Genomic DNA, 55,382 nt, shown 5'->3' on the forward strand with positions numbered 1-55,382 from the left:
AACCTTCGCCCGCGGACCACTTCTCCGGCGGTGAGTACCCCTCGTCGAGCAGGTCCTCCACGCCACGGTCGTCGAGGGTGTCCTCGGCCTGCAGCTGATCCTCGTCGTCGACCGAGTAGCTGCCGTAGTCCTCACGGTTGTTCTCACTCATGGGGCAACCTTGGCGCGCCGCGGCCCGTTGAATCAAGCTCGGCGGAGAATGGGCCAATGGATCCGGTCAGGCTGACGTTGGACCAGCTGCGGGAGCTGCGCGACGACATCGCGCCGCGGGCCGCCGAGCGGTCGCGGGCCTCGATCCGGCGGCGGGTCGAACGCTGGCGCAGCCGGGCGTTCTTCATCGCCCAGTGTGCGCTCGCGGCCGGCGTCGCGTGGGCGCTCGCGCGGTACGTGGTCGGCCACAAGCAGCCGTTCTTCGCACCGGTCGCGGCGATGGTCTGTCTCGGGTTCAGCTTCGGGCAGCGGCTGCGCCGGGTCGCGGAGGTGATGGTCGGCGTCGCGGTCGGGGTCGGCGTCGGCGACCTGTTCGTGAAGGCGTTCGGCACCGGCATCGCGCAGCTCGTCTTCGTGATCGCGCTCGCGATGAGCATCGCCGTACTGCTCGGCGCCGGGAACCTGATGACCACCCAGGCCGGCGTCCAGGCGGCGATCGTGACGACACTGCTGCCCAACCCGAACGCCGGCTTCAGCCGCTGGCAGGACGCCGCGCTCGGCGGGCTGGTCGCCCTTGCCGCGGCCACGATCGCCCCGGCCGCGGCGATCCGGCGCCCTCGGCAACAAGCGACCGGCGTACTCAGCGAACTCGCCGAGATCCTGAACGAGACCGCGGACGGGCTGCGCTCCCGCGACGAGGAGGCGCTCACCGACGCGCTCCGCCGCGCCCGCGCGAGCGAGTCCCGGCTCGACGACCTGCGCAGCGCCGCCGAGGAAGGGGTTGCGGTCGTCCGGCTCTCCCCGTTCCGCCGCCGGCACCGCGGGCGGGTGCAGCAGATCGCCGATCTCGTCGTACCGCTGGACCGCGCGATCCGGAACATCCGCGTGCTGGTCCGCCGGTGTGCAGTGTCGGTATGGCGCGACGAGGCGATGCCTGACGAGTACCCGATGCTGCTCGAACGCCTCGCGGACGGCACCCGGCTGATCGGTGAGTCGCTGTTCGAGCCCGCCGCCGACGTCGCCGCCCACCGCGTCCTCGGCGAACTCGGCCGCCGGACGGCGGAAATGCCGCTGCCGACCGGGCTGTCCGCGGTCGTCGTCCTCGGCCAGCTCCGCTCCACGATCGTCGACCTGCTCGAACTCACCGGCACGTCGTACGACGACGCCCGGAAGCTGGTCCCTCTGCGGCTGGACGGCCTTGACGAGAACTAGTGACTCAGGTCACAACGCGTTTTCCCGTCATACCTCGTCACTCTCCGCGTCTCACCGGCATGACGATCCACCGACTGATGACCACGATGGCCGCCGAGCAGGTTCGTGATCTCGAGGACCTGCTGGACCTCACCCAGACCACCGACGACCGGAACGACGCCGCCGCCGAGCAGTAAGGCGCGAGCCGGACGAACGGGTCCGGGTGGCGCGCCGGACGGTCCTGCCCACCGAGCTGGACCGCACGGAAGCCGCACCAACGCAGAGGCGCCCAGTGCGCCGCGCCGCCGGACCCGTTACAGGTGCACCGCCACAGAGGTGCACCCGAACCACCCGCCGACCAACCTGACGCCGTTTGCGCGAGGCTCAGGCTGGCCCGGCGGGTGGTTTTACTTTGTTGGTTGGAAAGAAAGAAAAGAAAAAGAAGGAGCAGAGGGGGTTAGGCGGCAACCGTGATCTCGGTGGTTACCGAGTTTGCGATGAAGCACTCGCGGTGGGCGAGGTGGTGGAGCTTGTCGATCGTCTCCGCGTCCGGCTCCGGGCCGTTCCAGACGATCTTCGGGTTCAGCGTCACGTGCGTGATCGCCAGTCGGCCGTCGGCGTTCGGCGCCATCAGGCCGACCGCGTGGTCGTCGTACGCGTCCACCACCAGCCGCTTCCGGGCCGCGATCGACAGGAACGTCAGCATGTGGCAGGACGACAACGCCGCCACGAACGCCTCTTCCGGGTCGACCGGCCCCGGGTTCCCGAGGTACTTCGGGTTCGCCGAGGCCGGGACCGTGATACCGCCGTCGAAGCGCCACTCGTGGTCGCGGTTGTAGCTGTCGTAGGCGAAGTCGTACTCACCACGGCTCCAGCTGACATCGACCACGTGCTCCGACATGGGTTCACCCTTCCGAGACGGCCGCCTTCGCGGATGCGGTGACGGGATTGCATCGTACGGGAGTGTGCCCGGGCAGCTTGGCGACGTAGTCGCTGTCGTACCGGGCGGCCATGCCCGCGACCGGGAAGTCCGTGGTCACCCATTGCGCACCGCTGGCCAGGGCAATTCCGAGCCGGGTGTAGTCCTTGTCGCGGATCGTCGCCATCGGCTCGTCCGACCGGGTCCGGACCAGGTACCCCTTCTGCACCAGTCGCTGGATCTCGGCCTGGTTCGCGCCGCGCGGGTCGTTCACCTCGGTGACTGCCGCGTCCGGAGCACCCTCCGGCCCACGGGTGAAGACCGCCCGGCCTTCGAGGTTCGGCTTGCCCGCGGTGTAGGTGTCACGGATCTCGCCGGGACCGCCGTTGTCGAAGTAGAACATCACCTGCCCGCGGACGCTGCTCAGCTTCGGCCAGCCCTTGGTCAGCACAGACTGCTCGAGCGTCAGGCCTGGCTTGCGGACGTCGTCCGGCGTGAGGATCTCGTTCTCGCTGAACACCGAGCGGATCTCGGTGTCGACGCTGTCCAGGTTGGCGGCGTCCCACGGCGGGGCCTTCACGCCACCGGCGGCGACCACGTTCGGGTCGGACTGCTTGAGCTCGAGGTTGATCGCGATCGGTACGTGCGCCGGGTGCGCGTCGGACCAGGTCTTCACCTGCTGCAGACAGACGACGAACGTGTCGCAGTTCGTGTTGTAGTCGAAGTCCGGGATGTGCATGACCTTGATCCCCGGCTTCGCCATCGCCGGGTCGGTCAACGGTCCCTGCCCGGTCAGTTTCCGGATCAGCGGGTACGTGTACAGCCCGCCCTGCGGGTCCGGGTACAGATCCAGCTCGAGCGCCCGGACGTTCTGGTCCTCCAGCTGCTGAGAGATCGGAGCGTGCGAGTACCAGAGGTCGACGGAGCCCGGGTTCTGTTGCTGCTGCACCTTCTGCTCGGCCGGGCTGAGCTCGCGGTGGTACGAGTTGTGCGAACCGACGACCTGAATCTGGTTCAGGCGCAGCTCGCTGCCCGACCGGCTGATCGTCGTACCGGCGACCCCGGACGCGGCCAGCGCGGCGGATGCGAGACCGGCGACCAGGGTTTTGTTGACGCGCATATAAAACCTCCCCTTGACATGACCAACTGTCGGCAATCTGTCACAAAGAGGTGGCAACCGTTGTCCTCGATCCGTGGACAATGGGTGAATGGTGACTTCTGGTGCCTATCCGCTTCGCCGGACGCCGACCCAGGACCGGGCCAGCCGGCAGGTCGAGCGGATCCTGGACGCGGCCTGTTCCGAGGTGGTCGAGCGCGGGTACGACGCGGCGTCGACGAGCGGGATCGCGAAGCGGGCCGAGATCGCGGTCGGCAGCGTCTACCGGTACTTCCCGGACAAGCGCAGCCTGATCCAGGCGATCGAACGCCGGAACCAGGCGCGCTACACCGAGGCGGTGAGCGAGCGGCTGGCCGATGTGACCAGTTGGCGAGCGGCCGTCGACGTCACGCTGGACACGTTCCGGGAGATGCACCGGACGGACCCGGGCTTCAAGGCCGTCGTACTGAGCGGGCTCGGCGATCCGGAGCTGGAGGCGAAGCCGGGCGAGTTCGACGACCAGCACGCCGGCGAGTTCGCGGAGCTGCTGGCCGCGCGGTTCGGGGCCCGCGACTCGCGGGACTTCCGGCTGGCGGTGACGCTGAGCATCACGATGGGCGAGTCGCTCGCGCACCTGGCGGACCGGTTGTCCGCGGACGAGGCGGAGTACGTCCTGGATCAGGGCCGGCCGGTGCTGTACGGCCTGCTCGCCCCGCATCTTCCTGCTTGAGCCAGCGAGTTTGGCTCAAGCAGGTGTTCCGTCAGGCTGCCGTAGCTGAGTACGGGCCCAGGGTCGGCCAGTGGCTGACCCGGCCCGCCAGGCGCGCCCGGCGCGGGTTCCGGACGTCGTACGCGACGATCACCCGGTCACCCTTGGTGTAAGTAATCCTGCTCCCGACCGGGAACTTGCGAGCGACCTCGTACGGGCCCTCACCCCGGCGGGTGTAGTACTCGACGATGACCTCGGTGTAGACCGCCGGGGCACCGCTCTGCAGTTGGCCGCGGACCGGGCCACGTACCCGGATCACTCGTCCCGCGGTCTTCTCCTCTGTGCCGGTGGGGATTTCGTCCCGGCGCAGGCCGGCCAGGACCTCGGTCACGATGAAAGCCGCGACCACCAGCACCAGGCCGAACCCACCTAGTACAACGATCGTCAACATGGCACTCACCCCCGACGCGCCGCCCGCGAGCGACGCGGTCGTTGTCGAAACTGCTTGAGCGGCTGGTGCCGCTCACCGGTGGGACGCCACCGGACTCCACTTGGTTCCGTGTAACTTCACGCAACTTTTACAGGGCCACTTTTTCGTCTACAGGACCATAGTAGAGTCCGGTGGAGCGGTGTTACTAGAGGTAGAGTTGACCTGTAGTTGTCAGTTTTCGCCCATTCCGAACTGGTAGGCGGGCGGTACTGGCCGCTGTGTGCCAAGCGCCGCCTCGGCGGCCAGCCAGTAGTCGGTGAGCGGGTTCGCGCCCTCCCGGACAGTGGCCAGCTGGATCCCAGCCGCCAGCAATTCATGGGCTTTTGCCGGATTTCCGGTCTCCAGCGCGTGCCGGACCCGCAGCAGCTGGATCCGCGGGTCGTCAGGGGCTCCCGCCAGCATCCGCTCGGCCCGCGGTACGTCGGTGTCGAGCGCGGCCGTGACCGCCTCCACGACGAGGGGCACCAGGTCAGGCCGGAGCTGGACGGCGCGTTCGTAGTACTCCAACTCGTGCGTAACTACACCGAGGTTGCGTAGAGCCCACGGATTGTCCCCGGACTGTCTCCACGCCTCCACGGCCCCGTCCTCGTCACCGTCGTAGTGCCGTGCGACGCCGCGGTGGTACCAGACGAGCCAGTTGTCCTCGGCGGCCTCCAGTAGCTCCCGCCACGCGACCAGCGTCCCGTCCGGTACGTCATCCACCGCCGGCAACTGCCCCTCCAGCAGCGGCAACCACGCCCGCTCCCGCGCCGACATGGTGTCCTCGTCGAACGGCGTCCCGTCCGACACACTCCACCCGGTCCGCTTCAACTCCAACGCACCCCACCCGGACCCGACCCCCAACCGCTCCACCGGCGCCGAATCCACAACCTCCAACCACTCCCGCTCCCGCCCAGCCAACTCCCCCAACAACCGACTGAGCGCCTCGGCACCTCCGACCCGAGCTGTCGTCCAGTCCTGGGAATGCGCAACCTCGGCGTCCATCGAAAGACATCCGTACGCCTCGAGCCAGCTCCACGACGTGTTACCCGGCAGCCTGAGATGCTCCATCTGCGTACGAGCCAGCCCCGCCTGAATCTCGGCGTACCCATCACCGACGAGCCCGGGCGAAAGCCACTCCTGCCACCGCCGCCCACCCTCCCCCTGCCCCCACACGAACAACTTCCGCCCGATCAACCGCTCGGTGGACGCCTGCACCAACCCACGACCGGCGCCGTCGACCGAAGCGATCCACGATCCCTCCCCCGCCAACGGCTCGAAGAAGTAGTCGACCGCCCGCGGATGCCGCATCGGATACGTCAACTCCGGTTCGACGTCGATCAGGTCCAGCCGGCTCCCGTACCCGTACCGCCACGCCTGGTCCGCCGGTACCAGCACCCGCCGGTCGGCCGACTGCGGTACGGCGATGTTCGACCACCAGTACGCCGGTACGTCCACGTCGGACGGATTCTGCAGCCGGACGCCGACGTACAGGTACTCGGAGTCCTCGGGCAGCCAGAAGTCGAGCTGGGTGACCAGGTTCCGGGTCCGCTCGAGCTCCCACAGCCGCAGTACGGGCGTACCGTCCGGCCCCTCGACCCGCGCAGCGTGCATCGGGGAGCAGGTCCCGGTCCAGTGGCCGGTACTCCCGACGTTCCACTCGACCCCGCCCGCGAACCAGGCGTTGCGGAGGGCAAGGTTCGCCGGCTGGAACACCGGGTTCCGGTAGAGCAGCTCGGTCCCGTGATGGACGAGCGAGTACAGCCGGCCGCCGAGCGTCGGCAGCACGGTCGCGCGGACGTGGTCGTTCTCCAGCACGAGCGCAGGCAGCGATGTCTCGACGAGCGTCCGGTCGTACCCGTCCTGGTTCAGGCAGGGCAGCGGACTGTGCAAGCGCCCGTACTGGATGTTCTCCCGCAACTCGGCCGGTACCTCGTCGAGGTTCTCCACCTCATGCGCCTCCAGCTGCGTACGAAGCGGCGCAAGTGGATTCTCCGGACCGATCGAAGCTGCAGGAATCACGAGGTTTTGCGCAGAAAGAGTCGTCACAGCCGTATCTTTGCAAGTGCGCTATACATGGTCGACATGGACGCTGATGTGATCGTCGTCGGGGCGGGGCTGGCCGGGCTGGCGGCGACCGCGGAGTTGGCCGATGCGGGGCGGAAGGTGCTGCTGCTCGACCAGGAGCCCGAGGCCTCGCTCGGTGGGCAGGCGTTCTGGTCCTTCGGTGGGTTGCTGTTCGTCGACTCGCCCGAGCAGCGGCGGATGGGGATCAAGGACTCCCGCGACCTCGCGTTGCAGGACTGGCTCGGGTCGGCCGGGTTCGATCGGCTCGACGACGAGGACAAGTGGGCGCGGCAGTGGGCCGAGGCGTACGTCGACTGGGCGGCCGGCGAGAAGCGTCCGTGGCTGCACGCCCAGGGCGTACGGTTCTTTCCGGTTGTCGGGTGGGCCGAGCGCGGCGGGTACAACGCGGACGGGCACGGGAACTCGGTGCCGCGGTTCCACATCACCTGGGGTACCGGTCCGGGGTTGGTCGCGCCGTTCGAGCGCCGGGTCCGGGAGGCCGTGGCGAAGGGGCTGGTCGAGTTCCGGTTCCGTCATCGCGTCGACGAGCTGACGGTGACCGGTGGCGTGGTCGACGGCGTCGCGGGCAAGGTGCTCGAGCCGAGCGATGTCGCGCGAGGTGTGTCCAGCTCACGGGTCGAGGTCGGTGACTTCGACCTGAAGGCGCAGGCCGTCATCGTCACCTCCGGCGGGATCGGCGGGAACCACGACCTCGTTCGGCAGCAGTGGCCGCAACGGATGGGCGAACCGCCGAAGCGGATGATCAGCGGCGTACCGGCGCACGTCGACGGGCGGATGCTCGCGATCACCGAGCAGGCCGGCGGCCGGTACGTGAACCGCGACCGGATGTGGCACTACACCGAAGGCATCCAGAACTGGGACCCGATCTGGCCGCAGCACGGGATCCGGATCCTGCCCGGTCCGTCGTCGCTGTGGTTCGATGCCACCGGCAAGCGACTGCCGGTGCCGCTGTTCCCCGGGTTCGACACGTTGGGGACGCTCGAGCACATCATGCGGACCGGGTACGACTACACCTGGTTCGTGCTGACTCAGAAGATCATCGAGAAGGAGTTCGCGCTGTCCGGTCAGGAACAGAACCCGGACCTGACGAACAAGGACATCAAGGGCGTACTCGGCCGGGCCCGCGGCGGCGCTACCCCACCCGTGCAGGCGTTCATGGACAAGGGCGCGGATTTTGTTGTCCGCGGCAACCTTCCGGACCTGGTCCGGGGGATGAACGACCTGACCGGCGACCAGCTGATCGACCTCGACGACCTCGAACGGCAGATCGTCGCGCGGGACCGCGAGCTGACCAACACGTTCACCAAGGACCTGCAGGTGACCGCACTCCGCGGCGCCCGCAACTACCGCGGCGACAAGCTGATCCGGGTCGCGCCGCCGCACCGGATCCTCGATCCGAAGGCCGGCCCGCTGATCGCCGTACGGCTCAACATCCTCACCCGGAAGTCGTTGGGCGGCCTGCAGACCGACCTCGACTCCCGGGTACTGCAAGCCGACGGCACTCCGCTCCCCGGCGTGTACGCGGCCGGGGAGGTCGCCGGCTTCGGCGGCGGCGGCATCCACGGCTACCGCTCCCTCGAAGGCACCTTCGTCGGCGGCTGCCTCTTCACCGGCCGCACCGCAGGCCGAGCCGCCGCGAAGGCTGTCTCCTAGAACACCATCGTGAGGAGGTCGGCGAAGAGTTCTTGTTCGTCGATCTCCAGGCCGCGGTTGGTGAACCAGGTGGCCATGTTGTGGCAGTCGCGGAGCAGGAACTCCATGCCCATCGGGTTGCCGACGATGTCGACGACCTGGGGGAGGTCGATCATCACGATCCGGTCGGGCTGGGCGAGCACGTTGTACGGCGAGAGGTCGCCGTGGGCGAGTCCCGCGCGGGCCAGTTCGCGCATCGCGCCGCGGAGCTGCTCGAAGTACAGCTCGAGCACGTCCTTGGCGGGACGGACCTGGGCGAGGCGTGGTGCCGCACCGCCCGCACCGTCGTCGATGAACTCCATCAGCAGTTCGGTGCCGTCGACCTGTACCGGGTACGGCACCGGGACGCCGGCCTTCCACAGCCGGTTGAGGGCCTCCCACTCGGCGTACGCCCAGCCGCCGGCCGCGACGCTGCGCCCGTGGGCGGTCTTCTTCGCCATCGCCCGGCTGTCCCGGCTGTTCCGGGTCCGCCGGCCTTCGACGTACGACGTACTGCGATGGAAGGACCGGTGCTCCTCGGTGCGGTACCGCTTCGCGGCCAGCAACGAGGACTTCGCCGGGTTGTCGCCGATGGCTTCGACGGCGCGTTCGACGAGGAAGACGTCGGCTTCCTTGCCAGTTTTGAGGACGCCGAGCTCGGTATCGATCGCGGCCTGTTCCGTCACAACCCACGAAGGGCGTGGTTCCGGGCCGCGAGAGCCGCGCTCGACGTCCAGCCAGGTGGACCACCGCTGGTCCGGCCCGAGCTGTTCGTCGACAGCATGGAACTTGAAGACGAAGGCGTCGGCCGGGTCGAGGTCTGAGTAGTTATCGGTGAGTTCGTACTCGGGAAAAGACAACGCAGTTGCTCCTGAACCGTGAAGTGGGACTGACGCGGACATGCCGCAGCACAGTGATAGCCATCCGTCAGCCCTCCTCAGGTCCAGGCAGCGCTCGTCGCCGCTCGGCCAACCCAGGATGCCCGCCGCTCGCGGGCCTCGCAACGTATTTATCGGAACTGCGATCGCGCGGTCGGACTCAACCGCAACTCCTGCATCGCCTTCGCCGACCGGCAGACGAGCTCCGGCAGGACCTGCTCGTGCCAGACCCGGGACGCCGCCAACTGCCGGCGGTGTTCGTCGTACGCCGCCACGCCGGGGAACCGGGCGAACCAGGCGAGCACCACCTCGGCCCGCAACGGCAGCCCCGGAAAGTTGTTCTCGGCAACCAAACTCTCGAACACCGCGACCGGCTCGGCCCCGGTCGCGGTCAGTACCGGAGCGACGTGATCGGCGAAGTACTCGACGAATCCGTCGTCGGCCGCACCGCGGTGGTAGACCGCGCCGGCGATCACCGAGGCGGCACGGGCGGCGGGGCGCGGACTGTCGAGGGCGGGATAGCCGGGGCCGAGTCGTACCGGCTTCAGCAGGAGGGCGTTGTCCGAATCGATCATCGTCGCGTTCGCGGCCGCTGCATGCGCCCGCCAGACCGGGCCGTAGTAGAACGAGTTCAGCGCCTCCGCGCGGGCCGGCAGGTCGCGGAAGCCGCGGATCCAGACGAACCGGTCCGGGTCGTCCAGATCCCGGAACTGACCGGCGATGTGCATCCCGGTCGCCTCCTGCCCTTCGACGAAGTGTTCGTCGAACAGCTCGATCAGGGTGTCACGCTGCCCAGGATGCAGCGTGTACTGGCGAAGGTCGACAACCGCGCAGCACTCGTTCATGGGGAGAAGCCAACCACTGAAACCTGACAGTTACTGTCAGGGGACAGTCGTTTGAAACACCCGTAACAGCCCAGTACTTGAACTCGCCGCGGGAGTTTGATCTGGTGGAGCCAGGTGGTTGAGCCCCCTGCCACTGGGAAGTGCACGACGACACGACGAGGTATCTCCCGTGACGATCGCAGCAACCGAAGACAAGCAGACCATCGCCGACGCCACCCACGAGCTGCTGCTCGAGGCGGACAGCGTCCCCGACCCCCGGCACCAGGCGTGCCTCGACGAAGTGGTGTTGCTGAACGCACCGGTGGCGCGGTCGATCGCCTCCCGGTACCGCAGTAAGGGCGTCGACTCCGACGACCTCGAACAGGTCGCGTACCTCGGGCTGGTGAAGGCCGCCAACGGGTACCGGCTCGAGGCGGAGACGGCGTTCCTGTCGTACGCCGTACCGACGATCCGCGGCGAGCTGAAACGGTACTTCCGCGACTGCGCGTGGACGATCCGCCCGCCGCGGCGGGTCCAGGAGATGCAGGGCAGTATCGCCGCCGCCGAACCCGAGCTGATCCAGCGGTTGGGGCACGTGCCGAGCGACGCGGAGACCGCGGCGGCACTCGGCACCGACGCGTCCGAGATCGCCGAAGCCAGCTCGGTCCGCGGCTGCTTCAGCACGCTGTCGCTGGACGCTCCTGGTGCGGCCGACGGCGGGACGAGCCTGATGGAGACCGTCGCGGACGCCGAGGACGGGTACGACCTGGTTGAGAACGTGCACACGCTGACGCCGGCGGTCGCGAACCTCGGCGACCGGGACAAGCGGATCCTGCAGCTCCGGTTCTGCAACGGCTTCACGCAGGAGGAGATCGGGCACGAGCTCGGCGTCAGCCAGATGCAGGTCTCCCGGCTGCTCCGCACCATCCTCGAAACCCTGCGCGCCGACCTGGCCGACGCTGTACCGAAGCACGGGTAGAGGTGCCTCCGGGCCGGCTTCCGCAGCCGGCGCCACGCCTGGGGCCGAGCGTCCAAGCCCACCACCACCCGTTCTTCCGTACGGTAGCGTCGCTTTCGTGGACTTCGAGGAGGCGGCGGACGCGGTGTACGCGGCGCCGGCGGCCGACTTCATCGCGACGCGCAACGAGCTGGCCAAACAGCTGAAGGCCGGCGGCGACGCGCTCGGGTCGACCCGGCTGAAGGCACTGCGCAAGCCGACGGTCGCGGCCTGGGTCGCGAACCTGCTGGCCCGCAAGCTGCCCGACGAGCTCGACGACCTGCTCGCGCTCGGCGACGAGTTCCGCGAAGCGACAGCGGACCTGGACGGCGACCGGCTCCGCGAGCTGACGCCGCGGCGTCACCAGGTGCTGGACCAGCTGGCGAAACAAGCCGCGAAGCTGGCCGGGGACGAGGGCCAGAAGCTCAGCCCGGACGTCGCGACCAAGCTGCGCGAGACGCTCGATGCCGCGCTGATCGATCCGGCCGCCGGCGACGCCGTCCGCGAGGGCAGGCTGAGCAGTGCGCTGCGGCACGTCGGCTTCGGGGTCGTCGACGAGAACGGCGAACCGTCGAACGTCACGCCCCTCACCGACGAACGCCGCCAGGCGGCCCGTGACCGCCGGAAGGCGCAACAGGCGGAGGAGTCCGCGGCGGCTCGCAAGCAACGGACGGCCGACGAAGAGGAACGGGAGGCCGCGGCGCGCGAACGCGAGGAGCGGGAAGCCGCCGAGAAGGCCCAGGCCAAGCAGGCGTTCGAGGCAGCGGTCGCCGCGGCACAGGAGGCCGAGGCGAAGGTCGAGGACCTGGACAACCAGCTGGACGAGGCCCGCGAGGCGCTCGCCGAGGCTCAGTCCCTGGTACATCGTCTGGGCGCCGAGCTGGACGAAGCGAGACGCGCTGCCCGTGACGCTCAGAAAGAAAGCCGCGAGGCCCGCAAGCACTACAACAGGCTGTAGCTACTCGCCCGGGACCGGCAGCAGATACCGACTGGGGTTCGCCGGGGCACCGGCATCCAGCCAGCGGTGGAAGCCGTCGGGGTTGCGGCGTTCGAACTCGTCGAGGCAGATCCGCCGTACCTCGGCGACCGCCTGGCGGTCGCGCGGACCGGCACCGTGGGCGAGCTGGGTGGCCGTCTCCGACCACACCCCACAGAGCTCGGCGATCGTGAGCGGGCACTGCAGCGACGCGATCAGTCGCTCGTCCTCGGCGAGCTGCGCGTCGCTCAGCCGCTCCAGCCGCCGGCGCTTACGCGAAGGGCGTACGTGCGGCTCGCGGTCCGGTACGACGAGGTCGATCAGTACGAACACCACCGCGAGGATGAGCGCCACCGTCAGGCCCAGGGCTCCCCACGCGAGTAGCCGCACCAGCCCGGGCAGGGACAGCACCGCGCCGGCCGCCGACGCCGCGACCAGGGCAGCCGATCCGTACGGCGCGTCGTCGGTCACGTGCCGGACCACCGCCGCCAGCGGCCAGACCAGGACGAACACGACAACCAGCAGGATCGACGCGGCCAACGGGCCGAGCAGCAGCACACCAGACAGCGCGCCGGCGGTCCCGACCCCGAGGCCGGCCGCGACGCCGACCCGTCGCGCGACCCGCGACAGGTGCTTCACCACAGCTCACTCACCGTCACCACACCCCACAGAGTCCCCCTCGCCTGGTCAACGAACAACCCCTCGGGACCGTTCCCCCGTTCGGCCGGCGTGACCTGTTCAACCCGTGGTCGCTGCTGTCATCGAGCCGCGCTTCGGTGATCATGGATGGGATGAGCACCTTCGCCGAACGCGTCCGCGGCCTCGCCCCGGCCCCGTGGGAGCACGACGCAGAGCTGCTCCGCGGCCTGTACGACGCCCAGCTCGGCAGCCGGCACGCGGACCTGGCAGCCCGCTGGATGCAGTCCCAGGGCACCGGCTTCTACACGATCGGCTCGGCCGGCCACGAGGGGAACGCGGCCGTCGCCGCTGCCTTGCAGCCGACCGACCCGGCGCTGCTGCACTACCGCTCCGGCGCGTTCTACCTGACCCGTGCCGCGCAGTGCGGCTCGAAGGAAGGGCTGCGGGACATCCTGCTCGGCGTCGCGGCCGCGACCACCGAGCCGATCGCGGGCGGCCGGCACAAGGTCTTCGGCCGGCACGAACTGTCGGTGATCCCGCAGACGTCGACGATCGCGTCCCACCTGCCGCGGGCGATGGGTGTCGCGTTCTCGATGAACCGGTCGCACAAGCTCGGCGTACCGTCGCCGTGGCCCGCCGACGCGATCGTGGTGACCAGCTTCGGCGACGCGTCCGCGAACCACTCGACCGCGACCGGTGCGATCAACGCCGCCCTGCACGCGTCGTACCAGGGGCTGCCGATGCCGTTGCTGTTCGTCTGCGAGGACAACGGGATCGGGATCAGCGTGCGCACCCCGGACGGCTGGATCCGGCAGGCGTACGGTTCCCGCCCCGGCCTGCGGTACTTCGACGCGGACGGCACCGACCTGGACGCGGCGCTGTCGATGGCGCGGGAAGCAGCGACCTTCGTACGGCGCAACCGCCGGCCCGCGTTCCTGCGACTGCGCACGGTCCGGCTGCTCGGCCACGCGGGCTCCGACGTCGAGACGGCGTACCGTTCCCCCGCGGAACTGGCGGCGGACGAGGAACTGGACCCCCTGCTCGGTACGGCACGCTATCTGCTCGGGTCGGGCTACACCGCCGGCGAGATCGTCGAACTGTACGAGGACAAGCACGCCGAGGCGCTCCGGATCGCCGCCGAAGTCGCGGGCCTCCCGCAATTGACGTCGGCCGAGGTCGTCGCGGCACCGCTGCGCTTCCCGTCGGCGGACGCGGTCGCCGGAGCCCTGCCCCGGCCGACTCCGACCACCGAGCGGTTGACGCTCAGCCAGTCGATCAACCGTGCCTTGAGTGATGTGCTCGGTTCTTTTCCGGAGGCGATGGTCTTCGGCGAGGACGTCGGCCGCAAGGGCGGGGTGTACGGCGTGACGCGCGGGCTGCAGAAGGCGTACGGGCCGGCCCGCGTCTTCGACACGCTCCTCGACGAGCAGTCGATCCTCGGGCTCGCGCTCGGCGCGGGCGTCTCGGGGTTGCTGCCGATCCCGGAGATCCAGTACCTCGCGTACCTGCACAACGCCGAGGACCAGTTGCGCGGCGAGGCGGCGTCGCTGAAGTTCTTCTCGCAGGAGCAGTACGCGAACCCGATGCTGCTGCGGATCGCCGGGTACGGGTACCAGAAGGGCTTCGGTGGCCACTTCCACAACGACGACGCGATCGGCGTCCTGCGGGACATCCCCGGCATCGTGATCGCATCGCCCTCGCGGCCCGACGACGCGGCGGGGATGCTGCACGCGTGCGCGGCCGCGGCCCGGGCGACCGGGGCGGTGAGTGTGTTCCTGGAGCCGATCGCGCTCTACCACCGGCGCGACCTGTACGCCGACGGCGACGAGGGCTGGCTGGCTCCGTACCCCGGTGAACCGGTGCCGATCGGGCGCGGCCGGACGTACGGCGAGGGCACCGGGCTGACGATCGTGACGTTCGGAAACGGCGTACCGATGAGCCTCCGGGTGGCCGCTCGGGTGCCCGGGGTGCGCGTCCTCGACCTGCGCTGGCTGGCGCCGTTGCCGGTCGAGGATCTGTTGCGCGAGGCAAACATCACCGGGCGGGTGCTGGTCGCCGACGAGACCCGACGCACCGGCGGTGTCTCCGAAGGTGTGCTCGCCACACTGATCGACCACGGCTTCACCGGGCGGCTCGCGCGGGTGACGAGCTACGACTCGTACGTCCCACTCGGCGCGGCCGCACACGAAGTACTCCTCAGCGAACAAACCATCGAAGAGGCCGCCCGCGCGATGCTCAGCTGAAGAGCCGCTGCCAAATCGACTTCTTCTTGGCCGGCTTGGGTTGCTCGGCCGGCTTGGCGATGCGCGGTGGGCGGTCCATCCGCCACTGGGCGATCACAGCGTCCTCGTTCACCGGGCCGGTCGGCACCACGGGGCCGGTGGTGTCGCGGATGGCGACCCGGATCCGCAGGTTCAGATCGGCCAGGTACTCGCGCACCTCGGACTCGCGGCGCATGCCGCGAACCTTCTCGTGCACCTGCTGCTTCTCCTTGCGGAGCTGCATCGCCGACGGCAGCAACGCGTCGGTCTCGATGTTCTCCCGGCGGATGAAGTCCTTCACCCACCAGTCCGGGTCGTGCCCGGCGACCAGTTCCAGCGGTTTCCCGGCCAGCGCCAGGTTGTCGAACTCGCCCGCCTGCTGGGCACGCTTGAGCTGGGCCTCGACCCAGTCCTGGGTCTTCATGCCGGGTGGTTTGCGCTCGGTCATGATGTCAGCACCTCACCTAGGAGTTGCGCGTAGTACTCATAGTACTAGCTTGTGAATGCAGTCACAAGGCATACTCGGAGGTGTGGAGCTGACCGACGAGGAGATCGCGGCGATGACGCCGCAGGAGCGGCGGGACCTGATCCTGCGGCTCGCACCACGACCGGGCGGACTGCCGTCCCGGCGCACGATCGACCGGATCCGCAAGTGGCGGACCGTGCTGGTCCTGGTCTGCGTGGCCGTCCTGATCCCGTGGACGGTGTACCTCGGGATCACGTTGCCCGACCACTACGTGGCCCGGAACTGGGTCGCGACCTGGGTCGGGTTCGACATCCTGCTGCTGGCGATGCTGCTGCTGACCGCGATCGGCGGCTGGAAGCGCAAGCAGTTCGTGTTCCCGACCGCGTTCGCGTCCGGGGTGCTGCTGCTCTGCGACGCCTGGGTCGACGTGATGACGAGCCAGCGCGGCGGCGACCTCACCCAGGCGCTGCTCAGCGCGCTGCTGGTCGAGCTGCCGCTCGCGTTCGTACTGATCGCCGGCCCGCTGCGCCTGCTCCGCATCATCGCGATCCGGCACGGCATGATCCACCCCGACTCGCACCTGTGGCGGATGCCGATCCCGATCCCCGACCTCTACCCGGACCACAAGGTGCCACCTTCGATCTAGAGGCCGAGGGTGGCGCAATGGAAAGCACAGCGGCAGGTATGCGACTGGCGTGCCGCTGACGCGCAGCAGAAAAAACTTTCAGCGAAACTTCAGGCAGGTGTTGACGATAAGGGTGTTTATCGCCCATATCTCTACCCGCTTCCGCAACTGCGGGTCACTTCGGCGTCTCCAGGGAGAGCCGATTCGTTCACTGACTGCGACTTTGTGACGGAGAGCTTACACCGCAGAGTAGTTGAACGCTAGTCACCCGCGGTGAGCTCTACCCGACATGCCTGGCATCCAGCTGGGGTCCGAGCGGAAGCGGAGGAGAATCCAGAAAGGAATCGCCAATGGGGTCCTGGCGAACGCGGAAACAGCAAATGGTCGCGCTGGCGACGGCAGCATTCCTCATCCCGACGGTCCTGATCGCCGGCGAGCTGACCGCCGCAGCGGACACGCCCGACTGCGGACGGCCAACCGGCGCACTCAACTTCTCGGCACCGGCCGTGACCATGGGGGACTCGGTAACGCTGTCCTGGGGAGTCACGCTCCCTAGCCTTTCGTGCTCTTACAGTGTGAGCGTCTCAGGCCCAGGCCTCGCCGCCGGGGGCACCTCCGGGTCGGTAACTTTCGCACCCGCGACCAGCGACGCCGGCACAAACTACGGCGTCTATTCGCTGCAAGTGCGAGCAGTCGGGGTTCCTACTGCGCTCTTCTCGACCTCGAGGCAAGTCACGGTCAATCTTCCCGGCCTCGACGCACAAGGCCGACGCCGCATCGACATCACGCGTGATTATCAGACGAGCGACTTCGTCCGCGCCGTTGCAGAGGCGAATGCAGACGTCAACCTTGCGCCCACTGTCAACCTCAACCTGACGTACCGAAGTCCGATCTCGATCGAACACGGAGTCCATATCACTGGCGGCCGCTCGTCGACCCAACCCGGCGCCCGGCTCTACACAACAGCGATCAGGTCCGACGGGCCTGAGGCAATGTTCTGGATCGGGAGATATCTGGACGCCGACGGTGTCCGGATCAACGGTGTCCGAATCGACGGCGGCGACATGGGAATCGCGGGCAACGGTGTCACCCAGGACTCCGACCCCGTCCACCCGGTCGGCATCCTCGCCGACGCCACCCGCAATCTCGAGATCGGCAACAGCGAGATCTACGGCTGGTCAGGAAACGGCATCCTGCTGCTCGACGACCGCACCGATCGTCTCACCGCCGCGAACTGGGACTCGGTCTGGATCCATGACAACTACATTCACCACAATCAGCGCTACCGGACCGACGGCTACGGCGTCCGTGTCGGCGCCGGCGTCTACGCGGTGGTGGAACGCAATGTCTTCGACTACAACCGGCACAGCATCGAGTCCGCACCCGAGGAGGGCACGAGCTACCGCTTCTACAACAACCTCGTTCTCCCGAACGGCGGCGTGAACTCCCTCGTCAACCACACACACGTTGTCGATGTCCACGGGACCTACGCGTGCGACGGGTACGACGCGTACTGCGGACCAGCCGGCGAGTACTACGACTTCCGCCACAACGCCCTCTGGTACACCGCGAGCGATGTTCTGAAGGTTCGTGGCACGCCTCGAATCGGCGCCGATGTCGTCGCCAACGCCTTCAGCAAGGCCGAAGGCGACGGTGCCATCGTTCAGACCGAGGGCAGCAATCTCTGGAGCCGGGACAACCAGTTCTCGACCGGTCCTTCCGTCAGTACGTCCGTCTGCGACTTCGACGGCGACGCACGGCCTGACGACTTCGTCGCGACCGGTGTCAGCTGGTGGTACCGAAGCGCTGCCAGCGGGCAGTACTTCTATCTCGCCTCATCGCGCCAGAAGCTGCCGCTCTCGTCGACGCCGCGTTCGGGCTACCTGACGGCAGTCGATCCGAACGGAGACGGCCGCTGCGACATCTACGACGGTTCAGGCCTTTCCATGAACCGGACCGTTGCGGGTGCCGTCAGGCTCATCGGGGCGGCCCAAGGCGCCGACCTCGTCGGCACCAAGCCCTACAGCGGCCCGACGACCCCGGGAATCGCCCGGCTGTGGCAGATCCGCCCGGACCTGACCGCGATCTCCTCCGACAGAACGATCCCGTGGCTCACCTACTCCGCCGGGACGCACCAATACTTGCAGCAATACGGCAAGCTGCTCGGCCGGGGCGACTTCAACGGCGACGGCGCACCAGATCTTCTCTGGCAGTCGGCATCCGACAATTCGGTGTACGTCACACTGCTCGACCAAAACGATATTCCGATCGTTCCGGGTGAGATGATCCACAGCGGCGTTCCGGTTGTCTCCGGCGTCGCGCAGCTCAAAGGCGTCCCCGATGCGTCGATGACCTTCGCTGGATTGGGCGACTTCACCGGTGACGGCCGAACCGACATCCTTTGGCGGGCATCCACGGGCGAACTGTGGCTCTGGCCGGCCGGGCAGGAGGTCGACAAGGAGCGGATCAACTTCCACCGCAACATCGAGACCGATGAGCCAGTCAGCACATATTGGACGGTCAAGGCCATCGGCGATTTCAACGGTGACGGCTACGCCGATATTCAGTGGCGATATGTGCACGACGGCGCAGGCTACGGCCAGGTGGACACCTGGTACCTACAAGGAAACACCGTGCTCGGCGAGGCACGGACGGTCAACAACTTCACCGCATGCCAGTGCCGACAGATCCAGCAGGTCGCCGACTTCGATGGCGACGGGCGCGACGACACCTTGTGGCGCGACACAAGCACCAACGCGCTGACCATTTGGTTCCAAGGACGATCCGAGCTCGCTACAGGACTGGCCTCGTGCGCCGGCGGTTCGCCCAGTTCCGACTTCCAGATCGTCGGCGCGGCCGACTTCACCGGCGATGGCAAGGCGGACATCGTTTGGCGGCATTTCCTTGGCGTCAACTTCATCTGGAGGATGAGTGGCGCGTCCTGCGTCAGTTCGTCGCTAGGTCTCTCCACGGATGCCAACTGGAACCTCCGTGGCGCGTCGAGCCAGGCCCATGAGCGGATGGCGCTGAGCTAGCCGAACGGCCTCTGGAGGGCCACTCAGTAGGTCCTCCAGAGGCAGACCCGTCCGCCCCGGTGGCTTCGTGCTAGTTGACGACGGCGCCCGCGGTGAGGTTCAGGGCGGTGCCGGTGAGGGAGGCGGCCTGGTCGGAGGCGGCGAAGGTCGCGACCGCGGCGACGTCGGCGAGCGTTGCCGCGCGGTTGAGCATGGTCTGCGCGGCGGTGTGCTCGGCGACCTCGCGGCGGAAGTCCTCCGGGTAGCTGTCCGGGTTCGACTCCGGAATGCCGTTGGTCTGCAGCGTCAGCACCCGGATCCCGTACGGTCCGAGTTCGCGCGCGAGGCTGCGGCGAAGGGCCTCGACCGCGCCGAAGCCGGCCTGGAAGGCGCCGAGGTTCGCGACCGGGTCGCCGTACCCGCCGAAGGTCAGGATCACGCCGGACCCTTGCGCGATCATCCGCCGGGCGGCCGCGCGGGACGTCAGGTAGTACGTACGGAACATGTTCCGCACCGGTTCCTCGACGTCGGCGAGCGGCATGTCGGCCAGCGGCGTACCGAAGTACTGCCGGTGGCCGATCAGGTTGAACGAGATGTCGATCCGGTCGAGCGCCGCGGCGTGCTCGTCGACCGAACGTTCGTCGAGCGCGTCGACGACCGCCGCCTCGGCCTTCCCGCCCGCGCCGCGGAGCTCGGCGGCCAGGCATTCGAGGGTCTCGGCGGTACGGCCGGCCAGGTGGACGGTGGCGCCCTCGGCGGCGAATCGTCTGGCGACGGCGCCGCCGATCGGACCGCTCGCGCCGTACACGATTGCTTGTTTCCCGTTGAGCATCATGGGTTTTCCTTCAGTTCCGTGACGAGGTCCTCGAGCTGCTGCATGGACGCGCGGATGCCGCGTTCCATCCCGCCGGCGACGTAGAGGTCGCGATCCTCGGTCGCGAAGAAGAGAGTTCGCTGGGTGAGGGTCGTGACCCCGTCGGCCTCGTCGAAGGTGATCAGGTTCAGATAGACGGTGCCGGGCGCCTGGTCGAACTCGTACGTCTGCACGATCCGCTCGGGCGTCGGCTCGCCGTGGTAGAGCCCGTGGAACACGTATCCCTTGCCGGCCTTGTCGTAGTGCGTCCAGCGCCAACGACCGCCGTGTCGTGGATCCAGCTGGTTGACGACGAGGTCCAGGTCCGCGGGTCCTAGCCAGCGCTTGATCAGGTCCGGTTCGGTGTACGCGCGGAACAGCAGCTGACGTGAGGCGTTGAACGTCTTCACGATGACGATCTGCGGTTCGCCGGGTTCCGCGATGACCTTCACGACTCCTCCTTGAGGTCGTCGAGAAGGTCGTCGAGCCGGCCGAAGCTTTCGGCCCAGTAGGCGCGGTAGTCCATCAACCAGCCGACCGCCGTCCGAAGCGGTTCGGCTTCGAGGTGACTGAGCCGCGCGGTGGCTCGCTGCGAGCGGCTGATCAGGCCGGCCTGCTCCAGCACCTTCAGATGCTTGGACACGGCCGGCTGGGACATGCTGAACGGCGCCGCGAGCTGCGCGACCGTGGCGTCGCCCTGCTTGAGCTGGGTCAGGATCGCCCGTCGGGTCGGGTCAGCCAGCGCCGCGAAGACGCCGGTCAAGTTGTCTTCATAACCAGATGGTTTCAGAACCATGTGGTTAAGGATGTGCGGACGGTCAGCCGAGTGTCAAGGGTGCCGCTGCCAGACGGTCGGATCGCACCACGCCGGATCGATGCCGTGCTGGATGCAGTACTGGCGCAGGAGTTCGTCGGATGTCGACGGTTGAGCAGTCGGCCTGGTGGGCTTCGGCGTCGGCGGTTTCGTCGTGGTCCTTGTCGGCCTCGGCGTTGGCTTGTTCCGCTCGGTCGTCCTGCTCGCAGTCGGCTTCTTGGTCGGCTTGACCGATTTGACGGTCGGTACGACGATGGTGCTCGGCACCAGCGGCGGGGTGACAGTGGTCTGCGGCGCGGCGGGACTCGTGACCCGCGGTGGCGGCGGGGTCGTGCGCTCGGCGAACTTCACGGCCGCGGAGTCGTCCGGTTTGCCGTCGAACAGGCCGATCGCGGTCACCGCCCAGAGGTTCACCCCGGCGAAGACGAGCAGCGCGGCGACTCCGGCGTACACGGCGCGCCGCGACGGTCCGCCGTACCGGCCGACAGGACCGAGCACCGGCTTGCCCCTGCCGTCGACCCAGAACCGCCAGCCCGGCGGAGCCGGCGGCCAGGACGGGTCCGGACGCCAGGTCTTCGGCGGGATCCAGTTGCACCGCGGCGGGATCGGCCAGTCCGGCGGTACCACGAACCGCTTCACGACAACTCCAACGAACGAGATCGACTGCGGCTACTTGCTGCTTCAGTTAGTCCTAGAGGACCTCGGTGAGGATCCGGGTCAGGTCCTCGCCGAACGGGCGGTCGGTGTCGATCGGTGGTACTACCTCGTCGACCGCCTGCAGGAGTGGTCGCAGGCCGGGTGGGATCGGGCGGCCGGAGAGGGCGAAGGCCTGACGTACGGCGAGCAGTTCGCAGGCCGTTGTCTCGCGGGTGCGGCGGATTGCTTCGCCTAGGTTGCCGACCGCCTCCCAGGAGAACGTCTGAACGTCCTCCTGCCCGTTCGACGTCTCTGCCGTACTGATTGCCGTGGGCAACGTTAGACGGCGGAGCTGGTGGGTGGTCGCCACGGCTCGCTTGTGCACCGCGACCAGGCCTGCCTGCGGACCGGGATCGCGGGCGAGCTGCGCGGTCAGGCCGGTCACCGACGGATCCAGCAGCCGATGCAAGCGGGCCGTGGAAACCTCGGCGGCGTGGGCGAGAGCTACGGTCAGGTGGTCGCAGTACGCGGTGAGGTCGAGCCCGTGAAAGCCAGCCGTGCCGACAAACTCCCCGTCCAGGTAGGCCGGTGAGTCGGTGACGCCGTCGAACGCCCGCTCCACCGCATCGTCGAGTTGCTGAAGGGTCCGCCGTACGTGCGCCACCACTTGCCCGGCAACCCGGAACGAGACCGGCGCCTGCAAACTTCGCGGCTGCTGCTCATCGCCTGCCAACTCCCGCAACCGCGAGAGTTCAGCCGCCAGCACCTCGTCCCCGCGAGCGGCAACAGCCTGGTACGGGTCGCGGTTGGCGCCGGCCACCGCGATCGCCCCGGCTCCGACGGCCGTCAGCTGATCCGCCAACCGACGCACCCGAGTGACCGCAAGAGCTGCCCGTCCGGTTGCCCCAGGAATGCCTGCCAGTAAGGCGATTCCTTCCTTGGGTCCCGGGTCGAGAGACGCGAAGGCGTGCGCCAGCGGGATGATCTCGCCGGCAGAACCGGCCCCTTCGGCCGGGATCTTCGGTACCTCGCCATTGTTGATCAGGGCAACCAATTGGTGGATCAACTCGACCGACACTGCCGCGTCGCCGGTCAGGAACGTACGCAGCCGGCCGATCAGGACTGCGCGGGCCTCCTCGGAAGGAAGCCAGGGTGGGCCGCCGACTGCTCGGCCGCGAAGGAGGTTCCGTTGGTGGCGGCGTTGTGCTTCTTCGGACAGGCGTACTTTGCTCAGGTTGCCCATGCCGGTGTTCACGCCGTACACCGGGTCGCCGGACTCCAACGTCTGGAGGGCCTCGGCGCGGACGGCGGCCAGGTGGTCGAGCAGGGCAGGCGCCAGTTCGATGGGCTCGGAGCCGGCCGGGTCGAGGTCGCTGGGTTCGTTGATCATCAGTGGAAGCGCAGCATCGTGCCGGCGTCCGCGGCTTCGGCCCGGGTGAGGATCAGGTGGGCGATCGCGACGTCCAGCAGGGACAGTCCGCGATGCCAGAAGAGGTTGCGTTCGGCATCGGTTTCGCGGCCAGGTTTCCGGCCGGCGACGATCTCGCCGATCTCCGCGTAGAGGCTGCCGGGCGACAGCCGTCCGGTGTCGACGTGCCGGCGGAGGGAACCGAAGCGGCCGGACTGCGCCTCCCGCCAGTCGTCCACGACGACCTTGTCCATCACGTCCAGCAGGTCCAGCTCGACGGCGGATACCGTACCGTACGGTATGGTCAGCGTCCCGGGCTTGACGGCCGCGGTCCGCAGCAGCGGTTCGGGTTCGGTGAGCCGGGTCGCCTCGACGAGGATGTCGGCGCCGTCGAAGGCCTCCGCCGCGGTCGCGCAGACCCGGATCGGCGTGGACAGTTCGGCCGCGAGTTCGGCGGCGAACTTCTCCCGGGACTCCGGGCGCGCGGACGTGACCCGGATCTCGTCGAGTTCGAGGAGATCGTCGAGCATCGTCACGTTCCACCACGCCGTACCGCGAGCGCCTGCGTGCGCGAGGATCTTGCTGTCCCGGCGGGCCAGGTGCCGCGCGCCGACCGCCGTCATCGCGCCGGTCCGGGCCGCGGTGATCATCGTCGCGTCGAGGACCGCGAGCGGCATCCCCGTGGTCGGGTCGAACAGCGTCGCCATCGCGAGCTCGCTCGGGAGACCCTTCAGGTAGTTCGGGATGAAGTCGCCGACCACCTTCACCCCGCTGATCCCGTGCTCGCCGAGCCCGTCGAGGTGGCCACGGAGGATGTTGAAGTGGCCGATCCCGCCGTTGTCCGGGGTGAGGTGCACCCGCGGCTCGAACGCCGTACGCCCCAACCCGTGCTGGCGGACCGCGTCCTCGACCGCGTCCACGATCTCCAGCCGGGTCAGCCCGAGCGTGTCGATGTCGGGACCGCTGAGGAAACGTAGCCAGATTCCGTCAGGCACGCGCGGGCTCCTTCGGTTGTTCATCGGTACCGTCGGTCGATACTTAAGTCTCGCCCGGCGCCGTTACGGTCGGTGCATGGGGTCGACTACGCAGACGCCGGAGCGCACCGTGATCGGGCATTCGGCCGGTGACAAGGTGGTGCTGTTCGGCGGGTTGCCGCTGGTCGGGCTGGTGCTCGGCTACTTCCTGCCGCGGATCGCCGACTGGGCGGCGGACCGGCAGTGGGTACCGTTCCAGGGTCCGCTGCGGCTCATCTCGGAGTGGAACGGCTGGTGGGTCGTCGTGATCTGTGTCGCGCTCGGGCTGGTCGGCGGCGTCGTACTGGCCGGCATGGCGCTCGACGACACCTTGAAGCTGACGGTCACCAACCAGTCGGTGGACTTCCTCAAGAACCAGAAGACTGTGTCGGTGCCGCGCGCGAAGGTGTCGGTGGCGTTCCTGGACGGCAAGGAGATCGTCCTGCAGGACGCGACGTCGAAGGAGCTGGCCCGCGAGCGGCACGACCAGTTCAAGTCCGAGGTGCCGAAGATCGCGGCCGCGTTCCGCGCGCACGGCTACCCGTGGTCGGAGGCCGGTGATCCGCACGCGGCCGAGTTCCGCCGCTGGATCGAGGACGACCCGGACCTACCGCCCGCTGCCAACGCCATCCTGAAGGTTCGCTCGAAAGCCTTCGACGACGGTGACAAGGGCAAGGCCGACCTGCGCGAACTCCGCGACGAGCTGATCAACCTCGGCTACGCGGTGAAGGACAAGGACAAGAAGCAGTACTGGCGGGCGTTCTAGGCGTCGAGGAGGTCGAGTACGGCGTCGGCGTAGGCCTGCTCGGCATCGGTTGACGTGTAGGTGGCGTTGGCGGCCGTGACGCGGTAGCCGTCGGGGGTTGCTTCGAGGGATCGGAAGTGTGGGCCGAGCAGCGCGCGGAGCTGCTCCTCGCGCGGGAGCCAGATGACTTCGCGCTGTTCGATGCTGTCCAAGGCCCATTCGGTGGTGCCGTTGAAGCCGATGACCTTGCTGCCCTGGTAGTCGTGCACCTCGACGGTCATGTCGCTCACCACGAACACGTCGTCGTCCATGTCCCGGTCGGGTACGACGAAGCGGTCCCCGGCCGCCGGTGTCCACAGCACCCCGGCCTTGCGCAGTCGTCCGGCCTGCTCGATCGTGATCACAGTTCCATCCTCCCCACGGCACGCAAATACCGCAGGTCCGCGCGAGCCGCGACCACCGAGATGCGGCTCGCGCGCGGACGGAACGGATGGATCTGGTCAGCGGTGCAGGGCGGTGCGGAGTTCTTCGGCGCGGTGCGCGATCCGGTTGCGGCACTCGGTGGTCAGCGGCAGGTCGATCAGCGTGCTGGCCTGCAGGTGGCTGAGCCCGAACTCCGAGCGCAACCGCAGTACGGCGGCCGGACGGTCGGCGGCGGACCGCAGTACGGCGGCCACCTCGTCTCGGCGTTCGAACGCGGCCAGCACCCCGTCGTAGATCTCCAGCTGGGTGTACGCGGACCGGTCCGGCTCGGTCGTGGCGTGCTCGGTGCGGCCGGTACGGACCACCTGGCGCCAGAGGGCCGGTACGGCGAGCCGGGCGCGGGTGTAGCGCCGGGTCAGAGGCTGTGCGTAGGTCATCGTCATCTCGTCATCCCCCAAGGATTCAGTCTGCTGCTGCCACCGCGTGTGGTTCACGCGGCGGGCACTTCGTACCGGGCGAGGTGATCGCCTCGAAGTGCCAGGGTTCGTTGTCGTACCGGCGGCAGATGCCGTACCGCCAGCCGTTCTTGTCCAGCCACGCCATGGCCGCCGCCGGCGCGATGTCGACGGCCTTGCCCTGCACGTGGGCGGAGTACTTCGGGGGCAGCACCCACCGGGTCGCTGCCTTGTACGAGCCGTACTTCTTGATCGCCTCGTTCAGCAGCCGCTGCTGCTTGGCGGCGCTGCGCTTGCCGGAGTTGATCCGGATCGTGACGCCGGCGGCGCGGGCCGCCGCGAACGCCTTCTTCAGGCGGGACCGGAGCTTCGGGGAGAGCGCGTCGATGTTCTCCTCGCGCGGCACCTGCACGGTCGGCTTCTCGGTCGGCCTCTGGGTGGGCTTCTGGGTGGGCTGCTGAGTCGGAGTCGTCTTGGTGGGCGTCTTGGTCGTCCGGCGGGACGCGGTCGGCGTCGGCACCACCGTGGCCGGCGGTTCGCTGAGCGCAGGCGCACCGACCGTCGAGACCACCGGGACCTTGTCCGGTCCGAGGCCGAGCGCGTCGCCGACCTGCTGGTGCCACAGCATCAACGATCCGGCGACCGCACCGACCCCGACCACGCCGATCACGGACAGCAACCGTGTCCGTGCCGCCCCGCTCCGGCGCGGCAGGTGGTCCTCACTCATGGGGTACAGCCTTTCTGATCAGGGCGGTCGGCGCATCGGTCCCAGGGACCGTACTGCAGCCCTATCTGTAGCCCCTGAGTATCAGTTCGGACGCCGAGCCTCCTCCAAAAGTTGGAGAGAACGCCCCTCCGGTCAGATGAAGCTTCGGCAAACAGAGGCTGACTACGCTGGGCGACGTGATGGGACTTTGGCGGCGGTTGACGCAGGGGCAGCAGGATCTGCTGCTCGCTGCGGTCGTCGGGCTGGTCTGGTTCGTGTCCCTGAACCTCATCAACGGCACCTGGTTGCGGCCGCACAACCCGGCTGTCTCGGTGGTCACCGGCGTGTTCCTGATCGCCACGGTCGCCTTCACCCGGCGTACTCCCCGGACCATCCTGCTGCTCGTGTCGGTGCTGTACCCGTTCATGTACGCCGCCGTCGGCACCGGGCTGGCTGCCCAGCTCGGGCTGACGATCTTCGGGCAGCCCGAGATCAGCGACGCGGCGCTGCAGTCGGAGATCCACCTGGTCCCGCTGCTCGTGGTCGGCTACCTCGCGGCGTCGGCCGGCGTCCGGCGGTTCACCTGCCTGTTCTTCACGATGGGTAGCCTGGCCGGGCTGATGATCGGGCTGCCGACCGTGGTCGCGATTGTGCTCAGCCACGTGAACCGGGCCGTGCTGCACGGCCCGCGGTACAAGGCGCTCCCCCGCGACCTCGGCAGCCTGTACACCTACATCGACGTGTCACTGTTCGTGTTCGCCGAGGCACTGATCTGCGGGATGGTGCTGCTCGGCGCGGACACCCGGCGGCGCCGGAAGTCGGTCGCACTGCTGGAACAGCGCAACGCCGAACTGGTCCGGCTGCGCGCGGTCGAGGCGGAGCGGGCCGCGGTCGCCGAGCGGACCCGGATCGCGCGGGACCTGCACGACGTCATCTCGCACCACGTCAGCGCGGTGGTGATCCGGGCGCAGGCCGCGGACCGGGTCGCCGACCAGCGGCCCGAGGTACTGCGCGAAGCGATCCGCTGGATCATTGCCAGCGGCAAGGAGGCGCTGACCGCGATGCGGGAGACCGTACGGGTACTCAACACCGCGTCGCCGCAGATCGCCGGCGACACAGGATCGGGCGGCGGGACTGCGCCGGTACCGGATCTGGCCGACGTGGCCCGGATGGGTGAGCGGCTGAAGGCGGTCGGGATCGACGTCACGATGGAACTGCCGCCCCGGCAGCGGCAGCTCAGCTCGGCGACCGACCTGACCGCGGTCCGGATCATCCAGGAGGCGCTGACGAACGTGATGGTGCATGCGAAGGCCACCGCGGCGCGGGTCACCTGGCAGAGTGGTCCGCAGGGCGAGCTGCTGACCATCGACGACAACGGGAACGGCGGACCGCCGCCGGTGAACGTACTGGAGACCGCGCGCCGCAAGGAGAGCGGTCGTGGCAACGGGCTGATCGGGATGCGGGAACGGGCCACCGCGGTCGGCGGCACGCTCGCCGTCGCGGCCGGACCCCTGGGTGGATGGAGAGTGCAGGCATGGCTACCGCCGCAGAAGTGAGCGAGCCGATCCGGATCCTGGTGGCCGACGACCAGGGCGTGATCCGGATGGGGCTCGCGATGATCCTCGACCACGAGCCGGACCTGACCACGGTCGCGCAGGCCGAGAACGGCGAGGAGGCGCTCCGGCTGATCGACCAGTACGACCCGGACGTGGTGCTGATGGACATCCGGATGCCGGTGATGGACGGTCTGGTCGCCACCGAACGGATCACCGCGGCGAATCGCGAGTCCGGCCGGGCGCGTCCGGCCGTCCTCGTACTGACGACGTTCGACGACGAGGCGTACGTGCTGGCCGCGGTCCGGGCCGGAGCGTCCGGGTTCCTGCTGAAGGACACGGACCCCGACCTGCTGGTGTCCGCCGTACGCGCGGTGCACCGGGGCGACTCGCTCGTCGACCCGGCGTCCACCCGCGTGCTACTGGAACGCTGCATGGAACTGGAGCGTCAGTTCGACGGCGGTACGGCAAGCCCGGTGCCGGCACAGCCCGATGCGCGCTGGCTCGGCCTGCTCTCGCACCTCAGCGAACGCGAGCGGGAGATCCTCGTCTGGATGGCCCGTGGCCTGTCGAACCGTGACCTCGCGACCAAGCTGTTCGTCAGCGAGACCACGGTCAAGACCCACGTCAGCTCGGTCCTGTCCAAGCTCGGCCTCTCCAGCCGCGTCCAGGCGGTCGTCGTCGCGTACGAGGCCGGAGTGGTCCGCCCGGGCGAGGCCGACGTGAACTGGGACGCCTAGGCGAACATCCAGACCGCTGCCGCTGCGGCGGCGAGCAGAATTACGACAGTCACGATCTGGCTGAGCACCGACGCCTTACGGCGTTGCGGCAAGAAGTCCCCGGTCATGCTTCCAGAGTGCGTCGCAGAAAAGCCGTACCCATCGGCCGTCAGGATGGTTCTGGCCTACTACCTGAGGATGACTGGTCGTTGCCAGGGGCACCCGAAAGAGCCGCCCGGCGGAGACGATCGGACAGGGCGAGGAGAGCAGTCGAGAGTTCGGGCGCGTCGACGACCTCGAAGTCGACGTCGAGCAGACCGAGGTAGAGCGTCAGCATCTGTGGGGTGTCGGAGCCGACTCGGAGCTGACAGCGGTCCGGGCCGAGTTCCTCGATCTCCATCGGCACCGGCAGCTTGGCGCGGATCTCGGCAGCGGGCGCATGCAGCACCACACGGGCGTAGTACCGCCAGGTCGCGGTGCCGACGCCGCGCTGCAACTTGGCGGCGAGCTCGGCCTCCGGCAGTTCCCGCGGCGTGAACCGGGGACCGCCGGGGATCTTGGGCGTGATCCGATCGGCCCGGAAGGTTCGCCAGTCGTCGCGGTCCGGGTCCCAGGCGATCAGGTACCAGCGGCGTCCCATCACAACCAGCCGGTGCGGCTCGACGTCGCGGCTGGTCGCCGTACCGTCGTGGCTCGCGTAGTCGAAGCGCAGCCGGTGTTCGGAGCGGATGGCCGCCGCGATCGCGATCATCACGTCGGCGTCGACCTTCGGCCCGGTCGCGGGTACTGCGAGGGTCGCGGACTGCATCGCACTCACCCGGTGGCGCAGCCGCGGCGGCAGCACCTGCTCCAGCTTGGCGAGCGCACGGACCGAGGACTCCCCGATGCCCTCCACGCCTGCGTTGGCGGCGGTCCGCAGGCCGATCGCGACCGCGACCGCTTCCTCGTCGTCCAGCAACAGCGGCGGCAACGCGGCACCGGCCCCGAGTCGGTAACCGCCGGTGAGTCCGGGTGCAGCCTCCACCGGATAGCCCAGCTGCCGCAGCCGGTCGACGTCGGTACGGATCGTCCGGCTGGTCACACCCAGCCGCTCGGCCAGCTCGGGACCGGTCCAGAGCGCGCGGACCTGGAGCAGCGACAGCAACCGGAGCAGACGAGCGGAGGTGTTCAGCATTTCTCCAGGATGGCGGACAATGCGGAAGGAAGTCTTCCGCAGTGACTTCTACCGTCGAACCATGACGAACACAGCGCAGCTCCGGCCCTTCCAGATCGACATCGACGAGGCCGACGTGGCGGACCTGAAGTTCCGGCTCGAACACCTCCGCCGGCCGCATCCGGTCCCGGGTGACACCGATGACTGGAGCCGCGGCATCCCCGGCGGCTACCTGTACGACCTGGCCGAGTACTGGCGTACGTCGTACGACTGGCGGAAGGCGGAGCAGGAACTGAACAGCTATCCGCAGTACACGACCGAGATCGACGGACAGGTGATCCACTTCTTCCACGTCCGCTCGCCCGAGCCGGATGCGACGCCACTGCTGATCATCCATGGATATCCCGGGTCGGCCGTCGAGTTCCTGCACCTGCTCGGCCCGCTGTCCGACCCTGTCGCGCACGGCGGCGACGCATCCGACGCGTTCCACGTGGTGGTGCCGTCGCTGCCGGGATTCGGGTTCTCGACCCCGTTGTCGAGCGGAGGCTGGGAGCTGGGGCGGACGACCGCCGCGTTCGCGGAGCTGATGACACGGCTCGGCTACGAGCGGTTCGCGGCCCAGGGCGGCGACATCGGTGCCGGTATCACCGGTCGCCTCGGCGCGACGGTGCCTGATCGAGTGATCGGTACGCACGTGAACAGCGACCGCGGGACACTCGGACTGGCCGGGGAGTTCGTACCGCTGCCGGACGGACTCGGCGAGGAGGACCTCGCCGCGATTCAGCAGGCCAAGGCTGCTTGGCAGGCGGGGCGTGGCTATCTGGACCTGCAGAACCACACGCCGGACACGATCGCGGCGGCGCTGACCGACTCACCGGTCGCGCAGCTCGCCTGGATCGCGGAGAAGTTCCAGCTGTGGACGGATCCGTCCAAGTCGCCCGGGGAGTCGGTGGACCGTGACCAATTGCTGACGCTGGTCAGCATCTACTGGTTCTGCCGCGCGGGCGCGAGCGCAGCCCGGTTCCTGTACGAAGCAGCACACTCCCAGGTCGGCTGGGTTGCCCCGTCCTCGGTTCCTTCCGGTTGGGCGGTCTTCAACAGCAGCCCGGTCGTCCGCCGGGTCGCCGATCCGGAGCAGCGCGTCCAGCACTGGTCGGACTTCGCGGTCGGCGGTCATTTCCCGGCGATGGAGTGCGGCGACCTGCTGGTCGAGGACGTGCGCGCCTTCTTCCGTACGCTTGGCCGATGAGCGCATCGATCCGCGTGCTGAGCCGGCGGGAACTGAACCGTGCGATCCTCCAGCGTCAGCAGTTGCTGCGCCGGGAGAGCGGGCCTGCCGGCGAACTGATCGAGCGGCTGGTGGGCCTGCAGGCGCAGGCCCCGCTGGCCGCGTACGTCGCGCTGTGGTCGAGGCTCGAGGACTTCGACCCGGGCGAGCTGTCCGCGCTGATGACGTCACGCCAGGCCGTGCGCGCCACGCTGCTGCGGGCGACGATCCATCTCGTCACCGCCGAGGACTGCCTGACGATGTGGCCGCTCGTGTACCCGGTCGCGGACCGTGGTTTCCGCGGTGCGTTCGGCAAGCAGCTGGCCGGCGCCGACCTCGACGCGATCGTTGCCTTTGGCACGGAATTGCTGAGCCGTGAGCCGTACAGCCGCAGCCGGCTGCGGGAGGTGCTCGGCGAACGCTGGCCGGACTGGGACGCGAACGCGATGGCGCACGCCGTCAGTTATCTGACCGGCACGGTCCAGGTGACACCACGTGGTGTCTGGGGCGAGACCGGTCCGGCCGCGCTGCAGACGATCGAAAGCTGGCTCGGCCGGGCGCCGGCCGCGGACCCTTCGGTCGACGCGCTCGTGCTGCGGTACCTGGCGGCGTTCGGTCCGGCGAGCGTGGCCGACGTACAGATGTGGTCGGGTCTGACGCGGTTGCGTGAGGTCGTGGACCGGCTCGAGCTGCGTACGTACGCCGACGAGGACGGGCGGGAGTTGTACGACGTACCGGACGGGCCGTTGCCGGATGCGGACACGCCCGCGCCGGTGCGGTTCCTGCCGGAGTTCGACAATCTGCTGCTGTCGCACGCGGACCGACGGCGGGTCAACCCGGCCGGTCGCACGGTGCCATTGCCACCCGGCAACGGCGCCGCGATGGGCACGGTCCTGATCGACGGCGACTACGCAGCCGACTGGCGACACCACCGAGGCGCCGACGCCAGTCTGCGAGTCACCACCCACGCCCCGGTCACCCGCGCCGCACGGGACGCCATCGAGGCCGAGGCCGTCGAACTGCTCGGGCTGATCGGGAGTACGGACACACCGGTCGTCGTGTCCTGACCGTCAGAGCGGATGCACCTGGTCGACCGGGCACCACGCCGGCGAGTTGGTCCGGCCGCCACAGACCAGGGTCGCGCGCGGGTCCGGTCGACCGTTGCGGAACGTCACGATCGCCACCGGCTTGTTCACCGGCACCCGGCGCAGCACGCTGCCGCCGAAGTCGATCCGCCCCGTGACGCCCTGGTACCCGCGTTGGGAACCGCCCGCGTCGGTGATCGACTGCAGCGCCGACCACACCGTCCCGCCGTTGACCGCGATGCTGTCCCGGCGCAGGTAGCTGACCGCGAGCACCACGGAGTACGCCGCGTCGTAGGCGAGCGCGGCGTGCCCGTCGAGGCTGCGGCCGCGGTCGGTCGACTCGTACTGAAAGAGATCGGCCAGCCGCGCGTAGAAGTCGCTCGCCTCCGGCGGCGCGCCGGCCAGCAGGTCAGGCGCGGTCGCGAGCGCGAGGTACTGGAACGGGATCGACTGGTTGCGCGCGCTGGTCGTGCGGTCCGCGGCCCATTTGGTCACGTCGTCACCGGCCAGGATGTACGGCGGGTTCGCCCGGCAACGATCCTGTACGCCGCCGAGGAACGCGTCGAAGTCGACCTGCCCGCGCCCGGTGAACAGGACGATCCCGCCCCGGTCGCAGGCGTCCCGGCCGGACTGGTTACCGTCCATGCCGTCGCCGGACGGGCTGAACGACTTCACTTCCACCGGCACTCCGGCTCCGGTCAGCTCCAGCTCCAGGTCCTTCGCCAGGTTCTGGCTGTAGATGTCGCTGGGGTCGTCGGACTTGTAGATGGTCGCGCGGCGTTCGAGCGGCCGGCCGAACGGGTCCTTCCCCGTCGCCAGCAGGTTCCGGGCGTGCGCCGCGGCGACCGCGGCCTCGCGCCGGTTCTGCGGGCTGACCTGCAGGTACATCCGGCTGACGTCGACCATCGAATCGGCGGTCAGCGTGGCGGCGATCGTCGGCAGGCCGACCGCGGCCAGCCTGCGGATCATGTCGGCGGTCGTACTGCGGCTCTCGGCCATCCCGACCACGGCGACGATCGTCGGGTCCTCCGCGGCGAGCCGGCCGATCTGGTCGGCGACCCGGTCGGCGTGCCGGAACCGCGGCCCCGCGTTCGCGATCAGGACCCGGAGGATCGGCTCGTACCGCTGCTGCGGCTTGTTCAGCTGTACGGCCTGCGCGACCGCGAGTCCTGCCAGCTGCTCGCGTTCGGCCGTGAACACCCCGGCGTCCAGCGAACGGTCGTCCGCGGAGGCCATGAAGATCAGCGTCGCCACCGGCCGTTCGGGCTGCTCCTTGCTCAGCTGCTCGGCACGCTTGTTCTGCTCGAGGATCTTGGATCGCACCGGCGCGAAGGACTGGCTCGGGAACAGCAGGGCGTTGGTGCCGTCGGTGATGCCGACGCAGTCCCCGTCGACCTTCGCCACCGAGCGGGTCGGCGAGTTGAACGGCGGCAGGGTGAACGCGTCGCCACCACAGTGCCGACGGTTGTCGACCACACCGAACCCGACGTAGGTCCCGGCCAGCAGTGCCAGCACCAGCCCGGTGATCAGCCAGACGCCGACCGGCCGCCGCCAAGTCGGACCGTGGACCGGCTGCAGCGGCTCGAGGGGCGCGTTGCTCGCGGTTGGTGGCTTCGCGGGCGGTGCGGGCCTCGTGGGCCGGGGGAACCAGTTCAGCCAGCTCGGGCGCCGGACCGGGCGCGGCCGGCGGATCGGGCCGGTCTGGCGGGCTGCCGTATTCGCGCTCGGCGGCTCGATCTGGGCGACCAGGAGCCACGCGTCGATCTGCCGGCGGAGGCTCTCCAGCTCTTGCCGTTTCCGCCACTCCGCCACGGTCTCGGTCGGAGCCGTCTCCGGCTCGACGGCGAGCGGTGGGACCTTCTGACCGGCGGTGATCAGCAGCAGCGGGTCGAACCGCTGCGTGTCGTTGCGGACCGTGGCGACCATCCGGACGAGCAGGTACCCGCCGTTCTTCCGGCTGATCGGACCGACCATCAGGATCGGATGCGTCGCGCGATACCGGCCGAACCACGCGACCCGGCGGAAGCCGGCCCGCAGGTCCTCCAGGAACGCGTGAACCAGCAGTCCGGCCAGGCTCTCCGGGGTCTGGTCCTCCCAGTGCCCGTCGGTCAGCCGCAACGCCAGGTCGAACAGCCCGTCGTCACCACGTGGTACGTACGACTGCCCGCGCAGCCAGCGGTACGGTCCGCCGAGTACGGGTACCCGTCCGCTCTGCCGCAGCCAGCACAACATCGGGAGCAGCTTGTACGAGAGGACGAACAACGGCAGCGGCAGCCGGTCCTGGAGTTTCGCCACGAACTGGTCCGCATCGCCGGTGCTGTGGTCCCGCCGTACGGCCCGCCCGTACAACGCCAGCCGCAACTGCGCGCGGCGATGCGGTGTGTCCGCCTCGAACGACTGGCGCATCAGCCAGCGCACCAGGTCGTACCGCGGGAACCGGTAGTCGCCTGCGTGGTTCTCCTTGAGCTTCGCGGTCGCCTGGTCCAGAAGCTTCACCAGCTCGCCGAACTCGTCCGCGCTGACCTCGGGCAACGCCGCATCCGGTCCCTCCGACGGGGACCTGACGAGCGGTACGACGGCATGCGGCACCTGGGACCCGGCGTCGCCCTCCGGCCGCAGGTGCTCGGAGAGCCGGGCCAGCACCGCGGGAAGTTTCGGGACGCCTTGTCTGCCCGAAGGGGCAACCGCGAGCGGGTCCTGGACACAGGCGAAGATCGGTTGCAGCTGATCCCGTTCGAACCGCAGCGTGTGCCGGCCCCGCCGCGTCAGGCTGTGCCGCGTGTAGACAGCCCGCAGCTCACTGACCAGCCGGTCGAACCCCTGCATGTCGCGCCCCCAGCTCGTCCGGTCGAAGGGCAAACCTAGCGTTCCCCGGTGCCGGAACGACAGCAATCTGTGACCGGCAATCAGCCGAAGTACTCGGCGCGGACCTTCTTCGGGACGCACATCGACCAGGCGTCGAGGATCAGTTCGCGGAGTTCGTCGTAGTCGACGGCGGCCAGGTTGAGTTCGATCCACTGGTAGCGCTCGTCGGACTTGCGCGGTGGGAGGAACTTGTCCGGCTCCGCCGCGAGGGCCGCGGCGCGTTCCTCGCGCGGGAAGCCCAGGCCGATGGTCTGCTCGTCGGGCGCGACCGCGAGGTAGACGATCTGGCCCACGCGGAACTTGATCCGGTCCCGGACCAGTACCTCGTAGCTGCGCGGCAGGTCCGCGGTAATTTCGCGGATGTCGGTGAGATCGACCACGCTTCCCAGCCTAGAACTCATCGCTGACAGGTGATGTCAGCGTTTCCACCGCTACCGTGGTCGGATGCCTGCAGTCGTGAGCGCGGTCGAAGGGGCCGAGGTGGTGTTCCGCCTCGGTGACGCTGCGCATGCGTTCACCGGCGTTCGGTTGTGGCAGGAGCTGGGGCTTCCGGCGGAGCTGCTCGAGTTCAAACCGGTCGATTTCGGCTGGGAACTGCGGTTGCCGCGGCCGTCGGTGCACCGGATGGAGTACCTGTTCGACATCGCCGACCTCGGGATGCGGACCGATCCGACCAACCCGCGGGTGGTCGGCGGCGCGTTCGGTGACCACTCGTGGCTGCCGCTGCCCGGGTACGTCGAGCCCGCCTGGATCGCCGTACCGCCGCTGCCGTCGACGTTGACGGCGCTGACCGTGGATGCCCCGGTCGGGCCGGTCGACGTCCAGGTGTGGGCGCCGGACGGGATCGCGCCGGGGTTCGAGCTGCCGTTGCTGCTGACGCACGACGGGCCCGAGTTCGCGTCGTACGCCGGGCTCACGCACTACGCGGGTGCTCTCGTCGGGTCGGGCAGTCTGCCGCCGTTCCGGCTCGCGCTGGTCCGTCCGACGGCACGCAACCTCTGGTACGCCGCCAACCCGTCGTACGCGTCGTCGCTCGTGGAGTACGTCTTGCCGGCTGTGCGGGCGCAGTACCGGAGCCGGCGGCCGGTGATGATGGGCGCGAGCCTTGGGGCGCTCGCGGCGCTGCACGCGGAATGGAACTTTCCGCACACGTTCTCCGGCCTGTTCCTGCAGTCCGGCTCGTTCTTCACCCCGGCGACCGATCCGCAGGAGGCGAAGTTCGAGTACTTTGCCGAGGTCACCGGGTTCGTCGAGCAGGTGCTGACGGCAACCGCCGCGCCGAGTACGCCGCTGGTCGGGATGACTGCGGGGACGACCGAGGAGAACGTGCACAACAATCGGGTGCTGGCCGCCCGGCTGGCCGAGCTCGGACTGGACGTTACGCTCGACGAAACTCCCGACATGCACAACTTCACAGCCTGGCGGGATGTGCTGGATCCTGATCTGACGGAGCTACTGCGACGGACCTGGGGTGGGGCTGATGGAACGGGAACAGGTCGAGTTGGAGGCGCCGGGGCTTGACCGCCGCGGCACCGTGATCCGGTACGGCCATTTCGGCCGGCCGGTACTGGTCTTCCCGAGCGAGCAGGGGCGCGCCTGGGACTACGAGAACAACGGCATGGTCGACGCCGTCGCACCGCTGATCGAGGCCGGACGGGTGAAGCTGTACTGCGTCGACTCGTACGACCACGTGAGCTGGTCGGACCGGAGCATCCAGTTGGAGGTACGAGCCCGGCGGCACGAGCTGTACGAGTCGTGGATCGTGAACCAGGTGGTGCCGACGATCGGTACGGACTCGCCGGGCGCCTCGGACATCATCACGACCGGGTGCAGCCTGGGCGCGTTCCATGCGCTGAACTTCGCGCTCAAACGGGCGGACCTGTTCCCGGTCGCGATCTGCCAGTCGGGCAACTACGACGCCGCCGGCTGGCACGCCTGGGGCGAGCGCGGCGACGCGACGTACTTCAACAACCCGGCCGACTACCTGCCGGGGTTGTCGGGCGACCATCTGGACTGGCTGCGGTCCCGCCTGTTCATCCTGTTGACGGTCGGCCAGGGTGACTGGGAGACCCATCCCACGGGCTCGCTACCGTCAGCTCTGAAGACCGCCGCGCTGCTGGCGGAGAAAGGCATCCCGCATGAGCTGGACCTGTGGGGGTACGACGTAGCACACGACTGGCCGTGGTGGCGGCAACAGATCGCCCACCATCTGCCCCGGTTCTGCTGAGGAGATCACCCACCCATCCCCCTTCTTTCTTCCTTCCTTTGACTTCTGCTGAGGAGAAGCGCGTGAGTGATCGTTCCAGGCATTTGATCGGGTTGTTGCTCGGGGCCGAGGAGGACTGGCCGCGGGCGTTCGAGGCGTTGCTGCAACGGGTCGGGCCGGTGACGATCGACGGGCGGGAGCACGAGTTCGGGTCCCGGCGGTTGACGATCGAGCCGTTCGACCTGAACGACCCGGTCCGGGTCGGCCTCGTCATCGACCGGCTCGCGTACTGGTACTACCACCCGCGCGAGTGGTTGAAGAAGGCCGCGCTGATGAATGGCACGTACCTGCTGAACTCGCCGTTCACGTTCCAGTCGATGGAGAAGCACTCCGCGTACTGCGCGATGCTCCGGCTCGGGCTGAAGATCCCGCGGACCGTGCTCGTGCCGTACAAGAACCCGGTCGACAACGTGCGCTGGGCGTACACGTCGGCGAAGTACAACCAGCCGTTCGACCTGGACGCGATCGCCGACGACCTCGGGTACCCGCTGTACATGAAGCCGTTCGACGGCGGCGGCTGGCGCGGGGTGTCCCGGATCCGCGACCGCGCCGACCTGCACCGCGCGTACGACGAGTCCGGCGAGATGCTGATGCACCTGCAGGCCACGATCGACTACGACAAGTTCGCGCGGGCGCTGTCGATCGGTGCCGAGACGATGGTGATGGACTTCCGCCCTGACGAGCCGATGCACAACAGGTACGCCGTCTCCCACGATTTCCTGTCCCCGTCGGCCGGGCACCAGGCGGTCGCGATCAGCCGGATCGTGAACGCGTTCTTCGGCTGGGAGTTCAACTCGTGCGAGATGCTGGTGAAGGGCGACTCGGTCCACCCGATCGACTACGCCAACGCCTGCCCCGACGTCGCCGTCACGTCACTGCACTACTACTTCCCGTGGGCGATCAGCGCGCTAGTCAAGTGGTCCGTCTTCTCCCTCGCCACCGGCCGCCGGACGTCGGTCGACCTGCACACCGACCGCTACTTCGAGATCGCCGATGACACGTCGCTGGACTACGACGCGAAGCTGGAGCGGTACCTGGCGCTCGCGGACGAGCACTTCGAGACGGCGAAGTACCAGGAATGGTGCGCCGCGCACCTGGGCGACTTCGACCTGCGCGTACGGGACTGGGTGGCCGGCCCGGACTTCGAGCGCCTGCTCCGCGAGACGGTCGCGGCGACCTACCCACCGCACGAGCAGGAGAAGTTCTTCGCCCACTTCAAGGGCCTCACCGACCTCTGGGTCGCCGATGCGTGACTCCGACGTACCGGCGTGGTGGCAGCGGCTCGGCCTCGAAGGGCTGGTCGACGTCCACGTGCACTTCCTGCCGGACCGGGTGCTCAACGCGGTCTGGGCGTACTTCGACCAGGCGTCGACGAACTACGGAACCGATTGGCCGATCACGTACCGGACCTCCGTCGAGGAACGGCTGAAAACGCTTGAGGCATTGGGCGTACGGGCCTTTCCGGCGCTGGTGTATCCGCACAAGCCGGGAATGGCGGAGTCGCTGAACTCCTGGGCACGGGACTTCGCCGCTGTCACGCCGGGTTGCGTTGCCAGCGGCACCTTTTTCCCGGAGCCGTCGGCCGCGTCGTACGTCCGTGCAGCGCTTGAGCAGGGCACGCGGATCTTCAAGGTCCACGTGCAGGTCGGCGACTACGACCCGCGGTCGGGAGAGCTCGACGACGTCTGGGGCCAGTTGGCCGAGGCCGCGGTACCGGTGGTCGTGCACTGCGGCTCCGGCCCGATCCCCGGCCGACACACGGGCCCGGGGCCGATGGGCGAGGTCCTCCGGCGGCACCCTTCGTTGACGGCGGTGATCGCACATCTGGGCATGCCGGAGTACGCCGAGCATCTCGCGCTCACGTCGTACCCGAACGTCCACCTCGACACCACGATGGCCCTGACCCCGTTCGTCGAAGCGATGATGCCGTTCCCCCGCGACCTCATCCCGCGCTTACGCGACGCCCAGGACCACATCGTCCTCGGCTCGGACTTCCCGAACATCCCGTACGAGTACGCCGTACAACTCGCGTCCCTGGAATCGTTGGAACTCGGCGACGACTGGCTGCGCTCCGTTTGCTGGGACAACGGCGCCCGGCTGCTCGGGATGTGATCCAAATCTGTGGATAACTTTTTCCCTTGTTTTAAAGGGGTTCTGGCTTTGAAAACTGTCGGAGGCTGTGTCTAGAGTCTTGGGTATGGACAAGGCGCCGGAGGTGATGACCGAGGACGAGCTGGTGCGCGCTCTCGACCAGGCCGACGCCGATCTCGCCCGCCGGCAGACGGACCGGTTGGGGTTGATCGCGGCGCTGGACAAGACCGGGTACGCCGAACGTGTCGGCGCCCGCGACACGGTCCAGTTCCTCGAGTACCGCTACCGGCTCGACCACTACCGCGCCCGCCGCGACCTCCAACTCGCCCGCGCCCTCCCCAACTACCCAGCCATCGCCGCACAACTGGCCGACGTGAAGCTGCGCCCCGCCCAAGCCGAAGCGATCGTGCTGGAACTGGAGAAGACCCCCTCCACCGTCCCAGCCGCCGACCTCGACGTCGCCGAACGCGAACTGTCCCGGCTCACCCACCTGCCCCCCACGCAACTGCGCAAGGCCACGATCCAGGCCCGTGACATCCTTGACACCGACGGCCCCGAACCCGACGAGACCAAGGCCTACGCCCGTGAGTCGCTCTCGTTGAGCTCGGTCGAGCGGGGCGTGAAGTTCAAGGGCTACCTGGCCAACGAGAACGCCGAACTCCTCCGCACCCTGATCACCACCGGCGCCCGCCCCCACAAGACTGTCGACGGCGCCCCCGACCCCCGCCCCCGCGCCAAACGCCAGGCCGACGCCCTCACCACCGCCCTCACCCTGGCCGCGGTCGCCCTCGACACCGGCACCCCGTCCCCCACCCTCCCCCGCCCCACCACCCCGGCCACCACGCCCACCACGCCCACCACCCCGCCCACCACGGCGAGCACGGCGGCGAGCACGGCAGCAGGTACGGCGACAGGTAGGGAGGCGGGTGCGGCGGCTGGTACTGCGGCAGGTGCTGATGCGGCTGGAGCAGCTGGCGCGACCTCGACGACCAGTCACGCACCGGCCAGCGGCACCACGCCGCGGGAGCCGGACCGCACCGCGGCAGCTCGCTCAGCTGCCCGGGGCACCGGGGCCTGCGGCGAGGTCGTGCCCGGGTTCGGCGCGAAGGCGAACATCACCGTCACCATCGACCTCGACGACCTCAAAACCGCCACCGCCGACGCGATCGGGCACACCGTCTACAGCAACGGCCTGTCCGCGGCCGCCATCCGCCGCCTGGCCTGCGACGCCAACGTCATCCCGATCGTGCTCGGCTCCAGATCCGAACCCTTGGATGTCGGCCGCTGCGAACGCCTCGTCACCAAAGGTATCCGCCGCGCCCTGAACACCCGCGACCGCGGCTGCGTCGTCTGCGGAGCCCCACCCGTCATGTGCGACGCCCACCACCTCACCCACTGGATCGACGGCGGCGTCACCGCGGTCTGGAACCTGGCCCTGCTCTGCCGACGCCACCACACCGACGTCCACAACGGCCACTGGCACATCACCATCACCAACGACACCGTCCACGTCACCCGCCCAACCTGGGCCGACCCACCACCCCACCCAGCACCATCCCCCGACACCAAGTCACCACCCAACCCCGTCGGCCACCCAGCCATGGGCAACTCAAGCGTCGACGCTCCACCCGAACGCAACGGCACTACGCGACCAGCCGCGCCCGAGACCGGCGCAGACAATCGACCTGACCCCAACGACACGGAACACCCAACCGCACACCGGCCCAACGCAGACATTCGACCTGAGCCCAACGGCGCGAGGCGACCAGCCGCGCACGAGCCTGGCGTCGAGGGTCGACCTGAGCGCCGTACAACTATTCACCGCTCGCTCATCGAACCACCGACCGAAGACGAGGAAGCCTTACGCGCCGCGACCTACCTCGCGATCTGGGGCGAACCCCTGCCGTCCGACGACCACAACCAACCACCCAGCGGAGAACCCGACCCCCGTCCTTGCCGCCCCCTGGAGCGAGCCCATCAACCCAACCCGACCCGATCAGCCCACCCAAGCCTCAGCCGCCCACTGAATCCAGGTTCCACAGCAGACGCCCCCACCCACGACCTACCAGCCCGACCGACCCCACCGCACATCCTGACCGACGCCCCAACCGACGCCCCAACCGACGTGCGGCGTGCGGGCGTGCGGGTCTGCAGCGCGCACGTGTGCACGCGTCCGGCACACATGTCTCCGGCGTGCGGCGTGCGGCGTGCGGGCGTGCGGGTCTGCAGCGCGCACGTGTGCACGCGTCCGGCACACATGTCCCCGGCGTGCGGGCGTGCGGCGTGCGGCGTGCGGGATTACGTGTAGGCGCGGCGTTAGGCCTTGCACGGGCCGCCGAGAGGTGAGCAGCAGCCCTTACCTTGCCAGGCTTCGAGGCCTTCGCGGATGGCGACGGCGGCGATGATCAGGCCGGCGATCGGGTCAGCCCAGGACCAGCCGAGGGTGGTGTTGAGGAGGAGGCCGACCAGGAGTACGGCGGACAGGTAGGTGCACAGCAGGGTCTGGGTGGAGTCGGCCACGACCGCGTTGGAGCCGAGGGCTTTGCCGGTACGGCGTTGGGCCCAGGAGAGGAACGGCATCACGATCAGCGACGCGATCGCGATGCCGATGCCAGCTCCGGAGGTTTCCGGGTGGCTGCCGATGACGAGCGCGCGGACCGACTCGAAGCCGACGTACGCCGCCAGTGCGAAGAACGAGAACGCGAGCATCCTCAGGGCTTGCCGTTCGCGGGACTCCGGGAGCGGGTGCCGGAACTGCCAGAGGATGATCAGGCCGCTGGACACCTCGACCACCGAGTCCAGCCCGAAGCCGACCAGCGCGACCGAGCCGGCCACCAGCCCCGAGGCCACGGCGACGACGGCCTCGACCACGTTGTAGGCAACAGAAGCGCCCGCCAGCAACCGAGCCCGCCTGCCCAGGCGCTCCCGCTCGACCGGATCAACAACCCACCCTCCGCCACTCCCGAGCTGCAAACCCTCCCTCACGCCTCCACCTCGCCCCACTCGACTCCAACCCGAGCAAGAACCTCGACCCTGCTCTTCGTTCGCTCGCTCACGTCTCCGCCCCGCCTCGGCCCGCCCCGCTCGGCTCCGGTCCGAGCGAGAATCTCGGCGCTGCTCTTCGGTCGCTCGCTCACGCCTCTGCCTCCGCCGCGCCTCGCTCGGCTCCGGCCTGGGTGAGGATCTCGGCTCTGTTTTTTGTTCGCTCGTTCATGCGTCGAGGCCGTAGGTCGGGCAGAGCGCGACGGCGTCGCCGGTGAGTGAGAGTAGGCGTTCGGCGGCAGAGAGGAGGTCCATCGTCGCCTCGGGGTGGGACAGGCTGAAGACCGACGCCCGCCCCTCGGCGCGCGACTCCACCAGACCGCAGTCGCGCAGACAGGCCAAGTGCTTCGACACCGTCGACTGCGCCAGCCTCAGGTGCTCAGTCAGGTCCACGACCCGGTGCTCACCCAACGCGAGATGCCGCACGATCGCGAGCCGGGATGCGTCGCTGAACCCATGGAACAAACATCCGGCCACCGCCAGCGCCTCAGCCTCTTTGATCGCCATCTGACGATGTTATCGCGATTTAGCTCTCGTGGACACCCGAGTCAGCACGTACGCCGTCGGAGTCGCCCCGTTGTACCTGAACAGCCGCTCTCGCACGACCTTGAACGAGCTCCGCTGCACGGCCTCCCGCAACAACCGCTTGTCCTCGGTCAGCAACACCGCCCGCCCATCCCGCGCCACCACCCGCTCGAGTTCCCTGAGCATCGCCGGATACAACCGTTGGTTCTCCCGATGACTACCGACCTGTTTCCCGAACGGCAGGTTCGCCACCACCCGATCGACGCACCCATCCCCGAACGGCAGCTCTTCCGCCCGCCCCTCCACGAGATGCCGGGCGGGCGCGGTGCGCAGGTCGCGGGCCGGGCGAGCGCTGCAGGCGGCCAATTCCAAGGCGACACGATCGCGGTCGACGCCTGCCACAAGAGCACCCGGCTCGTGGCGGTGAGCGGCGCGGAGGATTGTGCCGGTGCCGCAGAACGGGTCGAGGACGCGATCGCCGGGACGGAGTTTCGCCAGCCGGACAAGAACTTCGGCGACGATCAGGTTGGTTGACCAGGGCAACCGTTCGACGCGGCCGAAGCGACGGGTCCAGGCCAGCGGGACGAACTGAACGGCGCCGCGCGCGGTCAGCTTGATCGGTGCGTCGACCGTACCGAGGAGGCCGGTCCTGCGTGACAGGTCGGGGTCGGGGAGCTCGACGGTGGAGTAGAGCGGGCAGGCCGCGAGCTCGTCGACAGGCCCGGCGAGGGTGCATTCGACGGTCTCCGCGGAGATCCGGCGGATGGAGCGTACGGGCGGCATGGCGCGGAGATCCGAGGTGAGCAGGTCCGCGCGACCGTCGACCGTACTGAGGAGGCCGGTCCTGCGTGGCAGGGCGAGGTTGGGGAGCTCGACGGTGGAATAGAGCGGGCAGGCCGCGAGTTCGTCGACAGGTCCGTCGAGGGTGCATTCGACGTTGTCCGCGGAGGTCTGGCGGATGGAATGTACGGATGGTATAGCGCGGAGGTCCGCGGTGAGCAGGTCTGCGGCACCGTCGACGGTACGCAGGACCAGGCGGTCGGTGAGGCTGAGCAAGGACGCTCCCGAAGGCTCGCGATCGACAGATGGGTCGAAGCGCGGCGCAGGCATGACGCGACGAGCCGACCCCGCCTGGAGCCGGCCGCGAGCTGCCTACACCTTCAGAAACGCTGCATCGCCGCTCACCCTAGAGCGCCCGACAGCGCCTCCTCACCTGGTTTTACGATGCGGTGGTGAAGCACACCGTCGAGGAACGCCCAGCGCACGACCCCGAACTGATCTCGCTTCTGGATGCGGCGTTCGCCGAACTCGTTGCCCGGTACGGGGCCGAGGGACGCTCGCAGGTGAAGGACGGCGCCCGGTACTTCGTCGTACTCGACGACCAGCGCCGCGCCGTCGGGTGCGCCGCACTGCAGAATACCGACGGGGACGCCGAGCTCAAGCGGATGTACATCGCCCCACACGCGCGCGGCCGGGGACTCGCGCGCCTCCTACTGACCACGCTCGAGCAGGCGGCCCGCACCGCCGGCCACCCCGCTGTCCGGCTGTCGACCGGGTATCTCCAGCCCGAGGCGATCGCGCTGTACGAGTCGAGCGGATACACCCGGACCGAGCCGTGGGGAAAGTACGTTTCCGAGCCGTCGACGTACTGCTACGCGAAGCGAATCGCCTTGTTTTAAAGTAGAATCGCCAAGTGACGGACGCTCGGATTCACACCGTGGACCAACTGCTGGACGTACTGGATCGCGTGGTGAGCGCGAGCGGCCGAGGCGACCGCTCGGATGCGTCGGCGGCGGACTTCTGGACGGGTCTGTTGACCACTCCGGGGCACCCGCTCGCAACCCAACTGCCCGACGAGGCACTGGTGGACTGGCACGAGCGCGGTCTACTCTGGGACCTCGGAGGGGCTCACGTGCTGGACGTCGGCTGCGGCGCGGCGCGCAACACCCGGTGGTTCGCCGAGCACGGTGCGGTTGTCGACGGGATCGACCTCGCGAAGGACCTTCTCGATCAACTCCGGCCGGCCATGCCCGCAAACGTCACGCTCGCCGCGACCGACGTACTGCGGGATCCCCTGCCGGACCGTGAGTACGACGTCGTGTACGACTCCGGCTGCTTCCACCACCTCGCACCGCACCGGCGGATCACCTACCTGCAGCGGGTACTGCCACTCGTCCGCACCGGCGGCCGCTTCGGCATCGTCACGTTCGCGGCCGAGCGGATGGACACCCCGAGAGACGTCGACGTCGTCGCCACCGGGGACACGTACGGCGGCATGTCCTTCACTCTCGACGACCTCCGCACGATCTTCGCGGACCTCACCCCGCTGGAGCTCCGCGCCGTACGACAGGGCCGTCCCGGCACCTTCGCCGCCGACTTCCTGAACGCAGCCCTCTTCACCCGCTAGCCGCTCGGCCACCAGGCCCGCTACGCCATTGCCCACTCCATTCCAACGTTGTAAAGTGCTGCTGCCCCTACCAGCTCAGCACCACTGGAGAGTTCATGACGCAGCCTCGTGCGGAGTACCCGCGTCCGCAGTTCGTCCGGCCCGAGTGGCTGAACCTGAACGGCGAGTGGCAGTTCGAGATCGACCGGTCGGACTCCGGGCTCGAACGCGGTCTGCGGGAGCAGGAGCTGCCGCGGCGGATCGTCGTACCGTTCGCACCGGAGACGGAGCTGTCCGGAATCGAGGACACCGATTTCATGGAGGCGGTCTGGTACCGCACCACGGTCACGATCCCGGCCGAGTGGGACGGGAAGGACGCAGTACTGCACTTCCAGGCCGTCGACCACGACGCGACCGTCTGGGTGAACGGTCAGGAGGTCGTCCGGCACCGCGGCGGGTTCACCCCGTTCAGCGCGAACCTGCGCCACGTGGCCAAGCCCGGTGAGCAGGCGACGATCGTCGTCCGCGCGCGGGACACGCACCGCGGACCGCAGGCACGCGGCAAGCAGAGCCAGCTGTACGCGAACCACAGCTGCCTCTACACCCGGACCACCGGCATCTGGCAGACCGTCTGGCTGGAGGCGGTACCCACCGTGCACCTGAAGCGCCCGCGGATCACCCCCGACGTCGCCGGCTCCAGCTTCCACCTCGAAGTACCGGTCTCCGCGAACAAGCCAGGCTGGAAGGTACGCGCGACACTGAAGGACGCCGACGGTGAGATCACCACCGCCGAGGTCCGCGCCGACCTCGACCTGGCCCCGCGGCTCACGCTCCAGGTGCCGGCCGAGCGCGTCCGGCTCTGGGACACCACGGACCCGCACCTGTACGACGTACGCCTCGAACTGATCGATGCCGAGGGCAACGTCGTCGACGGCGCCGACTCGTACGCCGGCCTGCGTTCGGTCAGCATCAACGGCAAGGCGATCCTGATCAACGGCAAGCACGTGTTCCAGCGGCTCGTGCTGGACCAGGGGTACTGGCCGGAGAGCGTGATGACGGCGCCGTCCGAGGAGGCGATCGTCCGCGACATCGAGCTCAGCCTGGCGGCCGGGTTCAACGGCGCGCGCCTGCACCAGAAGGTGTTCGAGGAGCGGTTCCTGTACCACGCGGACCGGCTCGGGTACCTGGTCTGGGGCGAGTTCGGCGACTGGGGATCCGGTGGCGACACCGCCGAGAACAACCAGCAGCCGACCGCGTCGTACGTCGGCCAGTGGCTCGAGGCGGTCGAGCGGGACTACAGCCACCCGAGCATCGTCGGCTGGTGCCCGCTCAACGAGACGCACCAGCTGCTGCACGACCGGATCACGCAGCTCGACGACGTCACCCGTGCGATGTTCCTGGCCACCAAGGCCGCAGACACCAGCCGTCCCGTACTGGACGCCTCCGGTTACAGCCACCGCGTTCCGGAGACCGACGTCTGGGATTCCCACAACTACGAGCAGGACCCGGCCGAGTTCGCGAAGCAGATGGCGGACCTGGTGAACGACAACCCGTACGGCAACACCGGCGGCCCCGAGGGCAAGCCGATCTCGCTCGCGTACGACGGTCAGCCGTACTTCTGCAGCGAGTTCGGCGGCATCTGGTGGAACGCCGAGAAGGCTGCTGCCGGAAAGAGCGGGAACTCCGCGGATTCGTGGGGCTACGGCCAGCGGGTCGCGGACGAGGAGGAGTTCTACACGCGGTTCGCCGGTCTGGTCGACGCGCTGCTCGACAACGAGCTGATGTTCGGCTACTGCTACACGCAGCTGACCGACGTCTTCCAGGAAGAGAACGGCATCTACAACTTCGACCGCACCGACAAACTCGACGTACCCCGCATCAAGGCGATCCAGGACCGCCAGGCGGCCTACGAGAAAGACTGAAGTACGAGGCTGCCGGACGCGACCAGGATCCAGAGGATGGCTCCGAGGAGGAGTGGCCTGGGTCCTGCGTCGCGGAGTTCGCGCGGGCGAAGCGACAGGCCGATCGCGGCGAGGGCGGCGGTAATGAGGGTACTGCCAATGATCGTCAGCGTCGGCAGCCAGCTGGTCGGTACGGCGCCCGCGGAGCGGAGGCCCGCGGCGGCGATGAAGCCGATCAGGAACAGCGGTACGAGCTTGCGCCACGGCAACGGTTTGCGGATCGAGGCCGTGGCGCCTTCGTACGAACCGGTCGATGCGGCGTCGAGGGCCCGGGCGGCGCGGTTCTCGCGGCGGATCTTCAGCGCGACCAGCGTCAGTACGATCGGGATCAGCGTCAGCGACCGGGTCAGCTTCACGACGATCGCCTGATCGCCGGCGGCCTGGCTGTACGCGTACCCGGCGGCGACCACCGACGAGGTGTCGTTGACCGCCGTACCGGCCCAGAGGCCGAACGCGTCCGAGCTCAGGCCGAGCAGGTGACCGATCGGCGGGAACGTCAGCACGGCAACGATGTTGAAGGTGAAGATCGTCGCCAGCGCGTAGGCGACCGAGGACCGCTTCGCGCCGATCGCCGCGGTGGCGGCCGCGATCGCGGAGCCGCCGCAGATCGCCGTACCGACGCCGATCAGGGTCTGGGTGTCGCCGCGGACGCCGAGGACACGGCCGAACAGCCACGCGCCGCCGAGTGCGATCGCAAGCGTGCCGAGCATCACCGGCAGCGACGAGACGCCGACCCGCGCGACCTGCTGCAGGGACAGGCCGGTGCCGAGGACGACGATCGACAGCTGGAGCAGCGTCTTCGAGGCGAAGTCGTAGCCGGCGCGCCAGACGTCGGAGCGCAGGACCGGGATCACACTGCCGGCGATCACGCCGAGCAGGATGCCGAAGACCGGACCGCCGACGAGCGGGACCAGGCGGCCGAGCGGTACGGCGACGGCTGTGACCGCGAGCACGATCGCCAGGCCCTTGCGGTGCGACAGCGCCGTGCCCAGGCGGCGGACGACGGGAACGGCGGCGGTCAGGTAGTGAGGTGTCCTAACCTCGAGCTGCACCACTAGCCGGTCCCCTTCTGCCAGAAATGTACGTACATTCAAGGTAGGAGATGACCGGACATTTGGCAACTCTGGAAGGAACCCGTGTGCACAAGCTTGAGCGTGGTGGCGGCGAGCCGCTCTGGAAGCAGTTGCAGGCGGACCTCGTCCGGCGACTGCGGTCCGGGGAGTTCGACAACGCTTTCCCGGGCGAGCTGGCACTGGTCGACGAGTACGAGGTCAGCCGGCACACAGTTCGCCAGGCGCTCGGGCAGTTGCGGACCGACGGGTTGATCGTCGCCGAGCGCGGGCGTCAGCCGCGGGTCGCGACCGCGCCCGAGATCCGGCAGCCGATGGGTGCGCTCTACAGCCTGTTCTCGTCCGTCGAGGCGGCCGGACTCCCGCAGCGCAGCGTCGTCCGGGCGCTCGACGTCCGCGCCGACGGGGTGGTCGCGGCCCGGCTCGACCTGGAGGAGTCGATTCCGCTGCTCTATCTCGAGCGGTTGCGGTACGCCGGTGACGAGCCGCTCGCGCTCGACCGGGTCTGGCTACCGGCGACGCTGGCGGAACCGTTGCTGGACGCCGACTTCACGCATACGAGCCTGTACAACGAGCTCGCCAACCGGACCGGGATCGTGCTCGACCACGGCAGCGAGGACATCCGCGCGATCAATCCGAGCGCAGCCGAACGCAAGGTTCTGCGCTGCCCGGACGATGCCGCGGTGTTCTCGATCGTCCGTCAGGGCAGTGCGCAGAACCGGTCGGTGGAGTGGCGGCACACGCTGGTCCGTGGTGACCGGTTCGCTCTTTCCGCATCGTTTTCCGCGCATGCCGGGTATCGGCTCGCGCCGAGCGGTACGGCTCTCACGCAGGCCTGGTGAACGGGTCGTCTGCCGGGAGCCAGCTGGTGGCCGGGTCGTAGTCGACAGCGACGTCCGCGGTCAGTGCGTCGATGGTTGCCAGTACGGCGGGACGCGTTTCGTCCTCGCGGGACACGAGCGCCCAGGTCCAGATCGGGATCGGGTCCACCACCGGCTGACGTACCAGACCTCGCGGGAGCGGCGTCGCGTCGCGTTTCGGTGAGCTGAGCACGGGGCGGCCGAGACGCCGTACGTGGTCGTAGAAGGCCGGCCCGGTGATGCCGTGGTCGTCGATGCGGACCACTGCCGCGCCGGTCGCACGGGCGAACTCGATCGCGTAGATGTTCCACGAGGCCCAGGCGTCGGTGTCGGCATCCACCAGGACGACGGTTTCCTTCGCTCGTACCGGCTTCTCTTGGTGGCCGACGGCAAACAACCGGTCGGCGCCGAGGAGGCGTCCGGTCAGGTTCTGCTCGGCGAGGTCGGTCGCGCGTACCCAACAGATCGCGAGGTCGACACTGCCGTCGGCGACTCGAGCGGCTTGGGTGTGTGAGGGCATCACCCAGGCGTCGACCAGCAGCTGCGCTACACCGGAAACGCGTTGGGCGAGGTCGGGCGGTCGCCAGCTGACGTACCCGAGGCGGACCGGCTCGTTGGCGGCGAAACCCCTTGCTGTTCGGCGCAACTCGTCGGCCTGGTCGAGGAGTGCTCGCGTTCGCGGGAGGAGCGTTTCGCCGTACGACGTGAGCTTGACGGTGCGGCGATCGCGTTCGAAGAGGCGTACGCCCAGGTCCCGCTCGAGCGCCTTGATCTGCTGCGACAGGGACGGGCCGGCGATGTGCAGCCGGGCCGCGGCCCGGCCGAAGTTCAGCTCCTCGGCGACCGCCACGAAGTACCGCAACTGCCGCAGCTCCACGGTGCTCAGCGTATTAGGCCGTGCCTCCCAGCTGGGAGGCAAGCGGTCGTGGAAAAGCCTCGGAGGTTCGACAACCATCGAAGTACATCAACTCTGAAAGGCAGAAATCATGAAGGTTGCAGTGATCACCGGAGCGTCCCAGGGCATCGGGGCCGGGCTGGTGACGGCGTACCGGAAGCTCGGGTACGCGGTGGTGGCGAACTCGCGGACGATCCCGGCCTCGGACGATCCGTCGGTGCTGACGGTGGCCGGTGACCTGGCCACGCCCGGGGTCGGCGCCGGCGTCATCGAGCGCGGACTCGAGGCGTTTGGGCGGATCGACACGTTGGTGAACAACGCCGGCGTGTTCGTCGCGAAGCCGTTCACCGAGTACACCTACGAGGACTACGCGCAGATCACCGGTCTGAACCTGCGCGGGTTCTTCGACATCACCCAGCGGGCGATCGCGGCGATGCTCGACGGCGACGGTGGGCATGTGGTGAACATCACGACGAGCTTCGCGACCCATGCGTACAGCTCGGTGCCGTCCGCGCTGGCGTCGCTGACGAAGGGCGGGCTGAACTCGGTGACCAAGTCGCTCGCCACGGAGTACGCAGCACGCGGGATCCGCGTGAACGCCGTTGCGCCCGGCGTCGTCCGGACCCCGATGCATCCCGAGGAAACATACGAATTCCTTGCGGCACTGCACCCGGTCGGCCGCCTTGGCGAGATCGACGAGGTCGTCGACGCCGTCACCTACCTGGAGAACGCCGCCTTTGTCACCGGCGAAGTACTCCACGTAGACGGCGGCCAACAGGCAGGCCACTGAGATGCCCCAAGCCGAACTCACGCTCGGGGAGGCGGGGCGGCGGCGGGGTGGGCGGGTGAAGCGGTGGGCGTTGGTTGGGCGTGGGGCGGCGGCGTTGGCTGGTGGGATGGGGATCGGGCGGTTCGCGTACACGCCGATCCTGCCGATGATGCATGCGCAGGCCGGATTGACTCCCGGGCTCGGCGCGGCGCTGGCGACCGCCAACTACACGGGCTACTTGGCCGGTGCAGTGGCGGCCGTCGCCGCTCCGCGGCTCGTGCATTCGCGGTGGACACTCCGCCTCGCGCTACTCGTCCTCACCGCGACGCTCGCACTCATGCCGGTGGACAGCTCACTCTGGTTGACCCTCCGGCTGATCGCGGGCATCGCGAGCGCACTCGTGTTCGTGATCGCGGTGAGCGCCGTGCTCCCCCGGCTGTCCAGCCATCACGTCGGCTGGACGTTCGGCGGCGTCGGCGCCGGCATCGCGCTCTCCGGCGCAGTACTTGCCGGTGGCAACTGGCGTACCGCTTGGTGGATTACCGCCGTACTCACCCTCGCGTGCACCGTCCCAGCCTGGAACCTGACCGGCTCGCGGCCAACGTCTTCCGTCGCGCCGGGCCGCAGATCGCGACACTTCAACGCATTGCTGACCAGCTATACCTTGGAGGGCATCGGTTACATCATCGCCGGTACGTTCTTGGTTGCTGCGATCAACGAAACGGCGTCCGGCCCGGTCGGCAACAGCGCGTGGATCGTCGTCGGCCTGGCCGCCGTGCCGTCAACCGCCTTCTGGGCCGCACTCAGCCGCCGCTGGTCCCGCTCGACTTTGTTGCTGAGCGCCCTCATCCTGCAAGCGCTCGGGATCGCCTTGCCCACCGTCGTCCACGGAGTCGCCGCGGCTCTCATCTCCGCAGCGTTGTTCGGCGCCACGTTCCTCGGCGTCGCCAACCTGGCGATCGCCCTCGGCACCGAGTTGCAGGTCCCGCAGGCGGTCGCCGTACTCACCGTCGGCTACAGCCTCGGCCAGCTCATCGGGCCACTTGCCGTCGGACCTCTACTACACAACGGATACCACCAAGCACTCCTGGTCAGCGCCGCAGTCGTCGCCCTCGCCGCGATCGCCGCGCTCCTGGTGCGCCACCCCGCAAGGAGACTCGCATGAACACCGTACTCACGAACATCCTCGACCAATGGAAGTCGGCCATCGACGACCACGACCCCGCCCGCGTCGCCGCCCTCTTCGCCAAGGACGCGATCTTCCAGGGCCTCCACCCGTACGGCGTAGGCCGCGACGCCGTCTACGAGTACTACGACTCGCAGCCGATCGGGCTCTCGCCGCAGTACCGCGTACTGGAGACACGGCAGCTGGCGGAGGACCTGCTGCTCGCGTACCTGACGGTCGACTTCACGTTCGTCGATCGGCCGACGCTCACCGTCAACCTCAGCGTGCTGATCGCCGACGGGCTGATCGCGCACTACCAGGTGTCGAGGTTGTAGATACTGACTGCATGAGTGTCAAAGAACTGCGGTTGGTGGTCACGGCGGACGACTACGAGGAGGCGGTCGCGTTCTACCGCGACGTACTCGGGCTGCCCGAGCGGGAGTCGTACTCTTCGGAGGACGGCCGGGTGACGATCCTCGAGGTCGAACGGGCGACGCTGGAGATCGCGGACCCGGGACAGGCCGAGTTCATCGACGCGGTCGAGGTCGGGCGGCGGGTCGCCGGGAAGTACCGGGTCGCGTTCGAGGTGGAGGACTCGGCGGCGACCACGCGGAAGTTGGCCGACGCCGGTGCGACCGTGGTCGCCGAGCCGACGCGGACGCCGTGGAACTCGCTGAACGCCCGGCTGGAGACGCCGGGCGGGATTCAGCTCACGTTGTTCACGGAGCTTGACCTCAAGTGAACTGGAGATGTTGAGGTGTCGGGTATGTGGAACATCGAGAGCCTCGACCTCGACGCCTACCTCGCGCGGATCGGCCACGACCGGGTCGCGCCGTCGGCGGAGGCGTTACGGAGCCTGCACCGCGCGCATGTCCTGGCGATCCCGTTCGAGAACATCGACGTGATCCTCGGTACGCATCCGGGGATCTCGCTCGAGGCGATCCAGGCGAAGTTGGTCGGACGGCAGCGCGGCGGGTACTGCTACGAGCACGCGCTGTTGTTCGGGGCGGCGTTGGAGCAACTCGGGTTCGAGGTCGTACGGCGGGTGGCGCGCGTACAACCGCACAAGGCGGGACCGCGCACGCATGCACTGCTGAAGGTCGGGGTCGGCGGTGAGGAATTCCTCGCGGACGTTGGTTTCGGCGCCGGCCAGCTGTACCCGACTCCGCTCAAGGACGGCGCCGTCGTCGACCAGGCCGGCTGGGACCACCGCCTGACCCAGGACGGCGACGTCTGGACCCTCTCGAAGCAGACCCCCGACGGCTGGATCCCCCAACACGCCTCCAACGACGAACCGGTCCGCCCGATCGACTACGAGGTCTACCACCACTACGTCTCCACCCACCCCAACTCCCCCTTCACCGGCCGCCCGGTCGTAATGCGAGTAGCAGACGGCGAAGTCCGCCGCCTGGTAGGCAACACCCTCACCACCGAACACCCCCACACCCCACCCACCGAACGCCCCGTCCCACCCGCAGACCTCCCCGACGTCCTCGCCTCCCTGGACGTAGTCCTGAGCGACGAAGAAGTAGACCGCCTCCGCTTGGTATAGCCCCTCCACGTGCTCCGCGCGTCCTCCAGTCGCTCCACTCCCTCCCGCACCGCCCCACACACCCCACCCACCCCCGGGCTCCCGCCCGGAACATCAGCTTCCGGCTGCCGCCGGTGAGTGCTTGGTGGGTGTTCTTTGTGAAGCAGTGCGTGGTGAGTGGTCGAGGTGGACAGCCCCGCGTGCTGCGCAAATACTCCGGTCGCTGCGCTCTCTCACACGCCTGCTTCCCGGTCCCACGCTGTCCGCCGGCGAGTCCCGCAGCTTTCAGGCCTCTTTGTTGTCGGTGTGGTTTGGCGTGCTCCCACCGAGTGCTTGCTTCCTCCGGGCGCGGTAGGCGCGCATGGACGCCTGGCTCGAGCACTGGGTGCTGCAGTAGCCGGCCGACGTGTTCTTGCTTCGGTCGAAGAACGCGAAATGACAGGGCTCGTTGCGGCACGCCTTGATCCGAGCCCATTGACCTGACAACGCGAGTTCGGTCGCGGCGGCCAGCACACCTGCGAACGCGCCTGCTACTCCGCCGCATCCTGGACCAAGACGTGCCTCTGAGCCACTCAGCCGCACGGCGACCGGACATCTGTCGCCGGCCCTCTCGAGTATCGCCTCGGCAGACCGGACCGCCGGGTCCGAGGTAGCAGGGTCGTTCGAGTGCGAGAGCAGCACCGTCACCAGTGCGTCCCGAAGCTCTCGAGCCTCGACGACGTCTGAGTCCGCGACGGTCCGAGCCGGCTCAGCCCCACCCCAGGCCACTTCGCCCAGCCAAGTCGTCAGTCCTTCGGTGTCGGTGAACCGCTCCACGCGGTCGCCGGCGTCTGCATGCGTGTTCGCGAACGCCAGCACCAGCTCAAGCGCGGACAACATCGCACTACTCACGCTGCAGTCCTCCCCGGTTGGTTGTGGTCACTCGCGCTTCAACCATAACAGAATCTCCACAACCCATCTTGACGTTAGTACTGAACCTGTTATGGTCCTAACCATGATGAACTCCTTCGACATCCCGGCCCCGGCCGCCCGCACCTGGTTCATCACCGGTGCGTCATCCGGAATCGGCCTCGCCCTGGCCGTACGCGCAGCAGAACGAGGCGACAACGTGATCGCCGTCGCCCGTCGCGCAGAAGGCCTGACACAGCTCACCGAGAAGTACGGCGACCAGGTCCTCTCCGCCATCGCCGACGTCGCCGACCTCAGCCGGCTGCAGAGCGCCGTCGACGCCGGCCTCCAGCGGTTCGGTCGCATCGACTTCGTCGCCAACAACGCCGGCTACGGCGTCTTCGGCGCCGTCGAGGAAGCGACCGACGCACAGGTCCGCGCGATCTTCGACACCAACGTGCACGGCGTCCTGAACGTACTTCGTGCAACGCTGCCGACACTGCGCGCCCAGAAGTCGGGCCACATCCTGCAGGGCTCCTCGTACTTCGGGCAGCTGGCGCACGCAGGCGTCGGCATGATCGCGGCAACCAAGTACGCCGTCGAGGGTCTGACCGAAGCGCTGTTCGGAGAGCTCCGACCGCTGGGCATCAAGGTCACGCTCGTCGAGCCCGGCCTCACCGCGACGTCCTTCCTGGCCAACCTGGACCATGTCGAGACCATCAGCGACTACGACCAGACGGTGCGCGAAGTCCTCAAGACGATTGGCGGCCTGCCGCCGACCGCGTTCAACACTGCCGACCGTGTCGTAGACGCGATCATCGCCGCCACCGAGGCGAACACCGCCCCGCACCGCATCGCAACCGGGAGCGCCGCCGTCGAGGCCATCCGCACCGCACTGGTCGCCCGGATCGCAGAACTCGACGAGTGGACCCCGGTCAGCAACGCGGTCGACAGCCCCAACTGAACCTGCACTAGAGACGAACAAAATGAGCAGACCGGCCCTGGCAATCGCCAGGCCCGGTCTGCATCTTGCGACGGGACCTGCGTGTGAAGTGGATGTGGGATGGAGCGCACCGCCGGAGCGCCAGTGGAGCACGCGGGTCTGACTCCACCCACCCGCTCATCACACCCATTGGTCGCCAGACCAGCCGCCCCCTGCGCCACATGTGCCACTCACAGTGAGGATGATGGGTGTGGTCCCCCGCAGTGGTCGTCCTGACTCAAGCACTCACTGACTTCGGGTCTTGAATTGGATATGTCGGTCG

At 68.5% G+C, this 55,382-nt stretch carries 55 protein-coding genes (1 of these 55 cut by a window edge); 28 read left to right on the forward strand and 27 right to left on the reverse strand.

Features of this window, described 5'->3' with window-relative positions; all coding sequences use genetic code 11:
- A protein-coding gene (locus ACFYRU_RS38850; protein WP_387668786.1) for a DUF5709 domain-containing protein crosses the window boundary here: on the reverse strand, nucleotides 1-151 show its beginning. It extends 350 nt beyond the left edge of the window; the window shows 151 of its 501 coding nt (coding positions 1-151); the start codon lies at nucleotides 149-151; its stop codon lies beyond the left edge, outside the window.
- Nucleotides 152-207: 56 nt separating this feature from the next.
- Here ACFYRU_RS38850 and ACFYRU_RS38855 point away from each other — a divergent pair, with 56 nt between their 5' ends.
- Nucleotides 208-1,362 (forward strand): aromatic acid exporter family protein, encoded by a 1,155-nt coding sequence (locus ACFYRU_RS38855; protein WP_387668788.1) that lies wholly within the window; start codon nucleotides 208-210, stop codon nucleotides 1,360-1,362.
- A gap of 436 nt (nucleotides 1,363-1,798) precedes the next feature.
- Here ACFYRU_RS38855 and ACFYRU_RS38860 read toward each other — a convergent pair whose 3' ends face one another.
- On the reverse strand, nucleotides 1,799-2,242 hold the full coding sequence (locus ACFYRU_RS38860; RefSeq protein WP_387668790.1) for an OsmC family protein: 444 nt from the start codon (nucleotides 2,240-2,242) through the stop codon (nucleotides 1,799-1,801).
- Between the two features lie 4 nt (nucleotides 2,243-2,246).
- Nucleotides 2,247-3,380: a phosphatidylinositol-specific phospholipase C1-like protein gene (locus ACFYRU_RS38865; RefSeq protein WP_387668792.1), complete on the reverse strand. Its 1,134-nt coding sequence runs from the start codon at nucleotides 3,378-3,380 to the stop codon at nucleotides 2,247-2,249.
- An 88-nt stretch (nucleotides 3,381-3,468) separates the two neighbouring features.
- Between ACFYRU_RS38865 and ACFYRU_RS38870 the strand changes: the two genes are divergently transcribed.
- Entirely contained in the window at nucleotides 3,469-4,086 is a 618-nt protein-coding gene (locus ACFYRU_RS38870; RefSeq protein WP_387668795.1) for a TetR/AcrR family transcriptional regulator, read from the forward strand.
- A 31-nt stretch (nucleotides 4,087-4,117) separates the two neighbouring features.
- Here the strand turns inward: ACFYRU_RS38870 and ACFYRU_RS38875 are convergent, their stop codons facing one another.
- Both ACFYRU_RS38875 and ACFYRU_RS38880 read right to left on the reverse strand, forming a co-directional pair.
- Complete coding sequence (locus ACFYRU_RS38875) at nucleotides 4,118-4,516, reverse strand: DUF3592 domain-containing protein (protein WP_387668796.1); 399 nt, start codon at nucleotides 4,514-4,516, stop codon at nucleotides 4,118-4,120.
- Nucleotides 4,517-4,726: 210 nt separating this feature from the next.
- Nucleotides 4,727-6,583 carry a DUF5107 domain-containing protein gene (locus ACFYRU_RS38880; protein WP_387668799.1) on the reverse strand — a complete coding sequence of 619 codons (1,857 nt, stop codon included), beginning with the start codon at nucleotides 6,581-6,583 and terminating at the stop codon, nucleotides 4,727-4,729.
- 36 nt (nucleotides 6,584-6,619) lie between these two features.
- Here ACFYRU_RS38880 and ACFYRU_RS38885 point away from each other — a divergent pair, with 36 nt between their 5' ends.
- Complete coding sequence (locus tag ACFYRU_RS38885; RefSeq protein ID WP_387668801.1) at nucleotides 6,620-8,275, forward strand: FAD-binding dehydrogenase; 1,656 nt, start codon at nucleotides 6,620-6,622, stop codon at nucleotides 8,273-8,275.
- Here the strand turns inward: ACFYRU_RS38885 and ACFYRU_RS38890 are convergent.
- Both ACFYRU_RS38890 and ACFYRU_RS38895 read right to left on the reverse strand, forming a co-directional pair.
- A complete protein-coding gene (locus ACFYRU_RS38890; protein WP_387668803.1) occupies nucleotides 8,272-9,153 on the reverse strand; it encodes a serine protein kinase RIO in 882 nt (293 codons plus the stop codon). The two genes, ACFYRU_RS38885 and ACFYRU_RS38890, sit on opposite strands and share 4 nt — an antisense overlap.
- 149 nt (nucleotides 9,154-9,302) lie before the next feature.
- Nucleotides 9,303-10,016 carry an NIPSNAP family protein gene (locus tag ACFYRU_RS38895; protein WP_387668804.1) on the reverse strand — a complete coding sequence of 238 codons (714 nt, stop codon included), beginning with the start codon at nucleotides 10,014-10,016 and terminating at the stop codon, nucleotides 9,303-9,305.
- 169 nt (nucleotides 10,017-10,185) lie between these two features.
- Here ACFYRU_RS38895 and ACFYRU_RS38900 point away from each other — a divergent pair, with 169 nt between their 5' ends.
- Together ACFYRU_RS38900 and ACFYRU_RS38905 are read left to right on the forward strand one after the other, a co-directional pair.
- Entirely contained in the window at nucleotides 10,186-10,974 is a 789-nt protein-coding gene (locus ACFYRU_RS38900) for a sigma-70 family RNA polymerase sigma factor (RefSeq protein ID WP_387668807.1), read from the forward strand.
- Between the two features lie 97 nt (nucleotides 10,975-11,071).
- On the forward strand, nucleotides 11,072-11,950 hold the full coding sequence (locus ACFYRU_RS38905; protein ID WP_387668809.1) for a hypothetical protein: 879 nt from the start codon (nucleotides 11,072-11,074) through the stop codon (nucleotides 11,948-11,950).
- On the opposite strand, the gene ACFYRU_RS38910 is transcribed toward ACFYRU_RS38905, so the two are convergent.
- Entirely contained in the window at nucleotides 11,951-12,610 is a 660-nt protein-coding gene (locus ACFYRU_RS38910) for a hypothetical protein (protein WP_387668811.1), read from the reverse strand.
- 149 nt (nucleotides 12,611-12,759) lie between these two features.
- On the opposite strand from ACFYRU_RS38910, the gene ACFYRU_RS38915 reads away from it, so the two are divergent.
- Nucleotides 12,760-14,850 (forward strand): thiamine pyrophosphate-dependent enzyme, encoded by a 2,091-nt coding sequence (locus ACFYRU_RS38915; protein ID WP_387668814.1) that lies wholly within the window; start codon nucleotides 12,760-12,762, stop codon nucleotides 14,848-14,850.
- Here the strand turns inward: ACFYRU_RS38915 and ACFYRU_RS38920 are convergent.
- On the reverse strand, nucleotides 14,843-15,316 hold the full coding sequence (locus tag ACFYRU_RS38920; RefSeq protein WP_387668816.1) for a DUF1992 domain-containing protein: 474 nt from the start codon (nucleotides 15,314-15,316) through the stop codon (nucleotides 14,843-14,845). The genes ACFYRU_RS38915 and ACFYRU_RS38920 overlap by 8 nt on opposite strands.
- Before the next feature lie 82 nt (nucleotides 15,317-15,398).
- On the opposite strand from ACFYRU_RS38920, the gene ACFYRU_RS38925 reads away from it, so the two are divergent.
- Nucleotides 15,399-15,980, forward strand: coding sequence for a hypothetical protein (locus tag ACFYRU_RS38925; RefSeq protein WP_387668819.1), 582 nt, complete (start codon nucleotides 15,399-15,401; stop codon nucleotides 15,978-15,980).
- A gap of 359 nt (nucleotides 15,981-16,339) precedes the next feature.
- A complete protein-coding gene (locus tag ACFYRU_RS38930) occupies nucleotides 16,340-18,994 on the forward strand; it encodes an FG-GAP-like repeat-containing protein (protein ID WP_387668822.1) in 2,655 nt (884 codons plus the stop codon).
- A gap of 70 nt (nucleotides 18,995-19,064) precedes the next feature.
- Here the strand turns inward: ACFYRU_RS38930 and ACFYRU_RS38935 are convergent, their stop codons facing one another.
- Genes ACFYRU_RS38935 through ACFYRU_RS38960 form a run of 6 tightly spaced genes read right to left on the reverse strand, consistent with a single transcriptional unit; the run spans nucleotide 19,065 to nucleotide 23,679 of the window.
- Nucleotides 19,065-19,808 (reverse strand): SDR family NAD(P)-dependent oxidoreductase, encoded by a 744-nt coding sequence (locus ACFYRU_RS38935; RefSeq protein WP_387668825.1) that lies wholly within the window; start codon nucleotides 19,806-19,808, stop codon nucleotides 19,065-19,067.
- Nucleotides 19,805-20,278: an SRPBCC domain-containing protein gene (locus ACFYRU_RS38940; RefSeq protein ID WP_387668828.1), complete on the reverse strand. Its 474-nt coding sequence runs from the start codon at nucleotides 20,276-20,278 to the stop codon at nucleotides 19,805-19,807. The genes ACFYRU_RS38935 and ACFYRU_RS38940 overlap by 4 nt, the downstream gene beginning before the upstream one ends.
- The gene (locus ACFYRU_RS38945; RefSeq protein WP_387668831.1) at nucleotides 20,275-20,622 is read right to left on the reverse strand and encodes an ArsR/SmtB family transcription factor; all 348 of its coding nucleotides are present in this window, start codon (nucleotides 20,620-20,622) and stop codon (nucleotides 20,275-20,277) included. Before ACFYRU_RS38945 ends, ACFYRU_RS38940 begins: the two co-directional genes overlap by 4 nt.
- A gap of 33 nt (nucleotides 20,623-20,655) precedes the next feature.
- Nucleotides 20,656-21,279, reverse strand: coding sequence for a hypothetical protein (locus ACFYRU_RS38950; protein WP_387668834.1), 624 nt, complete (start codon nucleotides 21,277-21,279; stop codon nucleotides 20,656-20,658).
- Nucleotides 21,280-21,331: 52 nt separating this feature from the next.
- Entirely contained in the window at nucleotides 21,332-22,666 is a 1,335-nt protein-coding gene (locus tag ACFYRU_RS38955) for an aromatic amino acid lyase (protein ID WP_387668836.1), read from the reverse strand.
- On the reverse strand, nucleotides 22,666-23,679 hold the full coding sequence (locus ACFYRU_RS38960; protein ID WP_387668837.1) for an ornithine cyclodeaminase family protein: 1,014 nt from the start codon (nucleotides 23,677-23,679) through the stop codon (nucleotides 22,666-22,668). The genes ACFYRU_RS38955 and ACFYRU_RS38960 overlap by 1 nt, the downstream gene beginning before the upstream one ends.
- A gap of 76 nt (nucleotides 23,680-23,755) precedes the next feature.
- Here ACFYRU_RS38960 and ACFYRU_RS38965 point away from each other — a divergent pair, with 76 nt between their 5' ends.
- Nucleotides 23,756-24,463: a hypothetical protein gene (locus ACFYRU_RS38965; protein ID WP_387668839.1), complete on the forward strand. Its 708-nt coding sequence runs from the start codon at nucleotides 23,756-23,758 to the stop codon at nucleotides 24,461-24,463.
- On the opposite strand, the gene ACFYRU_RS38970 is transcribed toward ACFYRU_RS38965, so the two are convergent.
- The 3 genes from ACFYRU_RS38970 to ACFYRU_RS38980 form a co-directional block, all read right to left on the reverse strand.
- On the reverse strand, nucleotides 24,460-24,846 hold the full coding sequence (locus ACFYRU_RS38970) for a pilus assembly protein CpaE (protein ID WP_387668841.1): 387 nt from the start codon (nucleotides 24,844-24,846) through the stop codon (nucleotides 24,460-24,462). The genes ACFYRU_RS38965 and ACFYRU_RS38970 overlap by 4 nt on opposite strands.
- A gap of 96 nt (nucleotides 24,847-24,942) precedes the next feature.
- A complete protein-coding gene (locus tag ACFYRU_RS38975; protein WP_387668843.1) occupies nucleotides 24,943-25,308 on the reverse strand; it encodes a hypothetical protein in 366 nt (121 codons plus the stop codon).
- Between the two features lie 19 nt (nucleotides 25,309-25,327).
- Nucleotides 25,328-26,047: a M15 family metallopeptidase gene (locus ACFYRU_RS38980; RefSeq protein WP_387668846.1), complete on the reverse strand. Its 720-nt coding sequence runs from the start codon at nucleotides 26,045-26,047 to the stop codon at nucleotides 25,328-25,330.
- Between the two features lie 179 nt (nucleotides 26,048-26,226).
- On the opposite strand from ACFYRU_RS38980, the gene ACFYRU_RS38985 reads away from it, so the two are divergent.
- Together ACFYRU_RS38985 and ACFYRU_RS38990 are read left to right on the forward strand one after the other, a co-directional pair.
- Nucleotides 26,227-27,582, forward strand: a complete 1,356-nt coding sequence (locus ACFYRU_RS38985; RefSeq protein WP_387668914.1) for a sensor histidine kinase — start codon at nucleotides 26,227-26,229, stop codon at nucleotides 27,580-27,582.
- A complete protein-coding gene (locus ACFYRU_RS38990; RefSeq protein WP_387668916.1) occupies nucleotides 27,579-28,319 on the forward strand; it encodes a response regulator in 741 nt (246 codons plus the stop codon). The genes ACFYRU_RS38985 and ACFYRU_RS38990 overlap by 4 nt, the downstream gene beginning before the upstream one ends.
- Before the next feature lie 148 nt (nucleotides 28,320-28,467).
- Here ACFYRU_RS38990 and ACFYRU_RS38995 read toward each other — a convergent pair whose 3' ends face one another.
- Complete coding sequence (locus ACFYRU_RS38995) at nucleotides 28,468-29,472, reverse strand: helix-turn-helix transcriptional regulator (protein WP_387668849.1); 1,005 nt, start codon at nucleotides 29,470-29,472, stop codon at nucleotides 28,468-28,470.
- Between the two features lie 61 nt (nucleotides 29,473-29,533).
- Between ACFYRU_RS38995 and ACFYRU_RS39000 the strand changes: the two genes are divergently transcribed.
- Both ACFYRU_RS39000 and ACFYRU_RS39005 read left to right on the forward strand, forming a co-directional pair.
- Complete coding sequence (locus tag ACFYRU_RS39000) at nucleotides 29,534-30,700, forward strand: epoxide hydrolase family protein (RefSeq protein ID WP_387668851.1); 1,167 nt, start codon at nucleotides 29,534-29,536, stop codon at nucleotides 30,698-30,700.
- Nucleotides 30,697-31,785, forward strand: coding sequence for a winged helix DNA-binding domain-containing protein (locus ACFYRU_RS39005; protein ID WP_387668853.1), 1,089 nt, complete (start codon nucleotides 30,697-30,699; stop codon nucleotides 31,783-31,785). The genes ACFYRU_RS39000 and ACFYRU_RS39005 overlap by 4 nt, the downstream gene beginning before the upstream one ends.
- Nucleotides 31,786-31,788: 3 nt before the next feature.
- Here ACFYRU_RS39005 and ACFYRU_RS39010 read toward each other — a convergent pair whose 3' ends face one another.
- Together ACFYRU_RS39010 and ACFYRU_RS39015 are read right to left on the reverse strand one after the other, a co-directional pair.
- Complete coding sequence (locus tag ACFYRU_RS39010) at nucleotides 31,789-34,629, reverse strand: hypothetical protein (RefSeq protein WP_387668855.1); 2,841 nt, start codon at nucleotides 34,627-34,629, stop codon at nucleotides 31,789-31,791.
- An 80-nt stretch (nucleotides 34,630-34,709) separates the two neighbouring features.
- Complete coding sequence (locus ACFYRU_RS39015) at nucleotides 34,710-35,048, reverse strand: MmcQ/YjbR family DNA-binding protein (RefSeq protein WP_387668857.1); 339 nt, start codon at nucleotides 35,046-35,048, stop codon at nucleotides 34,710-34,712.
- A gap of 64 nt (nucleotides 35,049-35,112) precedes the next feature.
- On the opposite strand from ACFYRU_RS39015, the gene ACFYRU_RS39020 reads away from it, so the two are divergent.
- The 5 genes from ACFYRU_RS39020 to ACFYRU_RS39040 all read left to right on the forward strand — a co-directional run bounded on the left by ACFYRU_RS39020 (nucleotide 35,113) and on the right by ACFYRU_RS39040 (nucleotide 41,333).
- A complete protein-coding gene (locus ACFYRU_RS39020; protein WP_387668859.1) occupies nucleotides 35,113-36,189 on the forward strand; it encodes an alpha/beta hydrolase in 1,077 nt (358 codons plus the stop codon).
- Nucleotides 36,149-36,895: an esterase family protein gene (locus tag ACFYRU_RS39025; protein WP_387668861.1), complete on the forward strand. Its 747-nt coding sequence runs from the start codon at nucleotides 36,149-36,151 to the stop codon at nucleotides 36,893-36,895. The genes ACFYRU_RS39020 and ACFYRU_RS39025 overlap by 41 nt, the downstream gene beginning before the upstream one ends.
- A gap of 62 nt (nucleotides 36,896-36,957) precedes the next feature.
- On the forward strand, nucleotides 36,958-38,187 hold the full coding sequence (locus ACFYRU_RS39030; protein WP_387668863.1) for a hypothetical protein: 1,230 nt from the start codon (nucleotides 36,958-36,960) through the stop codon (nucleotides 38,185-38,187).
- Nucleotides 38,180-39,046 (forward strand): amidohydrolase family protein, encoded by an 867-nt coding sequence (locus ACFYRU_RS39035; RefSeq protein WP_387668866.1) that lies wholly within the window; start codon nucleotides 38,180-38,182, stop codon nucleotides 39,044-39,046. Before ACFYRU_RS39030 ends, ACFYRU_RS39035 begins: the two co-directional genes overlap by 8 nt.
- 85 nt (nucleotides 39,047-39,131) lie before the next feature.
- Nucleotides 39,132-41,333: a DUF222 domain-containing protein gene (locus ACFYRU_RS39040; RefSeq protein ID WP_387668868.1), complete on the forward strand. Its 2,202-nt coding sequence runs from the start codon at nucleotides 39,132-39,134 to the stop codon at nucleotides 41,331-41,333.
- 8 nt (nucleotides 41,334-41,341) lie between these two features.
- On the opposite strand, the gene ACFYRU_RS39045 is transcribed toward ACFYRU_RS39040, so the two are convergent.
- The 3 genes from ACFYRU_RS39045 to ACFYRU_RS39055 form a co-directional block, all read right to left on the reverse strand.
- Nucleotides 41,342-42,010 (reverse strand): cation diffusion facilitator family transporter, encoded by a 669-nt coding sequence (locus ACFYRU_RS39045; protein ID WP_387668870.1) that lies wholly within the window; start codon nucleotides 42,008-42,010, stop codon nucleotides 41,342-41,344.
- A 225-nt stretch (nucleotides 42,011-42,235) separates the two neighbouring features.
- Nucleotides 42,236-42,574, reverse strand: coding sequence for an ArsR/SmtB family transcription factor (locus ACFYRU_RS39050; protein WP_387668872.1), 339 nt, complete (start codon nucleotides 42,572-42,574; stop codon nucleotides 42,236-42,238).
- Between the two features lie 9 nt (nucleotides 42,575-42,583).
- Nucleotides 42,584-43,702 carry a TRM11 family SAM-dependent methyltransferase gene (locus ACFYRU_RS39055; protein WP_387668874.1) on the reverse strand — a complete coding sequence of 373 codons (1,119 nt, stop codon included), beginning with the start codon at nucleotides 43,700-43,702 and terminating at the stop codon, nucleotides 42,584-42,586.
- 122 nt (nucleotides 43,703-43,824) lie between these two features.
- On the opposite strand from ACFYRU_RS39055, the gene ACFYRU_RS39060 reads away from it, so the two are divergent.
- From ACFYRU_RS39060 to ACFYRU_RS39070, 3 genes are all read left to right on the forward strand, one after another.
- Complete coding sequence (locus tag ACFYRU_RS39060; RefSeq protein WP_387668876.1) at nucleotides 43,825-44,271, forward strand: GNAT family N-acetyltransferase; 447 nt, start codon at nucleotides 43,825-43,827, stop codon at nucleotides 44,269-44,271.
- A 14-nt stretch (nucleotides 44,272-44,285) separates the two neighbouring features.
- Nucleotides 44,286-44,999, forward strand: a complete 714-nt coding sequence (locus ACFYRU_RS39065; protein ID WP_387668879.1) for a class I SAM-dependent methyltransferase — start codon at nucleotides 44,286-44,288, stop codon at nucleotides 44,997-44,999.
- 95 nt (nucleotides 45,000-45,094) lie between these two features.
- Entirely contained in the window at nucleotides 45,095-46,900 is a 1,806-nt protein-coding gene (locus ACFYRU_RS39070; RefSeq protein WP_387668881.1) for a glycoside hydrolase family 2 protein, read from the forward strand.
- Here ACFYRU_RS39070 and ACFYRU_RS39075 read toward each other — a convergent pair.
- Entirely contained in the window at nucleotides 46,885-47,991 is a 1,107-nt protein-coding gene (locus tag ACFYRU_RS39075) for a YeiH family protein (RefSeq protein ID WP_387668882.1), read from the reverse strand. The two genes, ACFYRU_RS39070 and ACFYRU_RS39075, sit on opposite strands and share 16 nt — an antisense overlap.
- A gap of 86 nt (nucleotides 47,992-48,077) precedes the next feature.
- On the opposite strand from ACFYRU_RS39075, the gene ACFYRU_RS39080 reads away from it, so the two are divergent.
- Entirely contained in the window at nucleotides 48,078-48,851 is a 774-nt protein-coding gene (locus tag ACFYRU_RS39080; protein WP_387668884.1) for a GntR family transcriptional regulator, read from the forward strand.
- On the opposite strand, the gene ACFYRU_RS39085 is transcribed toward ACFYRU_RS39080, so the two are convergent.
- Entirely contained in the window at nucleotides 48,835-49,746 is a 912-nt protein-coding gene (locus ACFYRU_RS39085; RefSeq protein WP_387668887.1) for a LysR family transcriptional regulator, read from the reverse strand. The two genes, ACFYRU_RS39080 and ACFYRU_RS39085, sit on opposite strands and share 17 nt — an antisense overlap.
- A 109-nt stretch (nucleotides 49,747-49,855) precedes the next feature.
- On the opposite strand from ACFYRU_RS39085, the gene ACFYRU_RS39090 reads away from it, so the two are divergent.
- Genes ACFYRU_RS39090 through ACFYRU_RS39110 form a run of 5 tightly spaced genes read left to right on the forward strand, consistent with a single transcriptional unit; the run spans nucleotide 49,856 to nucleotide 53,250 of the window.
- Entirely contained in the window at nucleotides 49,856-50,554 is a 699-nt protein-coding gene (locus tag ACFYRU_RS39090) for an SDR family NAD(P)-dependent oxidoreductase (protein ID WP_387668889.1), read from the forward strand.
- A 1-nt stretch (nucleotide 50,555) separates the two neighbouring features.
- Nucleotides 50,556-51,698 carry a YbfB/YjiJ family MFS transporter gene (locus tag ACFYRU_RS39095; RefSeq protein WP_387668891.1) on the forward strand — a complete coding sequence of 381 codons (1,143 nt, stop codon included), beginning with the start codon at nucleotides 50,556-50,558 and terminating at the stop codon, nucleotides 51,696-51,698.
- Nucleotides 51,695-52,033: a DUF4440 domain-containing protein gene (locus ACFYRU_RS39100; protein WP_387668893.1), complete on the forward strand. Its 339-nt coding sequence runs from the start codon at nucleotides 51,695-51,697 to the stop codon at nucleotides 52,031-52,033. Before ACFYRU_RS39095 ends, ACFYRU_RS39100 begins: the two co-directional genes overlap by 4 nt.
- Before the next feature lie 11 nt (nucleotides 52,034-52,044).
- Complete coding sequence (locus ACFYRU_RS39105; RefSeq protein ID WP_387668895.1) at nucleotides 52,045-52,440, forward strand: VOC family protein; 396 nt, start codon at nucleotides 52,045-52,047, stop codon at nucleotides 52,438-52,440.
- A gap of 24 nt (nucleotides 52,441-52,464) precedes the next feature.
- Nucleotides 52,465-53,250 carry an arylamine N-acetyltransferase gene (locus ACFYRU_RS39110; RefSeq protein ID WP_387668897.1) on the forward strand — a complete coding sequence of 262 codons (786 nt, stop codon included), beginning with the start codon at nucleotides 52,465-52,467 and terminating at the stop codon, nucleotides 53,248-53,250.
- 264 nt (nucleotides 53,251-53,514) lie between these two features.
- Here the strand turns inward: ACFYRU_RS39110 and ACFYRU_RS39115 are convergent, their stop codons facing one another.
- Entirely contained in the window at nucleotides 53,515-54,120 is a 606-nt protein-coding gene (locus tag ACFYRU_RS39115) for a CGNR zinc finger domain-containing protein (protein WP_387668900.1), read from the reverse strand.
- A 103-nt stretch (nucleotides 54,121-54,223) separates the two neighbouring features.
- Here ACFYRU_RS39115 and ACFYRU_RS39120 point away from each other — a divergent pair, with 103 nt between their 5' ends.
- A complete protein-coding gene (locus tag ACFYRU_RS39120) occupies nucleotides 54,224-55,081 on the forward strand; it encodes an SDR family NAD(P)-dependent oxidoreductase (protein ID WP_387668901.1) in 858 nt (285 codons plus the stop codon).
- Nucleotides 55,082-55,382 lie beyond the last annotated feature (301 nt).

The sequence above is a fragment of the Kribbella sp. NPDC004536 genome, assembly GCF_042873835.1.
Taxonomy (GTDB): domain Bacteria; phylum Actinomycetota; class Actinomycetes; order Propionibacteriales; family Kribbellaceae; genus Kribbella.

Excerpts from the sequence above, each read along its gene's own strand:
- ACFYRU_RS38855 (WP_387668788.1), top strand. The coding sequence starts at position 208 with ATGGATCCGGTCAGGCTGACGTTGGACCAGCTGCGGGAGCTGCGCGAC.
- ACFYRU_RS38860 (WP_387668790.1), bottom strand. The coding sequence starts at position 2,242 with ATGTCGGAGCACGTGGTCGATGTCAGCTGGAGCCGTGGTGAGTACGAC.
- ACFYRU_RS38865 (WP_387668792.1), bottom strand. The coding sequence starts at position 3,380 with ATGCGCGTCAACAAAACCCTGGTCGCCGGTCTCGCATCCGCCGCGCTG.
- ACFYRU_RS38870 (WP_387668795.1), top strand. The coding sequence starts at position 3,469 with ATGGTGACTTCTGGTGCCTATCCGCTTCGCCGGACGCCGACCCAGGAC.
- ACFYRU_RS38875 (WP_387668796.1), bottom strand. The coding sequence starts at position 4,516 with ATGTTGACGATCGTTGTACTAGGTGGGTTCGGCCTGGTGCTGGTGGTC.
- ACFYRU_RS38885 (WP_387668801.1), top strand. The coding sequence starts at position 6,620 with ATGGACGCTGATGTGATCGTCGTCGGGGCGGGGCTGGCCGGGCTGGCG.
- ACFYRU_RS38895 (WP_387668804.1), bottom strand. The coding sequence starts at position 10,016 with ATGAACGAGTGCTGCGCGGTTGTCGACCTTCGCCAGTACACGCTGCAT.
- ACFYRU_RS38915 (WP_387668814.1), top strand. The coding sequence starts at position 12,760 with ATGAGCACCTTCGCCGAACGCGTCCGCGGCCTCGCCCCGGCCCCGTGG.
- ACFYRU_RS38920 (WP_387668816.1), bottom strand. The coding sequence starts at position 15,316 with ATGACCGAGCGCAAACCACCCGGCATGAAGACCCAGGACTGGGTCGAG.
- ACFYRU_RS38930 (WP_387668822.1), top strand. The coding sequence starts at position 16,340 with ATGGTCGCGCTGGCGACGGCAGCATTCCTCATCCCGACGGTCCTGATC.
- ACFYRU_RS38935 (WP_387668825.1), bottom strand. The coding sequence starts at position 19,808 with ATGATGCTCAACGGGAAACAAGCAATCGTGTACGGCGCGAGCGGTCCG.
- ACFYRU_RS38945 (WP_387668831.1), bottom strand. The coding sequence starts at position 20,622 with ATGGTTCTGAAACCATCTGGTTATGAAGACAACTTGACCGGCGTCTTC.
- ACFYRU_RS38955 (WP_387668836.1), bottom strand. The coding sequence starts at position 22,666 with ATGATCAACGAACCCAGCGACCTCGACCCGGCCGGCTCCGAGCCCATC.
- ACFYRU_RS38965 (WP_387668839.1), top strand. The coding sequence starts at position 23,756 with ATGGGGTCGACTACGCAGACGCCGGAGCGCACCGTGATCGGGCATTCG.
- ACFYRU_RS38975 (WP_387668843.1), bottom strand. The coding sequence starts at position 25,308 with ATGACGATGACCTACGCACAGCCTCTGACCCGGCGCTACACCCGCGCC.
- ACFYRU_RS38980 (WP_387668846.1), bottom strand. The coding sequence starts at position 26,047 with ATGAGTGAGGACCACCTGCCGCGCCGGAGCGGGGCGGCACGGACACGG.
- ACFYRU_RS38985 (WP_387668914.1), top strand. The coding sequence starts at position 26,227 with ATGGGACTTTGGCGGCGGTTGACGCAGGGGCAGCAGGATCTGCTGCTC.
- ACFYRU_RS38995 (WP_387668849.1), bottom strand. The coding sequence starts at position 29,472 with ATGCTGAACACCTCCGCTCGTCTGCTCCGGTTGCTGTCGCTGCTCCAG.
- ACFYRU_RS39000 (WP_387668851.1), top strand. The coding sequence starts at position 29,534 with ATGACGAACACAGCGCAGCTCCGGCCCTTCCAGATCGACATCGACGAG.
- ACFYRU_RS39005 (WP_387668853.1), top strand. The coding sequence starts at position 30,697 with ATGAGCGCATCGATCCGCGTGCTGAGCCGGCGGGAACTGAACCGTGCG.
- ACFYRU_RS39010 (WP_387668855.1), bottom strand. The coding sequence starts at position 34,629 with ATGCAGGGGTTCGACCGGCTGGTCAGTGAGCTGCGGGCTGTCTACACG.
- ACFYRU_RS39020 (WP_387668859.1), top strand. The coding sequence starts at position 35,113 with ATGCCTGCAGTCGTGAGCGCGGTCGAAGGGGCCGAGGTGGTGTTCCGC.
- ACFYRU_RS39025 (WP_387668861.1), top strand. The coding sequence starts at position 36,149 with ATGGAACGGGAACAGGTCGAGTTGGAGGCGCCGGGGCTTGACCGCCGC.
- ACFYRU_RS39035 (WP_387668866.1), top strand. The coding sequence starts at position 38,180 with ATGCGTGACTCCGACGTACCGGCGTGGTGGCAGCGGCTCGGCCTCGAA.
- ACFYRU_RS39040 (WP_387668868.1), top strand. The coding sequence starts at position 39,132 with ATGGACAAGGCGCCGGAGGTGATGACCGAGGACGAGCTGGTGCGCGCT.
- ACFYRU_RS39050 (WP_387668872.1), bottom strand. The coding sequence starts at position 42,574 with ATGGCGATCAAAGAGGCTGAGGCGCTGGCGGTGGCCGGATGTTTGTTC.
- ACFYRU_RS39055 (WP_387668874.1), bottom strand. The coding sequence starts at position 43,702 with ATGCCTGCGCCGCGCTTCGACCCATCTGTCGATCGCGAGCCTTCGGGA.
- ACFYRU_RS39070 (WP_387668881.1), top strand. The coding sequence starts at position 45,095 with ATGACGCAGCCTCGTGCGGAGTACCCGCGTCCGCAGTTCGTCCGGCCC.
- ACFYRU_RS39090 (WP_387668889.1), top strand. The coding sequence starts at position 49,856 with ATGAAGGTTGCAGTGATCACCGGAGCGTCCCAGGGCATCGGGGCCGGG.
- ACFYRU_RS39095 (WP_387668891.1), top strand. The coding sequence starts at position 50,556 with ATGCCCCAAGCCGAACTCACGCTCGGGGAGGCGGGGCGGCGGCGGGGT.
- ACFYRU_RS39100 (WP_387668893.1), top strand. The coding sequence starts at position 51,695 with ATGAACACCGTACTCACGAACATCCTCGACCAATGGAAGTCGGCCATC.
- ACFYRU_RS39105 (WP_387668895.1), top strand. The coding sequence starts at position 52,045 with ATGAGTGTCAAAGAACTGCGGTTGGTGGTCACGGCGGACGACTACGAG.
- ACFYRU_RS39110 (WP_387668897.1), top strand. The coding sequence starts at position 52,465 with ATGTGGAACATCGAGAGCCTCGACCTCGACGCCTACCTCGCGCGGATC.
- ACFYRU_RS39120 (WP_387668901.1), top strand. The coding sequence starts at position 54,224 with ATGATGAACTCCTTCGACATCCCGGCCCCGGCCGCCCGCACCTGGTTC.